At 52.5% G+C, this 57,671-nt stretch carries 46 protein-coding genes, 5 tRNA genes and 1 pseudogene (2 of these 52 cut by a window edge); 36 read left to right on the top strand and 16 right to left on the bottom strand.

What is annotated here, in order from left to right; genetic code table 11:
- The 9 genes from hypD to fdoI all read left to right on the top strand — a co-directional run.
- Window positions 1–881, top strand: partial view of a hydrogenase formation protein HypD gene (gene hypD, locus FAZ14_RS02740; protein WP_038925770.1) — the 3' portion only. It extends 235 nt beyond the left edge of the window; the window shows 881 of its 1,116 coding nt (coding positions 236–1,116); the start codon falls outside the window, past its left edge; its stop codon occupies window positions 879–881.
- Window positions 881–1,909 carry a hydrogenase expression/formation protein HypE gene (gene hypE / locus FAZ14_RS02735; RefSeq protein ID WP_038905001.1) on the top strand — a complete coding sequence of 343 codons (1,029 nt, stop codon included), beginning with the start codon at window positions 881–883 and terminating at the stop codon, window positions 1,907–1,909. The genes hypD and hypE overlap by 1 nt, the downstream gene beginning before the upstream one ends.
- A 339-nt stretch (window positions 1,910–2,248) precedes the next feature.
- Window positions 2,249–4,540 carry a carbamoyltransferase HypF gene (hypF, locus tag FAZ14_RS02730; protein WP_153507992.1) on the top strand — a complete coding sequence of 764 codons (2,292 nt, stop codon included), beginning with the start codon at window positions 2,249–2,251 and terminating at the stop codon, window positions 4,538–4,540.
- A gap of 93 nt (window positions 4,541–4,633) precedes the next feature.
- Window positions 4,634–5,110, top strand: a complete 477-nt coding sequence (locus FAZ14_RS02725) for a YlaC family protein (RefSeq protein WP_153507991.1) — start codon at window positions 4,634–4,636, stop codon at window positions 5,108–5,110.
- 135 nt (window positions 5,111–5,245) lie between these two features.
- Window positions 5,246–5,971 (top strand): glutamine amidotransferase, encoded by a 726-nt coding sequence (locus FAZ14_RS02720; protein WP_338084597.1) that lies wholly within the window; start codon window positions 5,246–5,248, stop codon window positions 5,969–5,971.
- 11 nt (window positions 5,972–5,982) lie between these two features.
- Window positions 5,983–7,404 carry an aminotransferase-like domain-containing protein gene (locus FAZ14_RS02715; RefSeq protein WP_038925833.1) on the top strand — a complete coding sequence of 474 codons (1,422 nt, stop codon included), beginning with the start codon at window positions 5,983–5,985 and terminating at the stop codon, window positions 7,402–7,404.
- 823 nt (window positions 7,405–8,227) lie between these two features.
- Window positions 8,228–11,278, top strand: a complete 3,051-nt coding sequence (gene fdnG / locus FAZ14_RS02710) for a formate dehydrogenase-N subunit alpha (RefSeq protein ID WP_016941050.1) — start codon at window positions 8,228–8,230, stop codon at window positions 11,276–11,278.
- Window positions 11,279–11,293: 15 nt separating this feature from the next.
- The gene (gene fdxH / locus FAZ14_RS02705) at window positions 11,294–12,196 is read left to right on the top strand and encodes a formate dehydrogenase subunit beta (RefSeq protein WP_012885369.1); all 903 of its coding nucleotides are present in this window, start codon (window positions 11,294–11,296) and stop codon (window positions 12,194–12,196) included.
- Entirely contained in the window at window positions 12,183–12,818 is a 636-nt protein-coding gene (gene fdoI, locus FAZ14_RS02700) for a formate dehydrogenase cytochrome b556 subunit (protein WP_016941049.1), read from the top strand. Before fdxH ends, fdoI begins: the two co-directional genes overlap by 14 nt.
- A 104-nt stretch (window positions 12,819–12,922) precedes the next feature.
- On the opposite strand, the gene FAZ14_RS02695 is transcribed toward fdoI, so the two are convergent.
- Both FAZ14_RS02695 and FAZ14_RS02690 read right to left on the bottom strand, forming a co-directional pair.
- Window positions 12,923–14,608 carry a methyl-accepting chemotaxis protein gene (locus FAZ14_RS02695; RefSeq protein WP_153507990.1) on the bottom strand — a complete coding sequence of 562 codons (1,686 nt, stop codon included), beginning with the start codon at window positions 14,606–14,608 and terminating at the stop codon, window positions 12,923–12,925.
- Between the two features lie 314 nt (window positions 14,609–14,922).
- Window positions 14,923–16,233 (bottom strand): MFS transporter, encoded by a 1,311-nt coding sequence (locus FAZ14_RS02690; RefSeq protein ID WP_038925764.1) that lies wholly within the window; start codon window positions 16,231–16,233, stop codon window positions 14,923–14,925.
- A 425-nt stretch (window positions 16,234–16,658) separates the two neighbouring features.
- On the opposite strand from FAZ14_RS02690, the gene fdhE reads away from it, so the two are divergent.
- From fdhE to cobA, 8 genes are all read left to right on the top strand, one after another.
- Complete coding sequence (gene fdhE, locus FAZ14_RS02685) at window positions 16,659–17,585, top strand: formate dehydrogenase accessory protein FdhE (RefSeq protein WP_016941046.1); 927 nt, start codon at window positions 16,659–16,661, stop codon at window positions 17,583–17,585.
- Window positions 17,586–17,895: 310 nt separating this feature from the next.
- Window positions 17,896–19,185, top strand: coding sequence for a nitrate regulatory protein (locus FAZ14_RS02680; protein ID WP_153507989.1), 1,290 nt, complete (start codon window positions 17,896–17,898; stop codon window positions 19,183–19,185).
- Window positions 19,186–19,640: 455 nt separating this feature from the next.
- The gene (locus FAZ14_RS02675) at window positions 19,641–20,951 is read left to right on the top strand and encodes an ABC transporter substrate-binding protein (RefSeq protein WP_038925763.1); all 1,311 of its coding nucleotides are present in this window, start codon (window positions 19,641–19,643) and stop codon (window positions 20,949–20,951) included.
- Window positions 20,952–20,963: 12 nt separating this feature from the next.
- Window positions 20,964–21,893 carry a nitrate ABC transporter permease gene (gene ntrB, locus FAZ14_RS02670; protein WP_153507988.1) on the top strand — a complete coding sequence of 310 codons (930 nt, stop codon included), beginning with the start codon at window positions 20,964–20,966 and terminating at the stop codon, window positions 21,891–21,893.
- 10 nt (window positions 21,894–21,903) lie between these two features.
- Entirely contained in the window at window positions 21,904–22,698 is a 795-nt protein-coding gene (locus FAZ14_RS02665) for an ABC transporter ATP-binding protein (protein WP_153507987.1), read from the top strand.
- Between the two features lie 12 nt (window positions 22,699–22,710).
- Window positions 22,711–26,874 carry a nitrite reductase large subunit NirB gene (gene nirB, locus FAZ14_RS02660; RefSeq protein ID WP_153507986.1) on the top strand — a complete coding sequence of 1,388 codons (4,164 nt, stop codon included), beginning with the start codon at window positions 22,711–22,713 and terminating at the stop codon, window positions 26,872–26,874.
- Window positions 26,871–29,519: a nitrate reductase gene (locus tag FAZ14_RS02655; RefSeq protein WP_153507985.1), complete on the top strand. Its 2,649-nt coding sequence runs from the start codon at window positions 26,871–26,873 to the stop codon at window positions 29,517–29,519. Before nirB ends, FAZ14_RS02655 begins: the two co-directional genes overlap by 4 nt.
- A gap of 27 nt (window positions 29,520–29,546) precedes the next feature.
- Window positions 29,547–30,377: a uroporphyrinogen-III C-methyltransferase gene (gene cobA / locus FAZ14_RS02650; RefSeq protein WP_038904981.1), complete on the top strand. Its 831-nt coding sequence runs from the start codon at window positions 29,547–29,549 to the stop codon at window positions 30,375–30,377.
- A gap of 45 nt (window positions 30,378–30,422) precedes the next feature.
- Here cobA and FAZ14_RS02645 read toward each other — a convergent pair whose 3' ends face one another.
- Together FAZ14_RS02645 and FAZ14_RS02640 are read right to left on the bottom strand one after the other, a co-directional pair.
- The gene (locus FAZ14_RS02645) at window positions 30,423–30,968 is read right to left on the bottom strand and encodes an NADPH-dependent FMN reductase (protein WP_016941038.1); all 546 of its coding nucleotides are present in this window, start codon (window positions 30,966–30,968) and stop codon (window positions 30,423–30,425) included.
- Between the two features lie 267 nt (window positions 30,969–31,235).
- A complete protein-coding gene (locus tag FAZ14_RS02640) occupies window positions 31,236–31,553 on the bottom strand; it encodes a transporter substrate-binding domain-containing protein (RefSeq protein WP_038925759.1) in 318 nt (105 codons plus the stop codon).
- Window positions 31,554–31,963: 410 nt separating this feature from the next.
- On the opposite strand from FAZ14_RS02640, the gene FAZ14_RS20235 reads away from it, so the two are divergent.
- From FAZ14_RS20235 to FAZ14_RS02605, 8 genes are read left to right on the top strand one after another with little or no spacing between them, the layout of a single operon-like run.
- Window positions 31,964–32,128 carry a hypothetical protein gene (locus tag FAZ14_RS20235; protein WP_206670623.1) on the top strand — a complete coding sequence of 55 codons (165 nt, stop codon included), beginning with the start codon at window positions 31,964–31,966 and terminating at the stop codon, window positions 32,126–32,128.
- A complete protein-coding gene (locus FAZ14_RS02635; protein WP_478210373.1) occupies window positions 32,086–32,832 on the top strand; it encodes a thymidylate synthase in 747 nt (248 codons plus the stop codon). The genes FAZ14_RS20235 and FAZ14_RS02635 overlap by 43 nt, the downstream gene beginning before the upstream one ends.
- On the top strand, window positions 32,822–33,394 hold the full coding sequence (locus FAZ14_RS02630; protein WP_153507984.1) for a DUF84 family protein: 573 nt from the start codon (window positions 32,822–32,824) through the stop codon (window positions 33,392–33,394). The genes FAZ14_RS02635 and FAZ14_RS02630 overlap by 11 nt, the downstream gene beginning before the upstream one ends.
- Window positions 33,372–33,887, top strand: coding sequence for an HAD family hydrolase (locus tag FAZ14_RS02625; RefSeq protein ID WP_153507983.1), 516 nt, complete (start codon window positions 33,372–33,374; stop codon window positions 33,885–33,887). Before FAZ14_RS02630 ends, FAZ14_RS02625 begins: the two co-directional genes overlap by 23 nt.
- A gap of 32 nt (window positions 33,888–33,919) precedes the next feature.
- Window positions 33,920–34,048, top strand: coding sequence for a hypothetical protein (locus FAZ14_RS20435; protein ID WP_227983134.1), 129 nt, complete (start codon window positions 33,920–33,922; stop codon window positions 34,046–34,048).
- Complete coding sequence (locus FAZ14_RS02615) at window positions 34,041–35,330, top strand: amidohydrolase family protein (RefSeq protein WP_050567059.1); 1,290 nt, start codon at window positions 34,041–34,043, stop codon at window positions 35,328–35,330. Before FAZ14_RS20435 ends, FAZ14_RS02615 begins: the two co-directional genes overlap by 8 nt.
- Entirely contained in the window at window positions 35,327–35,944 is a 618-nt protein-coding gene (gene purN / locus FAZ14_RS02610; protein ID WP_038925756.1) for a phosphoribosylglycinamide formyltransferase, read from the top strand. Before FAZ14_RS02615 ends, purN begins: the two co-directional genes overlap by 4 nt.
- On the top strand, window positions 35,937–37,142 hold the full coding sequence (locus tag FAZ14_RS02605) for an MFS transporter (protein ID WP_038925755.1): 1,206 nt from the start codon (window positions 35,937–35,939) through the stop codon (window positions 37,140–37,142). Before purN ends, FAZ14_RS02605 begins: the two co-directional genes overlap by 8 nt.
- A 173-nt stretch (window positions 37,143–37,315) precedes the next feature.
- Here FAZ14_RS02605 and FAZ14_RS02600 read toward each other — a convergent pair whose 3' ends face one another.
- A complete protein-coding gene (locus tag FAZ14_RS02600; RefSeq protein ID WP_016941037.1) occupies window positions 37,316–38,092 on the bottom strand; it encodes a transporter substrate-binding domain-containing protein in 777 nt (258 codons plus the stop codon).
- Window positions 38,093–38,212: 120 nt separating this feature from the next.
- Window positions 38,213–39,382 (bottom strand): pyridoxal phosphate-dependent aminotransferase, encoded by a 1,170-nt coding sequence (locus FAZ14_RS02595; protein WP_016941036.1) that lies wholly within the window; start codon window positions 39,380–39,382, stop codon window positions 38,213–38,215.
- A 359-nt stretch (window positions 39,383–39,741) separates the two neighbouring features.
- Between FAZ14_RS02595 and FAZ14_RS02590 the strand changes: the two genes are divergently transcribed.
- Window positions 39,742–40,626, top strand: a complete 885-nt coding sequence (locus tag FAZ14_RS02590; RefSeq protein WP_016941035.1) for a LysR family transcriptional regulator — start codon at window positions 39,742–39,744, stop codon at window positions 40,624–40,626.
- On the opposite strand, the gene FAZ14_RS02585 is transcribed toward FAZ14_RS02590, so the two are convergent.
- Complete coding sequence (locus FAZ14_RS02585) at window positions 40,617–41,633, bottom strand: S66 family peptidase (protein WP_153507982.1); 1,017 nt, start codon at window positions 41,631–41,633, stop codon at window positions 40,617–40,619. The genes FAZ14_RS02590 and FAZ14_RS02585 overlap by 10 nt on opposite strands.
- A gap of 377 nt (window positions 41,634–42,010) precedes the next feature.
- Here FAZ14_RS02585 and FAZ14_RS02580 point away from each other — a divergent pair, with 377 nt between their 5' ends.
- Window positions 42,011–43,621 (top strand): methyl-accepting chemotaxis protein, encoded by a 1,611-nt coding sequence (locus tag FAZ14_RS02580; RefSeq protein WP_016941033.1) that lies wholly within the window; start codon window positions 42,011–42,013, stop codon window positions 43,619–43,621.
- Here FAZ14_RS02580 and ggt read toward each other — a convergent pair.
- The 3 genes from ggt to FAZ14_RS02565 all read right to left on the bottom strand — a co-directional run bounded on the left by ggt (window position 43,615) and on the right by FAZ14_RS02565 (window position 47,457).
- Window positions 43,615–45,378 (bottom strand): gamma-glutamyltransferase, encoded by a 1,764-nt coding sequence (ggt, locus tag FAZ14_RS02575; protein WP_153507981.1) that lies wholly within the window; start codon window positions 45,376–45,378, stop codon window positions 43,615–43,617. The two genes, FAZ14_RS02580 and ggt, sit on opposite strands and share 7 nt — an antisense overlap.
- Before the next feature lie 231 nt (window positions 45,379–45,609).
- Window positions 45,610–46,872 (bottom strand): glycosyltransferase, encoded by a 1,263-nt coding sequence (locus FAZ14_RS02570; RefSeq protein WP_029456306.1) that lies wholly within the window; start codon window positions 46,870–46,872, stop codon window positions 45,610–45,612.
- Between the two features lie 509 nt (window positions 46,873–47,381).
- Window positions 47,382–47,457: transfer RNA gene (locus tag FAZ14_RS02565), tRNA-Asn, on the bottom strand.
- Between the two features lie 384 nt (window positions 47,458–47,841).
- Between FAZ14_RS02565 and FAZ14_RS02560 the strand changes: the two are divergent.
- A pseudogene (locus FAZ14_RS02560) lies at window positions 47,842–48,108 on the top strand (LysR family transcriptional regulator); the annotation flags it as partial.
- Between the two features lie 96 nt (window positions 48,109–48,204).
- Here the strand turns inward: FAZ14_RS02560 and cycA are convergent.
- Complete coding sequence (gene cycA, locus FAZ14_RS02555) at window positions 48,205–49,608, bottom strand: D-serine/D-alanine/glycine transporter (protein WP_016940986.1); 1,404 nt, start codon at window positions 49,606–49,608, stop codon at window positions 48,205–48,207.
- Between the two features lie 339 nt (window positions 49,609–49,947).
- Here cycA and FAZ14_RS02550 point away from each other — a divergent pair.
- Window positions 49,948–50,023 (top strand) — tRNA-Lys (locus FAZ14_RS02550).
- A gap of 292 nt (window positions 50,024–50,315) precedes the next feature.
- On the opposite strand, the gene FAZ14_RS02545 is transcribed toward FAZ14_RS02550, so the two are convergent.
- Window positions 50,316–50,540 (bottom strand): DUF2594 family protein, encoded by a 225-nt coding sequence (locus FAZ14_RS02545; protein ID WP_016940985.1) that lies wholly within the window; start codon window positions 50,538–50,540, stop codon window positions 50,316–50,318.
- Between the two features lie 643 nt (window positions 50,541–51,183).
- Here FAZ14_RS02545 and uvrY point away from each other — a divergent pair.
- From uvrY to FAZ14_RS02515, 6 genes are all read left to right on the top strand, one after another.
- The gene (gene uvrY / locus FAZ14_RS02540) at window positions 51,184–51,840 is read left to right on the top strand and encodes a UvrY/SirA/GacA family response regulator transcription factor (RefSeq protein WP_020477017.1); all 657 of its coding nucleotides are present in this window, start codon (window positions 51,184–51,186) and stop codon (window positions 51,838–51,840) included.
- Window positions 51,833–53,665, top strand: a complete 1,833-nt coding sequence (gene uvrC / locus FAZ14_RS02535) for an excinuclease ABC subunit UvrC (RefSeq protein ID WP_153507980.1) — start codon at window positions 51,833–51,835, stop codon at window positions 53,663–53,665. The genes uvrY and uvrC overlap by 8 nt, the downstream gene beginning before the upstream one ends.
- Window positions 53,666–53,722: 57 nt before the next feature.
- The gene (gene pgsA, locus FAZ14_RS02530) at window positions 53,723–54,271 is read left to right on the top strand and encodes a CDP-diacylglycerol--glycerol-3-phosphate 3-phosphatidyltransferase (RefSeq protein WP_016940982.1); all 549 of its coding nucleotides are present in this window, start codon (window positions 53,723–53,725) and stop codon (window positions 54,269–54,271) included.
- A gap of 141 nt (window positions 54,272–54,412) precedes the next feature.
- Window positions 54,413–54,488, top strand: a tRNA-Gly gene (locus FAZ14_RS02525).
- 28 nt (window positions 54,489–54,516) lie between these two features.
- Window positions 54,517–54,590 (top strand) — tRNA-Cys (locus FAZ14_RS02520).
- 8 nt (window positions 54,591–54,598) lie between these two features.
- A tRNA-Leu gene (locus FAZ14_RS02515) sits at window positions 54,599–54,685 on the top strand.
- A 163-nt stretch (window positions 54,686–54,848) separates the two neighbouring features.
- On the opposite strand, the gene lysC is transcribed toward FAZ14_RS02515, so the two are convergent.
- From lysC to FAZ14_RS02500, 4 genes are read right to left on the bottom strand one after another with little or no spacing between them, the layout of a single operon-like run.
- Window positions 54,849–55,118: an Rz1-like lysis system protein LysC gene (gene lysC / locus FAZ14_RS20250; protein WP_235914461.1), complete on the bottom strand. Its 270-nt coding sequence runs from the start codon at window positions 55,116–55,118 to the stop codon at window positions 54,849–54,851.
- The gene (gene lysB / locus FAZ14_RS02510) at window positions 55,003–55,443 is read right to left on the bottom strand and encodes an Rz-like lysis system protein LysB (protein ID WP_016940940.1); all 441 of its coding nucleotides are present in this window, start codon (window positions 55,441–55,443) and stop codon (window positions 55,003–55,005) included. Before lysB ends, lysC begins: the two co-directional genes overlap by 116 nt.
- Window positions 55,440–55,937, bottom strand: coding sequence for a glycoside hydrolase family 24 protein (locus FAZ14_RS02505; protein WP_420890229.1), 498 nt, complete (start codon window positions 55,935–55,937; stop codon window positions 55,440–55,442). Before FAZ14_RS02505 ends, lysB begins: the two co-directional genes overlap by 4 nt.
- On the bottom strand, window positions 55,921–56,232 hold the full coding sequence (locus FAZ14_RS02500; protein WP_016940938.1) for a phage holin family protein: 312 nt from the start codon (window positions 56,230–56,232) through the stop codon (window positions 55,921–55,923). The genes FAZ14_RS02505 and FAZ14_RS02500 overlap by 17 nt, the downstream gene beginning before the upstream one ends.
- A gap of 621 nt (window positions 56,233–56,853) precedes the next feature.
- Here FAZ14_RS02500 and FAZ14_RS02495 point away from each other — a divergent pair.
- Window positions 56,854–57,671, top strand: the 5' portion of a protein-coding gene (locus FAZ14_RS02495; protein WP_029456293.1) for a right-handed parallel beta-helix repeat-containing protein. The gene runs 460 nt beyond the window's last position; the window shows 818 of its 1,278 coding nt (coding positions 1–818); the start codon lies at window positions 56,854–56,856; its stop codon lies beyond the right edge, outside the window.

The raw sequence follows: 57,671 nt of genomic DNA, 5'->3' as shown, positions 1-57,671 counted from the left end.
TCGATGCCTGTCTGGAGATAGCCGCTCGCCCTGACGTGATCTTTTGTACTTTCGGCGACGCCATGCGGGTGCCGGGTCGGAATGGATCGTTGCAGGATGCCCGACGCCACGGCGCTGATGTCCGGGTGGTTTATTCCCCGTTAGATGCGCTGGCGCTGGCGGAGCAACACCCTGATCGACAAGTGGTGTTTTTCGGACTGGGATTTGAAACCACCATGCCGAGCACCGCACTGACCCTGCAACAAGCCAAACGTCGCGGTATCGATAACTTTTCGCTGTTTTGTCAGCACATCACTATCATTCCGACACTCAAAAGCCTGCTGGAGCAACCCGATTTGCGTATCGACGGTTTCCTGGCTCCGGGGCATGTCAGTATGGTGATTGGCGCGTATCCTTATCAACCGCTGTGCGAGCAGTTCCATAAACCGTTCGTGGTTACGGGTTTCGAGCCGTTGGATATCCTGCAAGCGCTGTTGATGCTGGTGCAACAACTGCATGATGAACGCTGCGAAGTGGAAAACCAGTATCGTCGTATCGTGCCGGACAGTGGTAATACGCTGGCGCAGCAGGCGATGGCCGAGGTATTTGAAACCAAGGCCAGCAGTGAATGGCGTGGGTTGGGCGAAATTGCCAATTCCGGTATGCAGTTGCGGGCAGAGTATGCGGCATTTGATGCTGAACGCCGTTTCAAACCGCAGCAGCAACAGGTGGCGGATGAGCCGCTGTCACGTTGCGGTGATGTGCTCACCGGGCGTTGCAAACCGGGTGATTGCCCGTTGTTTGGTCAGCGTTGTACACCGCAAAATGCTATCGGCGCGTTGATGGTGTCCTCAGAAGGCGCTTGCGCCGCTTATTACCAGTATCGACGGGAGTGCGCCTGATGAAGAACACGTTATTGCCAAAAGAAATTACCCTGGCGCATGGCAGCGGCGGGCAGGCAATGCAACAACTGATCGAAGGCCTGTTCCTGCAGGCGTTCGATAACCCATTATTGGCGGAACGTGAAGATCAGGCGCGTTTGTCGCTGGCGGAGCTGAATGCCGAGGGTGATCGGCTGGCGTTTACCACCGACAGCTATGTTATCGACCCGATCGAATTTCCCGGCGGTAATATTGGCAAGCTGGCGGTATGCGGTACGGCTAACGATCTGGCGGTCAGTGGTGCTGTGCCGCGTTACCTCTCCTGTGGTTTTATTCTGGAGGAAGGGCTGGCGGGAGAAACGCTGCTGCGCATCGTCAATTCGATGGCGCAAACGGCCCGCGAGGCGGGTATCCAAATCGTCACCGGTGATACCAAAGTGGTGCCGCGCGGTGCAGCGGACAAGATTTTCATCAATACCGCAGGTATTGGCGTGATTCCACCACATGTGCAGTGGGGCACCGGTGAGATTCGCCCCGGTGACCGTTTGATCGTCAGTGGTACGCTGGGGGATCACGGTGCCACCATTCTGAATTTGCGTGAAAAACTGGGGTTGGAAGCCGAATTGACCAGCGATTGCGCGGTACTGGCACCGTTGATTGCGCCGCTGCGCGAGATTGATGGCGTACGTGCTCTGCGCGATGCCACCCGTGGTGGGGTGACGGCAATCCTGCACGAATTCGCACAAGCCAGTGGTTGCGGCATGGAAATACAGGAAAGTGCGTTACCGGTCAAAACGGCGGTGCGTGGTATCTGTGAACTGCTGGGTCTGGAAGCGCTCAATTTCGCCAATGAAGGTAAACTGGTGCTGGCGGTGTCGCCAGAAGCGGAAAGCCGGGTCCTGGACGTTTTACAGTCTCACCCATTGGGACGCGATGCCGCGGTAATCGGCAGCGTCACCGACAAAAAACAGGTACGCTTGTGCGGCGTATTCGGCACCTCCCGCCTGTTGGACTTGCCCCACAGCGAGCCTATGCCGAGGATTTGCTAATCCTCTAGCCCTGTTCTGATCGTTGTCATTGTCGATTTGATGGTGGCAGGTGGACGCAATGGCGTAAATTACGCTGAGGGGAAAACAGACTCCCGGCCGAGCGGCATGGATGCCGCGAGAGCCGCTGCCGCGCCGGGAGCGCGTCAGCGGCGGGCCGAAAAGGAGTCTGTTTTTCCCGAAGGCACCGCGTAGCGGCGTAATTTCCCGCCAAAAGCCCGGGTTCTTAGGGCGGCGGCGATTGGCCGCCCTAAGTGGACGCCAGAGCGGGGTAGTGCAGCGAGACGCTGTATAAAAGGCGTCCATACAGCAACACTTACAGTGATAGCTATTCATATAACTATGATGTCACCACATCACGACGGAATTGAAATTCGCGTTAAAGGCAAAGTGCAGGGGGTGGGGTTTCGGCCTTATGTCTGGCAAATTGCTCACCGGCTTGGTGCCAAAGGCAGTGTGCTGAATGATGGCGCGGGGGTGTTAGTCCGGCTGTGGCCGGTGAGCGCCGAGGCGGATTTCATTGCTGCGCTATACGCTGAGTGCCCGCCGCTGGCGCAGATTGACCAGGTCACCTGTCAGCCTTATCGCTGGGAAACACCACCGGACGATTTCACCATTGAACACAGCGGTGCCGGGCAGATGGATACCCACATTGTGCCGGATGCGGCGACCTGTGATGCCTGCCGTCAGGAGCTGTTTGATCCGCGCGATCGTCGCTACCGTTATCCGTTTATCAACTGCACCCATTGTGGCCCGCGTTTTACTATCATCCGCCAGATGCCATACGACCGCCCGAATACGGCGATGGCGACGTTCCCGTTTTGCCCCACCTGTCAGCAGGAATACCAACATCCGGCGGATCGGCGCTTTCATGCTCAACCCAACGCTTGCCCAACCTGCGGGCCGCAGGTGTGGCTGAGTGATGCATCGGGTGTCGTGGTGCGTGGTGATGACGCTATTATGCAAGCGGCCGCCGCATTATGCGCCGGGCAGATTGTGGCAGTAAAAGGGCTGGGTGGTTTTCATCTGGCTTGTGACGCTACCCATGCGCAGGCAGTGGCACGACTGCGTGAGCGCAAGCACCGCCCGGCCAAGCCGCTGGCGGTGATGTTACCGGGCGCTGACTGGCTCGCACAGTGCAGCAGTGTGGAAAACCCTGCGCCCGCGCTGCGTCTGATGCAAAGCCCGGCGGCACCGATCGTGCTGCTACCGCTGCGCCACGATGGTGTCCTGGCCGCAGGTATTGCCCCCGGTTTGGATGAGGTGGGATTAATGCTGCCTGCCAGCCCATTACAGCACTTACTGTTGGCGGCGGTGGGCCGACCGCTGGTGATGACCTCTGGCAATGCCAGTGGTAAACCGCCTGCGCTGGATAACACGCAGGCGCTGGCTGAACTGGCGGCTATTGCTGACCTGTGGTTGCTGCATGATCGCGATATTGTGCAGCGGGCCGATGACTCGGTAGTGAGAATGCAGGATGAACGGGCGGAGATGCTGCGGCGCGCACGCGGTTATGTGCCGGATGCCCTGCCGTTGCCGCCGGGATTTAGCCAGCAGCCCGCGTTATTAGCTATGGGGGCCGACCTCAAAAATACCTTCTGCCTGCTGCGTGATGGCTCTGCGATTGTCAGTCAGCACTTGGGCGATCTGGCTGATGACGAGGTGGAACAGCAGTACCAGCAGGCGCAAAGGCTGTTTGCTGATATCTACCGGTTTACGCCGCAGGCCATCGCGGTGGATGCTCACCCAGGGTATGTCAGCCGTCGTTTGGGGCAGCGGCAGGCGCAACAGTTGGGCATCCCCTGCATCGAGGTATTGCACCATCACGCGCATATCGTTGCCTGTCTGGCGGAACACCGCTGGCCGCGTGACGCCGGGCCGGTCATCGGGCTGGCGTTGGATGGCATTGGCTATGGTGGTGATAACCGCTGGTGGGGCGGTGAGTGCCTGCGGGTGGATTACAGCCAGTGCCAGCATCTGGGCGGGTTGCCTGCGGTGGCGTTGCCGGGCGGCGATCTGGCAGCACGCCAGCCGTGGCGTAATCTACTGGCACAGCTTCTGGCGTTTGTACCGGATTGGGCGTCACTGCCGCAAGCGGGGGTGATTCCTGTCGCTGCGCGGCCGTTGCTGACGCGTGCTATTGAGCGCGGTCTGAATGCTCCGCTGGCTTCATCCGCTGGCCGGTTGTTTGATGCCGTTGCCGCCGCTTGTGGATTTGACGGCGAACAAAGCTGGGAAGGGGAGGCGGCTTGCTGGCTGGAAGCGCTGGCCCGGCAACATCAACAGACCCGATCGCCGGTGACGCTACCGTTGTCCGGCTACCAGTTGGATCTGGCTACGTTCTGGCAGCAGTTTCTGGACTGGCACGCGACACCGGCTGACCGTGCGTTTGCGTTTCATGTGGCGTTGGCTGACGGGCTGGCGGCGCTGGTGCGTCAGGCATCACGGGAGTACGGGCTGAATACGGTGGTGTGCTCAGGCGGGGTGATGCATAACCGTTTGCTGGTTGCACTGCTGCGTGAACGGCTGGCTGATATGACGTTGCTGATGCCGTCACGGTTACCGGCCGGCGACGGTGGGCTGGCGTTGGGGCAGGCGTTGATTGCCGCCAGTCGTCTGTCAACACAAGGGTAACTGTTATAGCTTTTTTTCACCGGACTGTATCTGTTCTGATAAGGTGCGCCGTGCTACCGTTGCGCACCACTACGCAGCGGCAGAGGATTCGGTATGGACGAAGTGAAACGTATTCTGAATGACGAAATCGAACGTCTGAATCGTGAGGAGCGGCGCGATAACCGCATCCGTTTCAGTCGCCGCTTTATGGTCACTCACCCTTATTTATTCGGCGGCATGCTGGCGAGTTATGTGCCGGTGGCGTTGATTTTGTGGTACGCACCCTATTTCGGCCTGCCTTATGTGGTGGGGTTTACGTTGTTTCTGGCGCTGATGTCGCTGGCGATGTCGATGGATATCAACCCGCGCTATCGCTTTGAAGATATCGACACGCTGGATCTGCGGGTGTGCTACAACGGCGAGTGGTATAACAGTCGCCATGTGTCGGCACAGACGCTGGAGGCCTTGCTGCATAATCCACAGGTCGCCGCCGCGGTAAAAGAGGGGATCGCCCGTTTGTTGCAAACCAAGGGGTACCTCTATTTCTACGATGTTTTTTCTCTGGCCTACCGTTCAACCGCTACCCGTTGAAGGGGCGGTGTGCCTTTCTGCGCGCCTTTATCGCGGTGAATAAAAATCAACAGCATGAAGCGATGACAGGGCGCGTCCTGCGTGATACGTTCAAAACTCATCTTGTTTACCGTTCTTCGAGGCCAGCGACGCGCTATGACGATGCGAAACGCAGATTGTCCTTCCTCATCACGTTCTCCTTCTTTACTCATCGTACAGATGGGGGAACCCCCTGAGCCTATCGCGCAGTCTGTCGGTCAACAGGCTGACTGGTTTTGCAGCGCGCTGGCGGCGCAAGACGTGCAACTGCATGTGGTGCGGCCAGACGCCGGTGACGCCTTGCCGCACCCCGGTGAGCATGATGCCGCTATTATCAGTGGTTCCTGGTCGATGGTGACTGACCGGCTGGACTGGAGCGAGCGTACCGCCGAGTGGCTACGTCAGAGCGTGCAGGTCGGGTTGCCGGTGCTGGGCGTGTGCTACGGCCATCAGTTATTGGCGCATGCGTTGGGCGGCACGGTGGCGGATAACCCGAATGGACGTGAGATGGGGCTTAAAACGGTAACGCTGCATGACCATGCCGCGAATGACGCGTTGCTGACGGCGCTACCGACGCAGTTTAGCGCTTACCTCAGCCATCTTCAGTCTGTGGTGACGCCACCACCGGGTGCACAGGTGCTGGCGGCGTCAGAACAGGATGGATGCCAGATTATTCGTTACACGCCGCATACCTTGTCATTCCAGTTCCACCCGGAGATGGATGCCGCGGTGATGAACGCCTGCCTGCGACACTGCGCCTTGCCGGAAATAACCCATAGCGCAGAGCCGGTATGGGCGCAGCGGTTGCTGCTGGATTTTGTCCGGCAGGCGTTGTCCCGCTAAGGAGTATGGCACTGGCTAAGTTCGAACAACTGGCTGACCAGATGCGCGAGCAGTTACAGTCGGGTATCTGGCAACCGGGGGAAAAACTGCCGTCGTTGCGCGAAAAGGCGGTGCATTCGGGCCTGAGTCTGATGACGGTGCTGCATGCCTATCAGCTACTGGAAAGTCAGGGCTGGATTGTGTCGCGCCCGCAATCGGGGTATTACGCCGCCCCGCGCATTGAACGCCCCTCTGCGCCAGTGAGCGAGGGTGAAGCGGTGCATTTGACGGAAAACGTGGATGTTAACCGCTTCATTTTTGATGTGCTGCACGCCAGCCGTTCGCCCGGCGTAGTGCCGTTTGGCTCGGCCTTTCCCGATCCCCGGTTGTTTCCTCAGCGCCAGTTAACCCGCTCACTGGCGACGGTAGCGCGCCGTATGCAACCGGAGAGTGCGCTGGATAACCTGCCGCCCGGCAATGAACGTTTACGCAAACAGATAGCCCAGCGCTATGCGTTGCAAGGTATCGCGGTATCGCCGGAGGAAATCGTCATTACCAGCGGTGCCATGGAGTCACTGAACCTCAGCCTGCAAATGTTGACCCGCCCCGGCGATTATGTGGTGGTGGAGTCGCCGTCGTTTTACGGCGCATTGCAGGCTATCGAACGTTTGCAGTTGAAGGCGATTGCTATCGCCACACATCCGCATACCGGTATTGATCTGGCGGCATTGCGACAGGCATTGCAGGACTATCCAATCCGCGCCTGCTGGCTGATGACCAATTTTCATAACCCGCTTGGTTGTACGCTGGCATGGGAGAAAAAGCAGCAACTGGCCGCGCTGTTGAGCGAGCATCAGGTACCGTTGATTGAAGATGATGTCTACAGTGAGCTGTACGCCGGTCCGCATCGGCCGCTGCCGGTCAAAGCGTTGGATACGCAAGGCCAGGTACTGCACTGCTCTTCGTTTTCAAAAAATCTGGTCGCCGGATTTCGTGTTGGTTGGGTGGCGGCAGGCCGCTTTGCACAAGGTGTCCAGCGGCTGCAACTGATGAGTACACTGTCTGCCAGTGCACCGATGCAATTGGCGGTGGCCGATTATCTGGCGACCAGTAGTTACGATAGTCATCTGCGGCGTCTGCGGCGAACGCTTGAGCAACGCAAACACCGCTTGTACCAGGCAATGAAAGTGCATTTCCCGGCCTGTGTGGATATTTACTACGCCAATGGTGGCTATTTTCTGTGGCTGGGGTTGCCGGAGGGCATCAACAGTATTGACCTGTATCAGCAGGCACTGGCGCTGAATATCAGTATCGCGCCGGGCCGCATGTTCACGACCAGCGATAAGTTTGACCGCTATTTCCGCATTAATACCTCCTTCGAATGGCAGGAGAAAACAGAGAACGCCATTATCGCGTTGGCGACATTGTTGAAAAACACACTCTCCTCGTCCTGATCGGTAACCTGCGTTATTTATCGTTTCCCATCAAAAATAATCGATTCACGGTCATATCATGTCGGGCGTTATTTATTTTACGCCCGCCTGCGGTATTTATTTTTTTATCATCAGACGTGGTATTCCTCTGTTGTCGAAGAAACAGACACCCTGTTTTTTATAAAGAAAATCTTAATTATTTCTCGTTGGTATAACGTGGAAGAGAACACTCGGCTGTAATCGACATGTAAATAAATATACAGCGGCACAGTGTCTTAGCTCTCTTGATAATGAGAATGATTATTCTTAACTGTGTGATAACGTTAAAAAACAGCCGCGCTACGACGAATTGTGACTTATTTGTTGTTATTGAGATAATCAATTGGCGCTTTTTATTCGTCGGTACATAATACATATGTTTGATAGGGGTTTATGCACTTCCCCTGCCAGCATTCATTCATATTAATAAAGCATTAATACATAAAATACGATATTACCCCCAATAATCAGAGTTGCGGGACAACGTGTTGAACAACGCCGCGCGTTGCCTTTTCAGGGTAGGGCTCAGGTGAGCCTGATAGCACAGCCGATGGACCTGCAATCGATGTATGAGGGGTATAGACCCAAAATAATTCGAGTTGCAGGACAACACGCTGGCGTGTTGAACAACGCCACGCGTTGGCCCTTTAGGGCAAGGCTCGTTAGAGCCTTGTAACGCGGCAATCGAGCGAATCCCCAGGAGCTTACACAAGTAAGTGACTGGGGTGAGTGAGGGCAGCCAACACACCTGCAACTTGAAGTATGAAGGGTATCGCTCTGAGTGATGTCGTGCGAGGAATATCCCATGCAGGTCAGCAGAAGGCAGTTCTTTAAAATATGCGCAGGCGGTATGGCCGGAACGACGGTCACCGCGCTGGGGTTCTCGCCCAGTGCGGCGTTAGCCGAAACGCGGCAATACAAGCTATTGCGAGCCAAAGAAACCCGGAATAATTGCACTTACTGTTCAGTCGGGTGCGGTATTCTGATGTACAGCCTGGGCGATGGCGCTAAAAACGCCAACGCCTCTATTTACCACATTGAAGGGGATCCGGATCATCCGGTGAGCCGTGGTTCGTTGTGCCCGAAAGGGGCTGGTCTGGTTGATTTTATTCATAGCGATCAGCGACTGAAGTACCCGGAATACCGTGCGCCGGGATCGGATAAATGGCAGCGCATCAGTTGGGAAGAGGCGTTCAATCGCATCGCCGCATTGATGAAAAAAGATCGCGACGCCAATTTCGTTGAGAAAAACGCTGCCGGTGTGACGGTTAACCGTTGGTTGACCACCGGGATGCTGTGCTCCTCCGCTGCCAGTAATGAAACCGGGATACTGGATCAAAAATTTGCCCGTGCACTGGGTATGATAGGCATCGATACGCAAGCGCGTCTGTGCCACGGCCCAACGGTGGCGGCGCTGGCACCGACCTTCGGTCGCGGTGCGATGACCAATAACTGGGTCGACATCAAGAACGCCAACGTGATTCTGGTGATGGGGGGCAACCCGGCAGAAGCGCACCCGGTCGGATTTAAATGGGCGGTAGAGGCCAAGATTCACAACGGCGCCAAACTGATTGTCGTCGACCCGCGTTTTAACCGCTCGGCTGCCGTTGCCGACATGTACTCGCCGATTCGCGCCGGGTCCGATATCACTTTCCTGCTCGGTGTCGTCAACTATCTGCTTACCCACAACAAAGTGCAGATGCCGTATGTGAAGGCGTATACCAACGCCAGCCTGATCGTTCGTGACGATTACCACTTTGATGAAGGCCTGTTTAGCGGTTACGACGAAAAAGAGCGTAAGTACGACCGTACCAGTTGGCAGTATGCGCTGGATGAAAACGGCTTTGCCAAACGTGATGACACACTCAGTGATCCGCGCTGCGTCTGGAACCTGCTCAAAGAGCACGTCAGCCGTTATACGCCGGACCTGGTGACCAATGTCTGTGGTACGCCGAAGCAGGATTTTCTGACCATTTGTGAGCAACTGGCCTCGACCTGCGTACCGGATCGCACCGCGACCATTATGTACGCCCTTGGCTGGACACAGCACACCGCAGGCGCACAAATTATTCGTACTGCGGCCATGGTGCAGTTGCTGCTGGGTAACGTCGGTATGGCGGGTGGCGGTGTGAACGCACTGCGCGGCCACTCGAATATTCAGGGCTACACCGATTTGGGGTTGTTGTCGCTGAACCTGCCGGGCTATATGCCGCTACCATCAGAAAAACAAACCTCGCTGACGATGTATCTCGATCAGATAACACCGAAGGCGTTGCTGCCGGATCAGGTTAACTATTGGAAGAATACGCCGAAGTTCTTTATCAGCATGCTGAAGAGTTTCTGGGGCGATAAAGCGACCAAAGAGAATGACTGGGGTTACGACTGGCTGCCGAAGTGGGACAAGAGCTACGACGCGCTGGCGTATTCCCGCATGATGCTGGATGGCAAGGTCAACGGTTATATCGTGCAGGGGTTCAACCCGATGGCGGCCTTCGCGGACTCCAACCGCGCTCGTGATGCCCTGAAGAAACTGAAATATCTGGTGATCATTGACCCACTGGCGACCGAAACCTCCAACTTCTGGCAGAACCACGGTGAGCTGAACGATGTCGACCCCAGTAAGATTCAAACTGAGGTGTTCCGCCTGCCGTCGAGCTGTTTTGCCGAGGAAAACGGCTCCATCGTTAACTCCGGCCGCTGGTTGCAATGGCACTATCAGGGCGCTGAGCCGCCAGGTGAAGCGCGCCACGACGGGGTGATTCTGGCTGGCCTGTTTCTGCGTCTGCGCGAGCTGTATGCCAAAGAAGGTGGCGCCAATCCTGAGCCCGTGTTGAACATGAGCTGGAATTACCTGCAACCGGAAGACCCGTCCGCCGAGGAAATTACCAAAGAAGCTAATGGCCGTGCGCTGGCGGATCTGTACGACGATAAAGGCAACCTGTTGTTGAAGAAAGGGCAACTGCTGCCTGACTTCTCGGTGCTGCGTGATGACGGCAGCACGGCCAGCTTCTGCTGGATTTACGCCGGTTCGTGGACAGAGGCGGGTAACCAGATGGCGCGTCGCGACAACGCCGACCCGTCAGGTTTGGGCTGTACGCCGGGCTGGGCCTGGTGCTGGCCGCAAAACCGCCGCATTCTTTACAACCGTGCGTCGGCTGACGAACAAGGCCGCCCGTGGGATCCAAAACGTGAGCTGATTCGCTGGAATGGCCAGAAGTGGACGGGGATAGACGTGCCCGATTTCGCCGCTACCGTGCCTCCGGGTAGCGCGGCTGGCCCGTTTATTATGAACGCCGAAGGGCTGGGGCGTCTGTTCGCTATCGACAAGATGGCCGAAGGGCCGTTCCCGGCGCACTATGAGCCGCTGGAATCGCCGCTGAAAACCAACCCGGTTTACAGCAAGGTTCAGGTCAACCCGGCTGCCCGTATTCTGCCTGCCGACCGTCCGTATATGGGAACGGTGGAAGAATTCCCGTTTGTTGCCACGACCTACTCGATTACCGAGTTGTTCCGCCACTGGACGAAACACGCGCGTCTCAACGCTATCGTTCAGCCAGAGCAGTTTGTGGAAATCGGTGAAGGGCTGGCGAAGCAGAAGGGGATTCAGGCGGGCGACGTCGTGAAAGTCAGCAGTAAACGAGGATATATCAAGGCGAAGGCAGTCGTTACCAAGCGTATCCGTACCCTGACGATTCAGGGCAAACCGGTGGAAACCATCGGCGTGCCTTGTCACTGGGGCTTTGAAGGCACCACCCAGAAAGGCTTTATGGCGAATATCCTGACGCCGCATGTCGGTGACGCCAACAGTCAGACGCCGGAATACAAGGCGTTTCTGGTTAATGTGGAAAAAGCGTAGTCGCGGAGAAACATTATGGCAATGCAATCACAAGATATTATCCGTCGCTCCGCGACTAACTCACTGACGCCACCGCCGCAGGCCCGCAACCACAAAGAGCAGGTTGCCAAACTGATCGATGTGACCACCTGTATCGGTTGTAAAGCATGTCAGGTGGCCTGTTCCGAGTGGAACGACATCCGTGACGAGGTGGGGCATAACGTAGGGGTGTACGACAACCCGACCGATTTGAGCGCCAAGTCCTGGACGGTCATGAAGTTTGCCGAGTTCGAAGAAAACGGCAAGCTGGAGTGGCTTATCCGTAAGGATGGCTGCATGCACTGTGCCGACCCGGGCTGCCTGAAGGCGTGCCCGTCGGAAGGCGCGATTATCCAGTACGCTAACGGCATCGTCGATTTTCAGTCCGAGCACTGCATCGGTTGTGGCTACTGTATCGCTGGCTGCCCGTTCAATGTGCCGCGCATGAATAAGGACGATAACAAGGTGTACAAGTGCACCTTGTGTGTCGATCGTGTGGAAGTCGGCCAGGAGCCGTCGTGCGTGAAAACCTGCCCGACCGGTGCGATTCATTTCGGTACCAAAGACGAGATGAAAGTGCTGGCGGCCGAACGGGTGAAAGACCTGAACAGCCGCGGTTATCAGAATGCCGGTCTGTACGACCCGGCTGGGGTGGGGGGTACACACGTGATGTACGTGCTACACCATGCAGACCGGCCAGAGCTGTATAACGGTCTGCCCGCTAACCCGACCATCAGCCCGGCGGTGACCTTCTGGAAAGGCATCTGGAAACCACTGGCGGCCATCGGTTTTGCCGCCACCTTTGCGGCCAGCGTATTCCACTACGTGGGTATCGGCCCGAACCGGGTAGAAGACGATGACGAAGCGCACCACGAGGGCAAGCAGCATGAAAAAGAGTAATCGAATTCAGCGTTACAGCGCCCCCGAGCGCATTAATCACTGGATTGTGGCGTTCTGCTTTGTGTTTGCCGCACTCAGCGGATTAGGGTTTTTCTTCCCGTCGCTCAACTGGCTGATGAGTGTGCTGGGCACGCCGCAACTGGCGCGTATCCTGCACCCGTTTGTCGGTGTGGTGATGTTTGTCGCCTTCCTGCTGATGTTTTTACGTTACTGGAAACACAACCTGATTGAGCGCAGCGATTTGGAGTGGGCGAAAAACATCCACAAAATCGCTCGCAATGAAGAGGTTGGTGATACCGGTCGGTACAACTTCGGTCAGAAGTGCGTATTTTGGCTGGCGATTCTCTGTCTGCTGCTGTTGCTGGCAAGCGGGATTGTGATTTGGCGGCCTTACTTTGCGCCGTCGTTCTCCATCCCGGTGATCCGTGCCGCATTGGTGGTGCACTCGGTATCCGCCGTCGGTTTGATCCTGACTATCATGGTGCATGTATACGCCGCGCTGTGGGTGAAGGGCACCATCACCGCGATGGTGGAAGGCTGGGTATCCAGCGGTTGGGCGAAAAAACACCATCCACGCTGGTATCGTGAGTTACAGGCCAAACAGCAGGAAAAACAACACTGAGGCCGCTGTGCCTGTCTGTGCTGACTTAAGCGAGGCAGGTATCAGGGGGGATAAACCGCACCGGCAATTCTTGTCGGTGCGGTTTTTTTTCAGCCATTGATTTGCTAGAAAGATTGCCAGTCATCATTGGCATTGGCAGAGGCTTTTTTGCCAATGGCGTGCGAGCCTGCGGCGGTGGGTAATGCCGCCATTGCCGATGAGCGGGAGTGCCGCGTCTGTGGCAAGGCACTGCCGTTGGTTGCAAGTTCAAACACCTCAACGGCGGAAGTCAGTTCACGCGCCTGATTTTCCAGCGACGAGGCCGCCGCCGCAGATTCCTGCACCAGCGCCGCATTCTGCTGTGTGACGCTATCCATCTCGGTAACAGCCTGGGCAATCTGGCTAATACCCCGCTCCTGCTCTACCGACGCCGAGGTGATTTCTGCCATCAAATCGGTGACTTGTGTGACGGCGCGGACGATGTCGTGAATGGTCTGCCCGGTTAGCGCCACTTGCCCGGAGCCGGTATTGATTCGCTCAACCGATTCGTTAATCAGCCCTTCGATTTCTTTGGCCGCCTGCGAGCTACGTTGCGCCAGACTGCGCACCTCGCCTGCTACCACGGCGAACCCGCGTCCTTGTTCACCGGCTCGTGCGGCTTCAACGGCGGCGTTAAGCGCCAGAATGTTGGTCTGAAACGCGATGCCATTAATCACACTGGTGATATCGGCAATCTTGCGCGAGCTTTGCGTAATGTCATTCATGGTCGTGATCACGTTGTCGACCAAATTGCCGCCGTTTTTAGCCATGTGTGAGGCATCCTGTGCGCGTCGATTGGCTTGCGTGATGTTATCGGCATTCTGTTTTACGGTAGCGCCTAGCTGTTCCATGCTGGCGGCGGTTTGCTCCAGTGCCGAGGCCTGATGTTCGGTTCTTGCCGATAAATCATTATTGCCTGCGCTGATTTCGCTCGCGCCGTGATAAATCGCGTGGGTACTGTTACGAATCAGGCTGACGGTACGCATCAGGCCCTCTTGCATATCACGCAAATAGGGAATTAATTGGCCTACATCATTGCGGCCGAAATCTTCAATCGTGTGCTGCAATTTGCCATCGGCAATGGTTTTAAAATGCTCGCGGATACGGTGCAGAGGTGTTATCAGGTTAGCAACCAGATAGCGGTCAGTCAGGAATACGATCAGTACGCCTAACACCAAGGCGCTGACCAATACTTGTTTACAGGTAGAGATAATCGCATTGATCGTACTGTCGTTATTTTTGTCTTGCAGGTCTAATTGTTTCAGGTACTGCTCGCTGGCTTTACTAAATGCGATACTGATGGGGGGCATAGTGGTGCGCATAATAGTGCGGAATTGTTCCAGTTCTCCTTTTTCTAACAGCGTGGCTATTTTTACCGTTTCTGTATTAATACGTTTCCAGTTATCAATAATACTATCTTGAATATCTTTTGGGATGCCGTCATGGGTTGAGCGGGTAAATGCGTTCAGGTTTTCAATACTAATATTGAGCACCTCTGCCGCTGATTTTGATAATTTCTGTGCGCTTTCTTTGTCACCAGATTGCAACAAATCGGCAGCCATAAATAAACGCATTGAGGTGCGAAAATAGGCCTCAGTGCCATGAGACATCAGGTCGGAATTTTTTTGTTGTTCCTGGTTTGATTGCAGTAGTGCGTTGACTTGATTGAGACAATAAAGCTCCAAAAAAGAGACTGCACTCCAAAGTAATAAGAAAATAAAGAAAATAGAGAGGAGCGCTTTGCGTATTGTTATGTTTCTCATATAAGTCATATTGTTTTCCTGAATATTGCTTTTTAACTTTCCTGGGTATTTAACGGTTAGGTAAAAGCAGTTTGGATTTATTGTTATGAAACGTGTGCAGCTTCATGCGCCTTAAATGCAGTTGGTAAAATATATCGGAGTATTCTTATTTTCATTAATAATTTTTTTCTCGTGTGTAGGGAATCACAGAAAAAAATGATAATAAATCGGCGGGAAAACGAGCGCGGTATGACGCGGTTTTCAGGTGTGAGAGGACAACGGCGTACTGAAATGTCGCGAGACGCCAGCCCCCCAGCGGCGGGAGGACTGGCGTGTATCAGGCCTTAGCGATTCACCAGTTTAGCCGGAAGCGCGATGACCAACAGTGAACTGAGCAACAGACACACGGCAAAAAACCACAGCGCGCCGTTGCCGTTGCCGGTTAATTGCATGGCAAAGCCCATGATGGTGTTACTGACCAAACCAGCGATATTGGCCAGTGAACAGGCCAGTGCGAAGCCGGTTGCCGCAGCGGTGCCAGTGAGAAACGTGGCGGGCAGGCTGAAGAATACCGGCACCGTACCGATGACAGCGGCTTGCGCCAGTGAAAACAGCAGTACGGTCATCACCAGATTGTGGCTGAAAAAGGTGCTCATCACGATAGCGGCGGCACCCAGCCAGAACGGCAGGATGATATGCCAGCGCCGCTCCCTTAATCTGTCGGAACTGGTGCCGAGCGCCAGCATGCCGACCAGTGCCGCCACACTGGGAATGGCCGTCAGCCAGCCTATCAAACCAATGTCAACCACTCCGGCTTGTTTAATAAAGGTCGGCAGCCAGAACCCCATGGCATAGGCACACAAGAGAATAGAAAAGTCGATACCGCCCAGCATCCAGACTTTCAGGTTAAAGAATCCATCGCGAAAGCGGTGTTTGATGGCCGGAGCCTGATGTGCGTCCAGCGTCAGGTCTGCACGAACCTGGGCCCGGTCTTGCTCATTGAGCCAGCGTGCCTGATTGACGTTATCCGGCAAAAGCCAGAGCGCCATCATGCCGAGCAGGACGCTTGGCAGCCCTTCAAGTAAAAACATCCATTGCCAGCCGTGTAACCCAAGCTGTGCGTCGAAATGCGCCATAATCCAGCCCGACAGCGGGCCGCCAACGATGCTCGATAACGGCAGGCCAATCATAAATAACGCAATAATGCGCCCGCGCCGCCATGACGGAAACCAGTGGGTTAAATAATAGAGTACGCCGGGTAAGAAACCGGCTTCCGCCGCACCCAACAGGAAACGTAGCACATAGAACTGCACCGGTGTGGTAACGAGCAATGTCGCTGTAGACAAGATGCCCCAGGTTATCATGATCCGCGCAATCCACAGGCGTGCGCCCACACGTTGCAGTATCAGATTGCTGGGGACTTCAAAGAGGATATAGCCCAGAAAAAACAGCCCGGCACCCAGCCCAAATGCCACGTCGCTCAAGGTAAGCTGGTCGGCCATTTGCAGTTTGGCTAACCCAATATTGATGCGATCAAGGTAGGCGGCGAGATAACACAGACATAAAAACGGGATAAGACGCCAGGTAATTTTGCGATAAGCCGATGAATAAACGGCAGGCGCAAGCTGTGGTTCGTGAGAAAAAGCGGTCGTCATGGTGTTGTCTCCGGCGAGAGAATGCGTTACGGACGCTAAAATCGGGGTGTTTTATTATCGTCATGCCAGTGTGTGGTGCAGGCAATTAACCGGGGTGCCGATGTCTAATCGCTCTGGTTTGTGCAGGTGTTAGCGATAAACGGCAGCGCCCATTGTGCGACGGGGAGCGGGTTGTGTCTATCCTGTTAACGGCGGTTTTCCTGACCGGCCGTGACAAGTGTGCGCAGAGCGTCCACACGGCGACCCTCCACGTAGCGCAGGGAAAATCATGCCGGATTGTGCGATTGCGCGGTATAACCTGTTAACATGCATATTTAATGACATGCATATTTAATGACATGCATATTTAATGATATGAATGTGGCCTGGTCAGCGATGGCCGTGGTGTTTTTTTATTATTCTCGATAAACAGGACGCATAACCTGATGAGTATTCGTATTGTGCCGCAAGAACAACTGGCGGATAGCGCAAAGCCTTCGACTATCGGGACTATCCCAGCGGTGTTGTTTGCCAACCAGAAAAGCCTCTACCGACTGCGGGGCGAGCGGTTGCGCCAACTGGCAGAAAACCATCCGCTGGACGCGTACTTACGTTTTGCGGCCACCGTAACCGAAGCGCAACATAAAGTCTGGCATGATCACCCCCTGCATCAGGATTTGGTTCCGGCGCTTGCGCAAAATAATGGCTGCCCTCCGCTGGATATCACCACGTTTAAGCGAGATCCTCACTGGCATGTTTTGTTGCAGGCGTTGATTGAAGAACTCAAGCCCTCTGCTGCCGGGCAGGTGCTGAGTACGCTTGAGAATCTGGAAAAAATGTCGGTACAAGAGTGGGAAACGCTGGCGCAAGCGTTGTTAAACCAGCAATTTAGCGAACAAATTAACGATAACGCGCCGTTTGTCTGGGCCGCGCTCTCCGTGTACTGGGCGCAAATGGCAACCCAGCTTCCGGCTGCCGCCAAAGCAGAAACCGGCGAACATCGCCAGTTTTGCCCGGTCTGCGGCAGTATGCCCGTATCCGGTGTTATTCAGATTGGCACCAGCAGCGGGCTGCGCTACCTGCACTGCAATCTGTGTGAAAGTGAGTGGCACATGGTGCGTGTGAAATGCAGCAACTGCGAACAGTCGGGTCAGTTGCACTACTGGTCGCTGGATGATGAAAAGGCCGCTATCAAGGCCGAAAGCTGTGGCGATTGCGGCACCTACCTGAAACTGTTGTATCAGGAAAAAGACCATCAGGTCGATGCGGTGGCAGACGATCTGGCCTCGCTGGTGCTGGATGTTAAAATGGAAGAAGAAGGTTTTGCCCGCAGCAGCATTAACCCCTTCCTGTTCCCCAATGAGAGTCACTAACGCTGCCGCGCGCCGGGCAACATTGTCCGGCGTGCGCGCTTAGATGACACCGCAGCCGTGACGAGCGTTGTTATCACGGCCCGCGACTTGCTGTGCCCACCGCTGATGGATGCATGATGGTCTGCTTTTCTGTGTTGCGCCGACGTCAGCCGCTTGAGACGGCCTTTCAGGGCAGCGTTTTTCACGCGGCTAAAATGGTCTGTGGGTTTTCAGGTCAGTGCCTGATAAGGCAAGGATTTTGCATGGAACAGACCCTTCATCGTGGTAGGGTGGCATGAGGATAGCGCATGCCGTCTGGAGAGAAGAGAGAATGATAGCGGACCCTTCAACGACAATTCGTTTTTTGATGGCATCGCGCCAGTGTGAGCTGAACAGCCTGCGCGGTTTGCTGCAAAGCGGCGAACTGGTGGGGCGCATCAGTCAACTGGTGCATATGCTACAGCGTGAGCGTGGAACCGCTAACCTGTTCCTGTGCTCGGACGGGCGGTTATGTGCCGATGAGTTGTCGCAACGCGAGCAGGATGTGCAGCAGGCCGAATTGCAGTTTATGGCGCAACTCGACGATCTGGCGCAGCGTGCCAGCCTGTTGCCGCAGGCCAGCCGACTGTTTAGCCGTGCTGCCAGCGTGGTGTATACCCTGGGATTATTGCCGTCGATGCGCGAGCACATGCGCCAGCGTACGCTTGCGCAGTCAGCGGTGATGACGCTATTTAACGACTGTATTCGCCACCTGCTGACGCTGGTATTTGAAGTGTCGGATACCGCGGCGGAGCCGGTTATCGCCCGCGCACTGGTGGCGATGTTTAGCTTTATGCAAGGTAAGGAACTGGCCGGGCAGGAGCGGGCGGTGGGTGCGGCGGCGTTTGCCGCTGGCGAGTTTCCGGTTAACGTTCAGCAAGCGTTGATGGATTTAATCGACCGTCAGGAGCGGTGCTTTGATACTTTCGCCACGTTTGCTGATGATGCCAACCGGGAGCGCTGGCAATCGTTGGTCACCGACCGGGAGTTTGAGCGCTTACGCCGCGTCGCCTGTACCCGTGCGCCGGAGAACTTGCCGCCGGAAGGCGGTTTGCAATGGTTTGCCCTGGCAACGGCACGTATTGATGCCATGAAGCAGATTGAAGACCGTTTGTCGCAGACGCTGATGCACCTGTGCCGTGAGCGTATTGCCGCGGCGGAGCAAGCCTGCCTCGACCAGCAGGCGGATGTCGCCAGCCTGATGGCGCAGCAGCAAGGTGATGACCACAGCTATTCGGTGTTTATCGCTCACTCAGAGATGGAGCAGAGCAGTGCCGGGCAAGGCGGCTGGCTTGATAGCGACGGTGTGCGACCGCAGTTGGGGCGTTCGCTGTTGTCACTAGTACAGCAGCAGGCGCGGCGCTTGCAGGCGCTGGACCATGAACTGGCGGCGATGCGGGCAACGCTGGATGAGCGCCGTCAAATCGACCGGGCTAAAGGGTTGCTGATGCAACATCGTGGATTGAGCGAGGAAGAGGCTTACAAAACCCTGCGCCGCATGGCGATGAACCAGAACAAAAAGCTCATCGAGATTGCTAACGCCATGCTGGCGGTGGCGGATGTTTTTCAGGATACGCCCTGATGGTTGTAGCGCGATACGCGGTGAATCGGGTGTGGAGTGCACATAAAATGTGCGCAACGTGCCAGATAACGGTGCAGCCCCGGGCAATATTTATCGCGTAGCCCCCGTGTTTACTGAGTCTGATAACGGTTTTTCAATCTCTCGTATATCCCTGCTGAATTGATCCAGCTCAATATTTGCTGTTCCACAGGCGAGCAGAATAGTGCCATCGTGACGCGTCGGCTATCTGGCGTGGCATAGAGGGATAACGCAATGTGCCGTCAGGTTATCGGGATATCCGACAGATTGGCACACACCTTGCTTCATCTCCGGTAACAATTCACTGCGACTTTTCCGTGCTAATGGCGGTACGGAAAAGCGCTGGGCAAAGGCGCCCATAAGCGTGCGATTTTCGCATGGCTTATGGGCGCCTTTTTGTTTTTGCCGTCGAAGGACGGGTTGCCGAGGTGTCGTTAATGAGTGATTCCACAACCGATAAGAAAACCAGTAACCAAACACAGGCGTTTTCCCGTCGCCAGTTTTTGGTCGGAAGTGCCGCACTGGGCGGTGCCATGTTACTGCCGGGCATGCCGGGAATAATGAACAGCGCCTGGGCGGCCGGTTCCGACGCCCCAGAGAAGAACGAGGTGCGTGTCGGCTTTATTCCATTGACGGATTGCGCCTCGGTGGTGATGGCGTCGGTCAAAGGGTTTGACAAGAAATACGGCATTACCATTGTGCCGAGTAAGGAAGCGAGCTGGGCCGCGGTACGTGACAAGCTGGTATCGGGCGAACTGGATGCTGCCCATGTGCTGTATGGGTTGTTGTACGGCTTGCAAGCCGGTGCATCAGGGCCGCGGCACGATATGGCGGCGCTGATGACTATCAACAATAACGGCCAGGCGATCACCTTATCCAATGCCTTGCGTCAGGCCGGGGTGACGGATGCCGCCAGCCTGAAGACATTCATCTCAGCCAGCCCAGCGGGGACGTATACCTTCGCCCAGACGTTTCCCACCGGCACCCATGCCATGTGGCTGTATTACTGGTTGGGGGCCGCTGGCATCAACCCGTTTGATGACGTGCGCACCGTGGTGGTACCGCCACCGCAGATGGTGGTGAACATGAAGATCGGCAACATGAGCGGTTTTTGTGTCGGTGAGCCCTGGAACCAACGCGCGATTATCGATGGCCTTGGCTTTACCGCCGTCACCTCGCAGGAGATTTGGCCGGACCACCCAGAGAAAGTGCTCGGTACCCGTGCCGACTGGGTAAACGCTAACCCTAACACCGCGCGAGCCTTAACGGCGGCGGTACTGGACGCATCGCGCTGGATAGACAGCTCGGACGATAACCGACGTGAAACGGCCCGGGTGATCGCCGGGCGGGCCTACGTCAACACTCAGGAGGAGACGATTGTCGGGCGCATGCTGGGGCAATACGACAACGGGGCCGGGAAACGCTGGCAGGACGAACACGCGATGCGCTTCTACCACGACGGCGAAGTCAACTTCCCTTATCTGTCCGACGGCATGTGGTTTCTCACCCAGCACAAACGCTGGGGCCTGCTGGCACAGGAGCCGGACTATCAGGCGCTGGCCCGTCAGGTCAACCGCATCGATATCTACAAGCAGGCGGCCAGCATGGTCGGCAATGTACCGCTGCCGTCCAGTGAGATGCGCAGCAGCGTATTGATTGATGGTAAGCGGTGGGACGGCAGCGATCCGGCCGGTTATGCCAACAGCTTTAGTATGAACGTCAGCGTGAACGTCAGCGTGAAAAAGTAACGGAGAGCGACCATGAAAACGCAAGCCCAGATTCTTTCGATCGTCCCTGACGCTGAACCGGAAAACGCGAGCGCCGCCGATGCGGTGGTTATCACATTGCCTGATGCCGTCACTGTAGCACCACCAGCACAACCGATGGTGGCGACGCCGCGCCCTGTCTGGCGGCAGCGCCTGAGCAACATGCTGTCCCGCTTGCTGCCGGGAGGGCTCGGTATGTTGTTGCTGCTGGTGATATGGCAGATAGCGGCACTGAGCAGCAAAGGGTTCCCGACGCCGTGGCAGACCTGGCAGGCGGCACAGAGCATTTTTGCTGACCCTTTTTATGTGGCGGGCCCGAACGACAAAGGCATTGGCTGGAACGTGCTGGCATCGCTCAAGCGCGTCGGCATCGGGTTCGGTCTGGCGGCGCTGGTGGGCATTCCCGCCGGTTTCCTGATTGGCCGTTTTCGGTTTATTGCCGCGATGTTCAACCCGATTATTTCGCTGCTGCGTCCGGTCAGCCCGCTGGCGTGGCTGCCCATCGGCTTGCTGTTGTTCCAGCGTGCCGAACCGGCATCCAGTTGGACGATTTTCATCTGCTCCATCTGGCCGATGATCCTCAACACCGCGGAAGGGGTACGCCAAATTCCACAGGATTACCTGAATGTGGCGCGGGTGTTGAAGCTGTCCGAGTTCGCCATCATGCGCACTATTTTGCTACCGGCGGTACTGCCGAGTGTGCTGACCGGGGTTCGGTTGTCCATTGGTATCGCCTGGCTGGTGATCGTGGCGGCAGAAATGCTGACCGGCGGTATTGGCATCGGTTTTTGGATCTGGAACGAATGGAACAACCTCAACGTACCCAACATCATCACCGCTATTTTGGTGATTGGCGTGGTCGGGTTGTTACTTGAGCAAGGGCTGATGTTGCTGGCCAAACGTTTTAGCTATGAAAGCCGTTAAGGAGAAACCGATGCGCCATCAACCGATTATTCGTATTCAACAGGTTAGCCAGCGTTTCTCCACCGCCAGCGGTTCGTTCGTGGCGCTCGATAACGTGAGCTTTGATATTCATGCCGGGGAAACCCTGAGTCTGATTGGGCATTCCGGCTGCGGTAAATCAACGCTGCTTAACCTGATTGCCGGGCTGACGCTGCCGACGCACGGTGGCCTATTGTGTGACAACCGTGAAATCGACGGACCGGGGCCGGAGCGGGCGGTGGTATTCCAGAATCATTCGCTGCTGCCGTGGCTCACCACTTACGACAACGTGGCGCTGGCGGTGAAACAGGTGTTTCGCGGTCAGATGACCAAAGCGGAAATGCACGAGTGGATTATCCACAACCTGCAACTGGTGCACATGGGGCATGCCCTGAACAAGCGGCCACATGAAATTTCCGGTGGGATGAAGCAGCGGGTGGGCATCGCCCGGGCGCTGGCGATGAAACCCAAAGTGTTGCTGATGGATGAGCCGTTCGGCGCGCTGGATGCGCTGACCCGTGCTCATTTGCAGGATGCGGTGATGGATATTCAGCAGCAACTGAATACCACCATCGTGCTGATCACCCATGACGTGGATGAAGCGGTGCTGCTGTCCGATCGGGTGCTGATGATGACTAATGGCCCGGCCGCCACCGTGGGGGAAATCATGACGGTGGCGCTGGAGCGTCCGCGTTCCCGTGTGGCGCTGGCGGACGACCCGCGTTATCACCAGTACCGCCAGCAGGTACTGCATTTCCTCTACGAGAAGCAGCCGCACGCGGCCTGACGGGAGGGATCGATGAGCGCGCATCTGGTTGTCATCGGTAACGGCCTGTCCAGCGCCCGGCTGGTAAAAAAATTGGCGCAGCTTGCAGCGCAACGCTACCGCATCACCCTCATCGACCGTGAGCCGCGTGCCAGTTATAACCGCGTGCTGCTCTCGTCGGTGCTGGGGGGCGAGAAAACGTTTGAGGAAACACAACTGGAGCCGCTGCCTGAGTCGATGGATGTCACCGTCCTGACCGGTGAATCGGCCTTGCGTATCGACAGGGCCGCGCGGGAGGTGGTCACCGACCGCCGTCGTCTGGCCTATGACCACCTGGTACTGGCAACAGGGGCACGCCCGTTTATGCCGCCATTGCCGGGCATCAGCCTATCGGGGGTCACCGGGTTTCGCTCGCTGGATGATGTCGAGCGGATGTGGGCGGCGGTACGGCAAAAGGCACCGGTGGTGGTGATAGGTGGCGGGGTATTGGGGATTGAGGCCGCCGCCGCATTGCGTCTGCACGGTGCCGAAGTGACGTTAGTGCATCGCCACACCCGGCTGATGGAGCGCCAGCTTGACGATGTCGCCAGCGATTTACTGACTACCCGGTTGCGAGAGCGTGGCATTCGTTGCCTGACCGGTGTGCAGATCCAGTCGCTGCAAGGGAGCGAACAGGTCGAGGCGGTGGTGCTGGCGGACGGCACACGCCTTCCTGCCGGTCTGGTGGTGGTGGCGACCGGTGTAGCGCCGGTATGTGAGCTGGCTCGCGACAGCGGCCTGCCATGCGGGCGCGGCATTCTGGTGGATGGTCAGTTGCGTACCTGCGACGAGGCTATCAGCGCGTTCGGTGAATGCGCAGAAATCAATGGGGAGACGGTGGGGCTGGTGGCCCCCTGTCTGGCGCAGGCGGATGTGTTGGCGGCCAGACTGGCCGGGCAGCCGGTAGCGGATTATGTGCCGACGCCGCTGGCCACGCGCCTGAAGGTAACCGGGATTGACGTTGTGAGCGCGGGTGAACTGCATCCGCAGGTGGGCGATAAGACCCACTCACTGTCAGACCCGCTCGGCGGTCACTACCGCCGTCTGATATTCCGCGACGATCGGTTGTGCGGTGCGCTGCTGTTCGGTCATGTCAACGACAGCCCGCAACTGCTGGCGGCCATGGAGACCAGGCTGCCATCGGCACCGTCATCGCTTTTATTTGGTCTTTCTTTTCCTGAAATAGACATACGGCCTGAAGCCGTAAGGATTTCTGTTATGAGTAAACCCGTATTGGTGGTAGTGGGACACGGCATGGTCGGTCACCACTTTCTGGAGCAACTGGTGGAGCGCGGCCTGCACCAGCAGTATCACGTGGTGGTGTTCGGCGAAGAACGCTACCCGGCCTATGACCGGGTACATTTGTCTGAGTATTTCGCCGGACGTAGCGCCGAGTCGCTGTCGATGGTCAGTGACGGTTTTTTCGAGCAGACCGGTATTGAACTGCGTACCGGCTGTCAGGTGATGGCCATCGATCGCCAGCGCCGCTGTGTGCGCGATGCGAATGGTCAGGAAACGCCTTACGATCGTCTGGTGCTGGCAACGGGTTCCTATGCGTTTGTACCGCCAATCAAAGGCAATGATCGCCCCGGCTGTCTGGTCTATCGCACGTTGGATAATCTGGATGCGATTGCCGACTACGCACGCGAATCACGCAGTGGTGTCGTCGTGGGGGGCGGCCTGCTGGGGCTGGAAGCGGCGAACGCACTGCGCCAACTGGGGCTGGAGACCCACGTGGTGGAGTTCGCACCCCGGCTGATGGCGGTGCAACTGGATGAGGGCGGCGCTCAGTTGCTCCGGCGCAAAATCGAAGCGTTGGGCTTGCAGGTGCACACCAGCAAAGAAACGCTCGACATTACGGCAGGCGAGCAGGCGCGTCACCGGATGAATTTTGCCGATGGCACATCGCTGGAAACCGACCTGATCCTGTTTTCCGCCGGTATTCGCCCACGCGTTCGGCTGGCGAGTGAGGCTGGGCTGGAGATAGGCACGCGTGGCGGTATCGTGATTGACGATCACTGCCAGACGTCCGATGACGCTATCTTCGCCATCGGTGAGTGTGCGGTATGGCAAGGGCAGATTTTCGGACTGGTGGCCCCGGGCTACCAGATGGCGCGCACTGTCGCGGCCCAATTGGCGAGGTCGGCGCAGCAGGAACAGCAAGAACTGGCTTTCACCGGTGCTGACATGAGTACCAAGCTCAAGCTGCTGGGGGTGGATGTCGCGTCAATCGGTGATGCGCACGGCAACACCGAAGGTAGCCAGAGTTATCAGTGGAACGACGAGCCGAATCAGGTCTACAAAAAAATCATTGTCTCGGCAGACGGCAAGCGGCTACTAGGGGCGGTGCTGGTCGGCGACAGCAGTGATTACAGCACACTGCTGCAAATGAAGCTCAACGACATGACGTTACCCGACCACCCGGAAAGTCTGATCCTGCCCGCACTGGACGGCGCCGCCCCGAAAGGGCTGGGGGTAGCGGCACTGCCGGACAGCGCGCAGATTTGCTCCTGCCACAACGTCAGCAAAGCGGATATTTTCGCGGCGGTAGACAACGGTTGCACCGATCTGGCGTCACTGAAAGCCTGCACCAAGGCCGGGACGGGGTGTGGCGGTTGTGTGCCGTTACTCAAGCAGGTGATGGAATACCGGTTGCAGCAGTCAGGCATCGAGGTGAAAAAAGACATCTGCGAACACTTTGCGTACTCGCGTCAGGAACTGTACCACCTGATTCGCGTCAACCGTATCCGCAGTTTTGGCGAGTTGATCGCTCGTCACGGTCACGGGCTCGGGTGTGAAATCTGTAAACCGCTGGTGGGGTCGATGCTGGCATCGTGCTGGAACGACTACGTGCTGAAACCCGAACATGTACCGTTGCAGGATACCAATGACCGTTTTCTGGCCAACATCCAAAAAGACGGTACCTACTCGGTGGTGCCGCGTATCCCCGGTGGGGAGATCACCCCTAAAGGGTTGATCGCCATCGGTCAGGTCGCAGAGCGCTACCACCTGTACACCAAAATTACCGGTGGTCAGCGGGTCGATTTGTTCGGTGCGCGGCTGGAACAACTGCCTGCTATCTGGCAGGAGTTGATCGACGCTGGCTTTGAAACCGGTCATGCCTACGGCAAGTCGCTGCGTACGGTGAAATCCTGCGTGGGGTCAACCTGGTGCCGCTATGGTGTACAGGATTCCACCGGGCTGGCGATTGCGCTGGAGCATCGTTACAAAGGGTTGCGCTCGCCGCACAAACTCAAGATGGCGGTCTCCGGTTGTACCCGTGAGTGCGCCGAAGCGCAGGGTAAAGACATCGGTGTGATTGCCACCGACAAGGGCTGGAACCTGTACGTGTGCGGTAATGGCGGTATGAAACCGCGTCATGCCGACCTGTTCGCCAGCGATCTGGATACCGAGACGCTGTTCCGCTTTATCGACCGCCTGCTGATGTTTTACATCCGTACCGCAGACCGGCTCCAGCGTACCAGTGTGTGGCTGGATAATCTGGAAGGCGGCGTTGATTATCTGCGTCAGGTGGTGATCGACGACAGCCTGGGGATTGCCGATGAGCTGGAAAGCGAGATGCGCCAGGTTGTCGACAGCTACCAGTGCGAGTGGCAAACCACACTGGCGCATGACGAAAACCGGGCATTGTTCCGCGCCTTCCTCAACAGCGACACCCCGGATGAGGCGGTGGTGATGGTCCCCGAACGTGGTCAGATTCGTCCGGCTCGCCCTGAAGAGAAAAAACCGATCACCGTATCCGAGACCCTCGGGGCCGATGGCTGGCAGTGCGTCGGTTTCCTCAGCGATATCCCGGCGAATGCAGGGATGGCAGCGCGAGTCGGACATCGGCAGGTGGCGTTGTTCCATCTCCCGGCGTCGCAACCGGGGCAGGTGGCACGCGTGTTCGCGCTCGATAACCTGGAACCGGGCAGCGGTGCTAACGTGCTGTCGCGCGGCATTGTCGGCGATGTGGACGGTGAGCCAGTGGTGATTTCGCCGTTGTACAAAAAACGTTTGCGCTTGTGTGACGGTGTCAGCCCGGATGATAGCCAACTGCGGGTACGCGTCTGGCCGGTACGTGTCGTTCAGGAGCGTATCTGGGTGGCTGACGAGCCAATGACGGTGGTATCGACCGACATGGCGGAGGCGTTATGACCGGCTGTCGCACCACCTGTCCTTATTGCGGTGTGGGTTGCGGCGTGATTGCTACGGCGCAACCGGACGGGAGGGTGACCATAAAAGGCGACAGCCAGCACCCGGCTAATCAGGGACGGTTGTGCGTCAAAGGGTCGGCGCTCGGCGACACACTGAGTCTACAAGGGCGGTTGTTATGGCCGCTGGTGGACGGGCAGCGCGTCAGTTGGGATCAGGCGCTGGACCGGGTCGCGCAATCGCTCGGCGATATTATTGTGCAGCACGGCCCGCAGGCGGTGGCGTTTTACGGTTCGGGGCAATTACTGACCGAAGATTATTACGTCGCCAACAAGCTGATGAAAGGCTTTATCGGCAGCGCCAACATGGATACCAATTCCCGGCTGTGCATGGCCTCAGCGGTCATCGGTTACAAACGGGCGCTGGGTGCCGACGCGGTGCCGGGTAACTACGAGGACATCGAACAGGCGGATCTGGTGGTGCTGGTCGGTTCCAATACCGCCTGGGCGCACCCGGTGGTGTATCAACGGCTGATGCAGGCGAAACAACAGCGTCCGCACATGAAAGTCGTGGTGGTGGACCCGCGTCATACCGCCACCTGCGATGCGGCGGACTTACACCTGCCGCTGGCACCCGGCAGCGATGCCGGGTTGTTCAACGGATTGCTGCACTGGCTGGCGCAGCAATCCGCGCCGCCGCCTGACGCGCTGAGCGGTGTGGAAGCAGCGCTGGCAGCGGCCGATGAGTGGACGGTAGAACGGGTGGCGGAATTCTGCCGGTTACCGCGCGAGGCGGTGGCCCGTTTCTACCAGTGGTTCAGCGAGACCGACAAGGTGGTGACGCTCTACTCGCAGGGCATTAACCAGTCTGCTTCCGGCAGCGACAAATGCAACGCGATTATTAACGTGCATCTGTTCAGCGGCCGTATCGGCCGGGTTGGGTGTGGCCCGTTTTCGATTACCGGTCAGCCGAATGCGATGGGGGGCCGGGAAGTGGGCGGGCTGGCGAATCAACTGGCGGCACACATGGGGTTCAGCCCGCAAGAGGTGGCGCGGGTCGGTCGCTTTTGGGGCAGTGATCGGGTGGCCTCGGCACCGGGGCTGATGGCGGTGGATCTGTTTCGTGCCATCGAAGCCGGGCAGGTGAAGGCGGTATGGATAATGGGCACCAACCCGGTGGTGTCAATGCCGGAAGCCGATCGCGTGCGGCAGGCGTTGTTGCGCTGCCCGCTGGTGATTGTCTCTGATGTGATGCGTCATACCGATACCACCGAATGCGCCGATATCCTGCTACCGGCATTGGCGTGGGGAGAAAAAGACGGCACGGTCACCAATTCCGAACGGCGTATTTCCCGTCAACGTGCGTTTTTGCCAGCACCGGGCGAGGCGAAAGCAGACTGGTGGATTTTATCGCATGTCGCCACACGTATGGGGTTTGGCGAGGCGTTTGATTACCGCCACCCGGCGCAAATTTTCCGTGAACATGCCGCGTTATCTGGATTTGAGAATCAGGGGCAGCGTGCCTTCAACATCAGCGCGCTGGCGACGCTCAGCGATGAGCAGTGGCAACAACTTGCCCCGGTGCAGTGGCCGGTGACCACGCAGGCCGATGGCGGTACCGCACGGTTATATACCGATGGCCGTTGCTGGCATCCGGACGGTAAGGCGCGGTTACTGGCCATCACCCCGCAATTGCCGGTCAACCCACCGTCCCCGGCGTATCCACTGGTGCTCAACACCGGGCGGATACGCGACCAGTGGCACACCATGACCCGCACCGGTAAGGCGGCGCGCCTGATGCGGCATCTGCCGGAGCCTTACTGCGATCTGCACCCGCAGGATGCGCTTAACGCCGGTGTGCACGATGGCGAACTGGTTCGCATCAGCGCCGGGTCCGGCTGGATGCTGGCGCGGGCGCAGGTTCAGCGGGGTCAGCAGCCCGGCAGCATTTTTGTCCCCATGCACTGGAACCGGCAATTCAGCGCACAGGCGCGTGTCGATAGTCTGGTGGCGGCGGTGACTGACCCTTACTCCGGTCAGCCAGAAAGCAAACAGGCGCGGGTACGCATCCAACGCTGGCCCGCCGTCTGGTTCGGCGAGCTGTTTGTCCGCAGTGACGTCGCCGTACCGGACTGTGGCTACTGGAGCCGGGTGACTGCAGACGGGGTGTCGCATTATGTGATCGCCGACGAGCGCACACCAGAACACTGGCTCGACTGGCTGACCCGGCAATATGACCTGAGCGACGTTGAATTTCAGCAGGCTCAGGGGGACGACTGGCTGTTTCATGCCATTGGCTGGCGAGGCACACAGATCGCTGTAGCGCTTTATGTGGGGGTGCATCGTCCGCAACTGGCGCGTGAAGCGGTGTTGGCGGCATTTGCCGTGCCGCCACAGCAGTCGTCGGATCGACTGGCGTTGTTGGCGGGGTGTGCTCCACAGGGGGAAACACCGCAAGGCGCAACTATTTGCAGCTGTTTCGCGGTTGGCGAGCAGCGCATTATCGACGCTATCCGTCAGGGATGCCACAGCGTGGCACAACTGGGTGAACAGCTACAATGCGGGACTAACTGCGGATCCTGCGTACCGGAACTGAAGGCGTTGCTGCAACAGTATGCGACGCCAGACACATTACGCCGGGCGGGCTGAGCCGCGCCCGGAAAAAGGAGTGATCCTATGAACCCTACTCTGAATACGCTGATGGCGCAGGGCCATCAACGCCAGCCGTTGCTGGCAGGTGATGTCTGGCTGGTGGGTGCCGGTCCGGGCGATGCCGAATTACTGACTATCAAGGCGCTGCGAGTGATTCAGCAGGCGGATGTGGTCGTGCATGACCGGCTGGTTTCGGCCGATATTATGGCGTTAGTAGCGCGTGACACCTTGCGCATTGATGTCGGTAAACAGCAGGGCAACCACGCACTGCCGCAACCGCAAATCAATCAATTGTTGATGGAGCTGGCGCAAGCCGGGCAGCGAGTCGTGCGCTTAAAAGGCGGCGATCCGTTTATTTTCGGGCGTGGCGGTGAGGAAATGGATTACCTGCATCAACAGGGTGTGCGTTGCCATGTTGTACCGGGAATTACCGCCGCGACCGGCTGTGCGGCGGCGGTAGGGTTGCCGCTGACGCACCGGGATTGTGCTCAATCGGTACGGTTTATTACCGGTCATGCTCGCGATGGCGAGCCGCAACTGGACTGGGAAACCCTGGGCGCAGGCCAGCAAACACTGGTGTTTTATATGGGGTTGAGTCATGCCAGTCGTCTGTGCCAGAAGTTAATCGCACACGGCCTGCCTGCCAGTACACCGCTGGCGATTATTGAGCGCGGCACGCAGCCGGAGCAACGCGTGATGACCGCGACACTTGCGACCTTGCCTGCACTGATGGCGCGTTATCAGCCGCAATCGCCCAGCTTGTTAGTGGTCGGTGAAGTGGTACGTTTTTGTCGCCATCCGGCACTGACGGTGGCCAGCGAAGCGATGATGAAAGTGGGAACGGTAGCGGCATAAGCGACTGCCGCCCGACAGTGGGCGGTAGCCTGATGAAAGGATGTGTTATCTTCTGAGTCCGATCTCATCGACAAGCGCATTCATTTGCTCGGCAATCAGAACGGTAATGTTTTCATCTTTCAGGTTGCCCTGATCGTCGAAACCACCAGCAAAGGCGTTAGCGAAAACTTCCGGCTTGTTCAGCACATGAACATTCAGGTAGACGCAACTCTGACGCAAATGATACTGCGCCCGCGAGGTACCCATACCGCCGCCTGCACCCATCAATGCTGCCGGTTTACCGCTTAAAATGGTGGTATCCGGCAGGCGGGATAACCAGTCCAGAATATTCTTCAGCGCCGGTGCTATAGAATAATTGTATTCGGTACAGGCGAACACAAAACCATCCGCCTCACTGGCCTGACGGGCGATGCGCTGCACGGATTCAGGTACCTCAGTCAAATCAGCGTTATAAAACGGTACATCCAGCAGGTCGGCAATGTCCAGCGTGGCATAAGCGGGCAGTACCGACTGCGCGGCACGCAGCAATCCCCGGTTGGCAGAGGCTTTACGCAGGCTGCCGGAAATACCTAACAATTTGATTTGATTCATGGTGTTGTCCTTTTTGTGTGAAAAAAATCACCAGGATAACGTCGGCGCGCATCGCGTCATCGTTTTCCCTGACTCGTCATAGCATAGAGCGTGGGGGGAAAATTGCCATTGAGGCATGTGGACTATTCCGTGAGGATATTGGCGTTTTTGTACTTTAAATCTGAAGATATTAAACACCGTAATAGCGGTCCATGAGCGCGGTTCATCGTCTTTAAAGCTACAAGGCCCACATCATCGGATGCGGGCCTTGTCATGTGATAACAACCGTTATTGCACTCTTACGTCGAAACCGGGGAAGTACTGTTTCGCCAGTTTCTCGACGGTGCCGTCGTCTTTCACTTGTTTGATAGCCTTGTCCAGTTCGGCTTTCAAGGCCTCGTCACCTTTACGCAGGCCAAAACCGATGCCGCTGCCCAGAATCGAGGTGTCTTCTACCGGCCCGCCGATAAAGGCGAAGCCTTTGCCTTCCGGTTTATCCAGGAAACCAGACTGGCCTGCTGCTGCCAATGTGCGGCAGCATAGCCAGAAGCTGTCAGCAGGCGCGGGTTTGCTGGATCTTTTTACACATGATTCGGAGTTCTTCATAAGGGATTGCTGTTATGTCTGGTGCGCTTAGTCTGGTTGGTGATTGAACCGAGCATAACAATTCTTACCGAGTTCCCTTCAGTTATCTGCTATTGGGTGAGATTATGTAGATATTTCATTTTAAAGAAATTCTATCGGTGAATTAATAAAAATTAATATTTATTAATGGGGGGTTGTTAAAAATGATGATTTCATATATCTGAGTAAATAATCAGATATTCACATGATAAAAGTAAGAAAAAACAATTAGATATGGTGTTTTTTTTATTCTTAGTGAAACAGCTAATAATAACAAAATAAATCTAATTCTTCTGTTTTTAAGGAAATTTTGTTTGATCAGTAAATGTTGTATATGTAATTATATTTTTCCCCATCCTGGCGAGGATGCCCATACATAATTAGGGATGACTATGAATGTAAATGTTGCAAAAACTCTGCAATCAGAAGAGCAGGTTTTCACCACCATTAGTGGAGATTCTGTTGATGAGTTAGTGAAAAATGGTATTTATCATATTCTCACTACCGGTGAGAGATTTCATCCAGGGCTGGAAATGCACTACAAGCGTATGGAGTAAATTATGTTCTTAAGGATCCAGGGAATCGCTTGCATAACATTAGAACTGGTGCCATAAGATATTTATCTCGAGAGTATTTGGCTTATTTTAGTGGTAGTCTGAGGGCTAAGGATGGTCTGGCAAAAGCATCTAAATTCTGGATGACGCTTGTTGACGAAAATGGGAATGTCAATTCAAATTATGGATATTATGTGTTTTATGAGCCGGTTGAAGGTTATGGCAACCAATACAATTGGGTGAAAAATGCACTTATAAAAAATAAAGATTCCCGCCGCGCTATTATAAACATCAATCAAAATTATCATAAATCAGACACTAAGGATTTTCCTTGTACTATCGGCATGCAGTTCTATATCAAGAATGATACATTACATTGTGAAACCATTTCACGAAGTACGGATGTAATTACGGGTCTTCCCTATGATATGGGATTTTTCTCATTTATCCATGAGTTGATATGGAAAGACCTGAGAGAGAGTGGGATGGATAAACTCAAGCTAGGCATAACAGTAATGAAAACTACATTCACACAAATCTATGATAAGACTTTAAATAAAGCGACAGAAGTGGCGGAATGTAGTGAAATAAAACCGTTTTCTGAAAAAATGCCTCAGATAGAATCAGCAGAAGAAACGTTGTCGGATATATTATCTGGTGCCGCTAATACCAATGTTATGAAATGGATTTATAAACATGCAGAATAAACACGTGACACTTCTATTGGCTTCTGATAATGAAGCAAAAATTTCATCAGTAAGGAATACATGTTCTTTTGTTTTTGAGAATTTCACACTTAAACATAAAAGTGTTGAATCAGGCGTCAGTGAAACACCGCAAAGCGATGATGAGGCAATTAGTGGTTGTCAAACTAGAATTAAAAATATTGAATTAGTACAGGATAGTTATGTTGATTATATTATTGCTCTTGAAGGGTTGACGGAAAAAACATCATTTGGAAATTTTGTATATGGATGGGCAGTTATTAAAGATGTTGTCACATCGGAACTCTATTATGGTTGCAGTGGGAAAGTAATGCTTCCTGCTATTGTAGCAGAAAAACTCGATAAAAAAATCAAGCTTTCAGATATCATTCTGGGGTTGAATCCAGAGATATCTCAATCAGATATAGATAAAGTAGGAACTAATGGTGTGCTAACAGGAGGTTTATATACAAGAGTCGATGAATTCGAGACAGCACTAAAATGTGCATTTGGCTCTTTAGTGGCTCATAAGGATTTTTCATATGGTAAAAATAGTAATTTTTGATTTGGACGATACATTGGTCAGCCATAAAGCAGGGGCTGACTCTGCTTTAAAAGCAGTAACAGACTGGATCGTCAAGTATCAATATGCTAAGGCGAATAGCGATTTCAATGCGTTTCGAGAATTTTTTTATAAGAAAAATCAATATCTATGGGAGGATTTTGTATTAGGAAGCATTGAGATGAAAATGATTTTTGATAAAAGATTTGAATATATATATGACTGGTTTGATATTAAATCATTAAAGCATAAGAAGTTAATTGAAGGTATTTACTGGGATGATTATGTCAGTAATTGTTCTTTAACAAGAGATTGGGTTCCTTTATTAAGTGAGTTAAGTGAAAAATTGCCATTGATAATCTGTAGTAATGGTATGGATAAGGTTCAGATCAAAAAATTAGAGAATAAAAATATAAAAAAATATTTTAAAAGTCTCTATTTTGGCAAGTCTTACCCGGAGTGTAAGCCAAATAAGATTTTTTTTATAAGATATTAGATGAATATGCCCTGAGACCTAAAGATGCTCTTATGATAGGAGACAGTATTTCAAATGATATTCGTCCCTGTCAAGAGCTAGGGATGCAGACATTACATTATTCTGAAAAAATTTCATTCGATAAGTTCAAAAAGGATATGTTGGGGTTTATTAATGGATGATAAATTAATTTTTAAAGAGATAAAATATTTAAATTCAGAAGATATGTGTTTTGACGTAGGGGATATTCGGATAAGAAACGACAGGATTGTAGAAGTTGGTCCTAATCTGGATGTTCATGATGAGGAAGTAGTCTTGCTAAACGGCGGTCATATTATACTGCCCGGATTGATAAATGCACATCTTCATCCTAGCAAGGAAGTTTATGGTAGCCTATTAGACTCATCCCCCATTGATAAGGTATTAGACACTGTACATAAAAATAATGAGCTTGAAGATCCAGAAGGTCAGTATATATCATCAATAAAATCAATCGGATGTGCTTTAAAAAAAGGAGTTACTTCATTCGGGATTTTTACTAGCCGAATCGAAAGTGATTACCGGGCTGTCACTGAAGTGGGAGTTCGCTGTGTTATCAACTTTTGTCAAAGTAACTATTGGGCTGGAAGTGGTAAAAGCCCGAAAAATAAATCAATAGATACTATCTCAAGTGAGTATTTTTTAGCAGAGAAACTTTACCAAAACGATTTAGTGAATATCACACCAGCAACTGCTTCAGAATTATCTGCTGACGACTTATTATTAGTCATGCTTCATGACATTGCGAGAAAGCGTAGCAGGAGGTTTACCTTACACATAAATGAAGGAAGTCACCAGGTAAACGCACATATCAATATGTATTCTAAAAGTGGTATTGAGCGGTTACATGAGTTGGGGGTGCTTGATCATAACACTACGCTTATTCATGCTAGTTATCTGAGTGACAGAGAGATAGAAATAATAAAAGAATCAAAATGTAGTCTTGTGCATTGTCCGGTCAGTAACAGTTTCGTAGGGGCCGGAACCATGCCCGCGAAAAAGTTTTCATCAACAAACCACATTGGCCTTGGTACGGATGCAGCGATGGTTAATCCAGTCAATGATCTGACGTTTGATGCGCTTTTTTCATTATATCATCATGGTGATAGTGAATTTATCAATAAAATTGATGCCAAATCAGTTCTTCATATGATTACTTTTGGCGGTGCAGAGGCCCTTGGATTGAAAGATACAGGAAAAATTCAATCAGGATTCAAAGCTGACTTGATAATTTATAAAGAAAATGAAATGGATAATGAATATATTAATACACCAGTTTCAATACTCAAAATGATCAATAAAGAAAATCCCTGTCATGTATTGATTGATGGTGATTTTGTTATTAAAGAAAATTGCTTTAAAAATATAAAAATTATCGATAGTGTAAAAGAGTATTCCTCAATAAGAAATAGGGTTAAGCTATGAAGAGAGTAGCATTTATGTTCTCTGGCCGTGGAAGTTTGCTGTCCACTGTCAGGCAGGCTATTTTAGATTCCAAAGTCACGGCTGAATTAAGTCTTGTTATTACAAATAATGCTGATTTCTCAGCTACAGGGAATGCTGCGTTTGATGGGGTTTCTATTGCTAAAATAGACCATCGTGACTTTAATGATCGTAGTGGTTTCGAAAAGGCGATTACAGAAAAAATTAATAATTCCGGTATAGATCTAATAATATTAGGAGGTTTTAGAAGAATTTTTTCTCCTAAATTTGTGAAAGATTTTGGTAGTAAAACGATGAATACCCACCCATCTTTGCTACCAGCTTTCCCTGGTGATAAGGCTCAACTTAAGGCATTGCAGGGGGGGCTGCGCATTACAGGTGCAACACTTCACTTTATTAATGAAGAAGTTGATGCTGGTCCTATAATTGATCAGGAGGCTGTGAGAATCTTAAATGGGACTACTGAGTCTGAGCTAAAAGAGCTAATTATTTTTGCCGAGAGAAAGATGATCTATCGTGCAGTTTGTGCTTTTCTGGAGTCCAGGTTATCTATTCACGATAACAAAGTTGTCTATGAAGGATATTCTGATGTATAGAATAAAGAACGATATCGTTGCCGCTAGTTGTGTTGCCAGCATTCTATTTCTGGCTATTGTCAGTTTAGGGCTTTCGCTGGCAGTATTGCCTCTGTTTGTAAGTAAATATCTTGAGTATTCACCATTCTATATCGGATTAGTTGTTGCCGCTGAGTCAATTGCTACTCTGGCATCCAGAGCTTATGCAGGTAGATACTCAGATCGAAATGGGCCCAAAAAAGGCATGGTATTTGGGCTGAGTTTAACTATTATTGCGGGGTTGATGGTTTTTATTGTTTTCTATCTCGATAACCCGGGTGTATTTTCGTATATTATTATAATTCTTTCTCGACTTATTATGGGTGGGGGGGAAAGTCTAATCTTTACCTGTAGCGGTACATGGCCAATAGGCCTTGTCGGAAGAGAGCATGCAGGAAAAATAATGTCTTGGGTCGGTATTGCCATGTTCCTTGGACTGGCTATTGGGAATTATGCTGGTATATGGTCATATTACAATATAGGCATCATGCTTTCTGCATTTTTTATGACAATCCTTCCTGTATTGGGATTTATAATTGTAATGATTGTCAGGCCTGTTATTTTTCATCCCGAAAGCAATCAGCCGACTCTTTTTTTTGCTGTTAAGAGAATTTGGAAGGCGGGATCTGGTTTTTCACTGGCAAATATTGGCTATGCCTCAGTAACTACTTTTTTAGTTCTTTATTTTATTGAAAGTGGATGGTCTGTATATAGTGCATTTGCCCTATCGTTGTTCGGTATTGGATATGTGCTATCTCGTATTACATTAGGCTGGAAAGCCGATTCTTGCGGGTTAAAGATGACACTGTTTTCCCTTGCTATCGAGGCATCTGGATTGCTTTTGATTGCCATATCATCTCACGCTTATATCGCAATGGCAGGGTCTTTCCTTACCGGATTTGGTTTATCGATGGTATATCCTTTGCTCGCTTTGCCGGCCTTAAAAAGTATGCCAGAAGAGAATATTGGGCTTGCGTTGAGTACCTATGAGTCATGCTTTGATATCGGTATATTACTGGCTGGATTGATTGGTGGCACAATCGTTTCAATCTTTGGTTATTCTGGGATTTATTTTTTTTCATTTTTATGTTGTATACTGGCATCGTTTTCCACTGTAATGGCATACCGGCAATTAAAACATACTGGAAGGATGGTAAACCATCAAGCAGCTCTCGAGTAATATATTGCCAGTTGTGAAAAACTGGCTGGTCTGATAAATAATCAGAGCTTGCTGGCGTAGGAATGTGTAAGGGTTTTTTATCGCTATCATTAATACCAAGACCCGTATCTCTGGAGCGGGTCTTGGTTGTTTGATGTTGTACTGCTCAGAACATGCAGTAGTGATAACAGTCGTTATTGCACTCGTACGTCGAAACCGGGGAAGTATTGTTTCGCCAGTTTCTCGACGGTGCCGTCGTCTTTCACTTGTTTGATAGCTTTGTCCAGTTCGGCTTTCAAGGCTTCGTCACCTTTGCGCAGGCCAAAACCAATGCCGCTGCCCAGAATCGAGGTGTCTTCTACCGGCCCGCCGATAAAGGCGAAGCCTTTGCCTTCCGGTTTATCCAGGAAACCAGACTGGCCTGCTGCTGCCATCACCAGCGTACCGTCCAGACGGCCTGCTGACAGATCGTCGTATGCCAGGTTTTGATCTTTATAGCTTGTCACCGTCACGCCTTTCGGCTCCCAATGCGCTTTGGCATACACTTCCTGAATCGAACCCTGCAACACACCGATATTTTTGCCTTTTAGCGCTTCGGCCGTCGGGGCCAGACCAGTATTGGGTTTGCCGACTAATTGTGTCGGAATACGGTAGATAGGCTGGGTGAAGTCGATCGCTTCTTTACGTTTTTCCGTGATGTTCATAGCGGAGTTGATAGCGTCGAATTTCTTGGCCTGCAGTGCCGGGATCAGGGCATCAAAGGAGGTTTCTACCCAGCTGCACGAAAAGTGACCGGCCTTACAAATGGCGTTGCCCAGATCGATATCGAACCCTTCCAGTTGCCCTTTGGCGTTTTTACTCTCAAACGGCGGGTATTCCGCTTCCAGACCGAAACGCAACTCAGTTTGTGCCAGTGCAACGGAAGAAGACAACAACCCCAGTGACAACATCAGTATGCTTAGTTTTTTCATAGTGGGAACGATCTCCGGTGAATCAATAAGTAGTGTTCAAATCATGATTAAACAACGGTGGCTTCAGGTAACAGCCAGGTACGGCGCTCTCTATGCACACACGACTGGTACGGCGACCTATTAACGACCTGTTACCTGACACAAGGCTTTTGCACCCGCCAGTAGCGTAGCGTCATCTTTAGAGAAGGAAAGACGAATTAATTTATTATCCGTACCATCGGTGTAAAACGCCGAGAGCGGAATAGTCGCCACGCCGTGCTCGACAATCAGTCGTTTGACGATATCGCTGTCGCTCTCATCGCTGAAATGCGCGAAGCTGGCCAGCATGAAGAAGGAACCGGCGGAAGGCAGCAGCTCAAAGGGACTATCCTGCAACGCCTGCGTGAGCAGATCGCGTTTTTGTTGATAGAACTGCCCCAACGACAAATAGGTAGCGGGGTCCGCCATGTACTCGGCAAAGGCATACTGCATCGGTGTGTCGGCGGAGAACATCATAAACTGGTGGATTTTGAGGATCTCATCCATCAGCGCTGCCGGGGCCAGACAGTAACCGACGCGCCAGCCTGTGACGTGAAACGTCTTGCCAAACGAGGAGACAATCACACTGCGCGCCGCCAGCTCGCTGTGGGTTGCCATGCTGTGGTGCTGTTGTCCGTCAAAGACCACGTGTTCGTAGACTTCATCAGACAGGATCACGATATCGGTGTTGCGCGTCAGGCGTGCCAGTTGCGCCAGATCATCGGCACTCAGCACCTGACCACTCGGGTTATGGGGCGAGTTGATGATAATCATGCGGGTGCGTGACGTGATGGCGGCCTGCACTTCATCCCAATTAATGCTAAAACCCGGTAACGCCAGTTTCAGTGCAACCGGTGTCGCGCCTTGCAGCCGCACTATCGGCGCGTAGCTGTCAAAGGAGGGTTCGAAATAAATGACCTCATCGCCCGGGTGTACCAACGCAGAAATCGCGGAGTAGAGCCCTTCGCTGGCGCTGGCGGTGATGGTTACTTCTTGCCCGGCGTCATAATGCTGGCCGTACAAACGCCGCACTTTTTCTGCCACGACCTCTTTGAGCGATACCAGCCCGGACATCGATGCGTACTGGTTATGGCCTGCGGTCATGGCGCGCGTCACCCCGGCGATCAACTCGGGAGAGCAGGGAAAACTGGGTGCGCCTTGTGACAGGTTAATGGCGTTATGCTGGCTGGATAACTGGCCAATGACAGTGAAGATGGTGGTTCCTACATCCGACAATTTGGAACTAAAGCGTACCGGGGTGTGAATCGGCATACGTGATCTCCGTGGGTTGCCGTTAATACTCGTACGTTAGTAACACGAGACGTTAATAACACAGTACGTCAAAACGTAATAAATGAATAACTATTCATGCATTAGACGTTGCCGGTAGTAGTACCACAATCGAATTGTTGTCATAATAGCCATGAGAAAAATGCATGGCTTGGGGCTGTTCCTGGTGATTTTATCCTCTTTCAGCGATAAGTTGCTGTGATGACGAGCTGCATGCCTGATGAAATGAGCGGCCATTAGCACCAGCGATGCTGGATGAACAGGTCAGTGGTTGTGCTGTTCTTTTGCATAGTTATGTAATCAGTTTACTTATGGCTACCGGTTGAAGGGCATTGCTGAACATGAATAAACGTATTCCACCGCTCAATGCACTACACGCGTTTGTGGTTACCGCTCGCCATCTCAATTTCACCCGGGCGGCAGAGGAGCTGTTTGTGACCCAGGGGGCGGTAAGCCGTCAAATCGCGTCACTGGAAGCGTGGCTGGGGTTTGCACTGTTTCAGCGCCATGCACGCGGCTTGCGGCTCACCCCGCAGGGCAACCAGTTACTGCCAGAAGTCCGTGAGGTGTTCGAGCAACTGTTTCGGGTAACCGATCAGGTGCGTGAAGGGCGCTCTATCCGCATGAAAGCACCGACCTGCGCTATGCGCTGGCTGGTGTCACATTTGATGCTGCTGGAGCAGTCGCGGCCAGATATCCATGTTGCCTTGACCACCACCACCGAACACGGGGTCGATTTTCGCCATGAGGACTTCGATGTGGCGGTGGTGTTTGCGCCACATACCGCGCCAGTGCAACACGACGGCAAACTGTTCGATGAGGTACTCTCGCCAGTGCTGGCACCGCACTTGTTGTCAGCCGGGCAGACGACACTGATGCCGGAGCAACTGTCACGGTTGACGTTACTGCATCCCACCCAGGATCAGCGCGACTGGAAATTGTGGCTAAAAACGCAGGGCATCAGCGAGCAGATGATACGTCGCCATCAGCAGTTCGATACGATGGATTTAGCGATCAGTGCCGCGATTCAAGGGTTTGGGATTGCGATTGCCGATGTGACGCTGGTAGCGGAAGATCTCCGCCGCCAGCGGTTAGTAATGCCTTTCAGCGGCACGGTGAGGACAGGGGCTGCCTATTATCTGGTGCTCCGGCCCGGCACTCAGCCGGAATGGCTGACGGATTTTTTGACCAGCTTCACTGCGTGTTTATCGACGGATCAAGGCTGATGTAGCCAGGGTTCGCGCAGCCGGACCTGGCCTGCGTCGAAATCGACGCTGATCTGTACCCCGAGTGGCATTGTTAACATCGGGTGGGTATGGCAGCAGTCAAAATCTGCCAGTACCGGCAGCGGTTGTCCATTAAGCACCTCGCGTAATACGGTTAACGAATCACGGCCACTGCCCTTGTCATCGAACAATTCGTGTTTACCCAGGATCACGGCGGCTACCCGGTCAAACACACCGCAGAGTTTCAGGTGCGCAAAGGCGCGCTCTACGGTGGCGATGTCCTTCAGCGAGTCTTCCAGCAGCAGAATGTCGCCCTCATTAATGTTCGGCATAAACGGGCTGCCCCAAATCCCGGCCATGGTGTTGAGATTGCCACCGATAAGCCGCCCCTGATACGAACCGCTCCCCTCAAAACGCCACTGGTTGGGATGGGTGGTTTTGGCTCGTGACTGCTGGTTCCAGTCCACCCGTTCGTCGGTCCAGCGTGATGGCGGAGCGTATGTTTGGCTGGGCTGCACTGTGCCAGTCAGAGCAACGAAACTGGAAAAGGTCTCGTCTACTAACGGTGGGAATTCGCCGAACGAGGCCACCAGTGCAGGGCCGTAAAACGTCACCAATCCGGTACGGGCATAAATACCCAGTAATAACGCGGTCACGTCGGAGTAACCGATGATGATTTTTGGGTCCCGGCGCAGTGCGTCGTAGTCGAGATAGGGCAGCAGTGCGTTGCTGTTGTTACCCCCGATAGTCGACATGATGCAGCGTACCGCCGGATCGCGAATCAGCGTATTCAGTTCGTCAGCACGTTCGGCAATACTGCCGGAACGGTAGTAGTCGCTTTTACCGGTTAGCGAACCGGCACGCAGGCGGTAACCGTGCTGTTGGAGAAAGGCATTCGCCCGCTCAAAACGGGCCGGAGCGAAGTGCGTTGCCGGTGAAGAAGGCGAGAAAAAACCGATGGTGTCGCCCGGATGCAACGGTGGGGGCAGTAACAGGGTATGCGGCATGAATTCCTTTCTCCGGACAAGTGCCATAAGAGTGGCTATCAATCATAAGCGTTTCTTTTTAATTGCCGAACACTATAAAAAATAATTTCCGACGTTTTTTATAAATGGCGGCCTTCAATAACATAAATAACATTTACCGTGCTGAAAAGCGGTAATGGCGATGCAGTTCTGCTTGTGAAATGCCATTTCATTCTATTTTATCCGTCGAGTACGAAAATTGATAACATTATGTTATTACAGGTTTTATATATAGTTCATCTCTTGTTTCCGCGTCACCCCGCAGAAAAACATTTTCCCGACCTGATAAGTACGGGATAGCCGTATGGTCAATGAAGACATAACAACAGACGACATTACACAGCACAGGCTTTGCAACAATGAAAATTTCGACACGATTATGGAGTTTCACCGGGATGCTATCGTTGGGCATCCTAATCATGGGCGCTATCGGCATGTTTACCGCCGAAAAGGCCAATCACTCGCTGAAGACCGTGTATGAAGACCGCACGGTGGTACTGGCCCAACTGGAAAAGATGGAATGGCTAATGCAGCGTAACCGGATATTACTGATGGATATGCTGTTATTACCGGACGCGACCAATAAACAACAACGCGTTGAAGAACTCAATCAGAATACGACCCGGATCGATCAGGTGTGGCGTGAGTACCGTGCGACATATTTGACGCCAGAGGAAACGCGTCTGGCGGATCAATTTGCTGAGAATTTGCAACGCTATAACCGCGAAGGGATACAGCCTACCGACTCGGCAATCCGTGCCGGACAAATGGAACAGGCAATACGTCTTTATGACAGCAAAGTCAGCCCACTGGAAAAACAAAACCATGCCGTACTCAGCCAACTGGTGACGTTGCAGGTTGATGTGGCCAAAGAGGAATACACCCAATCTGTGCAGCGTTACCAGTGGTTAAAAACACTGGCTATTCTGGCGGTGCTGGCCGGTATTAGCGGCGCGGTAGTATTTGGCTGGTTGATGGTGCGTGGCATCGTCCACAGTTTATTGCAGGCACAATCGGCTGCTGAAGCGGTTGCGAATGGCGATTTAACCTATCCGATCACCGTCCGTGGGCGTGATGAAATTACCGTCGTTCTCAATACGCTGTCGCATATGCAGGCCAGTCTGGGGAGTATTGTCACGCAGGTGCGTCATGGTGCTGAATCGGTGAGGATGGCCAGCGGTGAAATTGCGCACGGCAACCATGACTTGTCCGCACGTACGGAGTCCCAGGCTAGCGCGCTGGAGCAGACGGCCGCGTCGATGGAGCAGTTATCCGCGACAGTGAAACAGAATGCGGATAACGCCCGTCAGGCAAATCAACTGGCTCAGACGGCCAGTCACGTGGCGGAGCAGGGTGGAAGCGTAGTCACTCAGGTGGTCGAGACCATGCGGGAGATCAATGATAGCGCCCAACGTATCGCCGATATCATCAGTGTTATCGATAGCATTGCGTTTCAAACCAACATTCTGGCGCTGAATGCGGCGGTGGAAGCGGCCCGTGCCGGTGAACAAGGTCGAGGATTCTCGGTGGTGGCGGGTGAGGTGCGGGCGCTGGCACAGCGTAGCGCAGAGTCAGCCCGTGAGATTAAAGCGCTGATTTCCAGCAGTGTCGAACGTATCGAAAGCGGCAGTACACTGGCTGATAAAGCCGGTAGTACCATGCATGATGTGGTCAATAGCATCCGCCGGGTGACCGATATCATGGGCGAGATAAGCTCAGCCAGTCATGAACAAAGTAGTGGCGTATCGCAGATTGGCGATGCTGTTGTGAGCATGGAGCGTACTACCCAACAAAACGCGGCGCTGGTCGAAGAAATGGCGGCAGCAGCAGGAAGTTTGAGTGGTCAGGCGGAAGAACTGGTGCAGGCCGTAGGGGTCTTTCGACTTTCGGAGCGGGTGCCCGGCTCGGTACCGAACACCCGTAGTGTAGAACAAGCTACAGAGCAAGCCTGGTTACCGGGTTATCAGTAACCGATAGCGGCACCGGCGGGGCGACGTGAATCGTTAGCGCCGTACAGATACCCTTCACGGACTTTGCCAGACACGGCGGAGTCGTTGCCGGAGTTAGCAGGGATGACCCCTTCCACACCGGGCAGACCGACCATGATAAGCTCGGTGGCACCCCAGGGGGTCTGTTCCACCATCTTATAGCCGCGTTCTTTTAGCAGCTTGAGGGTATCGGCAGACAGGCCGCGTTGTTCGTAGTACACCTCATCGGGTAACCACTGGTGGTGGATGCGTGGTGCATCCACCGCTTCTTGCGGCAGCATGCCGAAATCGAGAATATTCAGCGCGCTTTGCAGCGTAATACTGATAATCCGCGACCCACCCGGCGAACCCAGTACCAGGAAGATTTTGCCGTCTTTAGTCACCAGTGACGGGCTCATGGATGACAGCGGGCGTTTACCCGGTGCAATGGCGTTGCGTTCTCCTTGTACCAGACCATACAGGTTCTTCTCACCGATTTTGACGGTGAAGTCATCCATCTCGTCGTTCAGGAAAAATCCGGTGCCGGGAGCGATAACGACCGCGCCGAAGCGACCATTCACCGTATAAGTGGTAGAGACGGCATTCCCCAGACTATCGACGATCGAGTAATGGGTGGTTTCCGGTTTTTCATGCGGCTCCATGCCGGGTTTGACCTGTTCAGACGGTGTGGCGTTGGTCTCGTCGATTTTTTTGCGGATTTGAGCCGCATAGTCTTTGCTCAACAGCCGCTCCGTGGGGTTTTTAACGAATGCCGGGTCACCCAGATAGGTGTTTCGGTCCATGTAAGCGTGTCGCATGGCTTCGGTCATCACATGGATAGCTTGCGCCGAGTTAAATCCCATACTTTTCAGGTCGTAGCCTTCGAGAATATTGAGCGTTTCACACATCGTGATCCCACCGGAGCTGGGCGGTGGTGATGAGATGAACTGATAACCGCGATAGCTACAGGTGATAGGTTTGGTTTCCGTTACCCGATAGTTGGCGAAATCAGCAGCCGTCAGGATACCCCCCCCTTTTTTGGCGGCTGTCTCGATAACCTGAGGAAGGGTACCATGGTAGAACGCATCAGGGCCTTTGTCGGATATCGCCTGTAATGTGTTGGCTAAGTCAGTCTGTATCAGTCGGTCGCCCGGTTGTAAGGCTGAGCCGTCCGGGCGCAGGAAAATGCGTGCGGACTCGGGGTCTTGTTTAAACCGTTTGACGGTCGTGTCGAGGATATCGGTATCACCGCGAGTCAAAATAAAGCCTTCCCGTGCCAGCTTGATAGCCGGTGCCATGACCTGCGCACGAGTCAGCTTGCCGTATTTTTCGCGGGCCGTTTCCAGCCCCAGTACCGTACCGGGAACACCCGCCGCCAGATAGCCATACAGACTGGCATCCTTTTTAACGTTGCCGTTCGCATCCAGATACATATTAGCGGACGCAGCGGCAGGTGCCGTTTCACGGAAATTGATAAACGTATCCTGACCATCCGCCAGATGGATTGTCATAAACCCACCACCGCCGATGTTGCCGCAGCAAGGATTAACGACTGCCTGTGCGTAGCCGACCGCTACCGCCGCATCAATGGCGTTTCCTCCCATTTTCAGAATATCGACACCGACTTGTGAGGCGAGGTGCTGTGAGGTGACCACCATACCGTTTTTCGCTTCCACTGCCGGTATGGAAACCGCGTGGACTGCACCACTGACCAGTAACGCCGTCAGACTTAACGGTAGCAGCCATTTTCCCGATGCCATAAAACCCCCCTTGTAACCGGATTGATGTTGTTGTCTTTACGTACCGTTGTGATTGTGTCTCTGTAATGCATGCCGCGTGCCATTTTAGCGCTGACACCATGACGTTTTCAGTGTAGCTGTGACGGCATGCAATACACGGAAAATCATCAGGAATGTTATCGATTTGTGATGTCATCGCCTGATGAGGTGTAAGTCCGAAGGTGTATCAGTAGAGCATGGCCCGAAGAGGGATTAACCTGGGGATGAATGGGACTTTGCGGTATGCCTGGCATAGGCATCGCATACCGTTGTGACAATTTGTTCACCGATAACCGGCCCGGGAAGGCACTGCTGGCGAATGTGCTGACAAGTTGCGGCGATCTCGGGGTCGTCCAGTAGCTGGCATAACGTATCGTCGAACCTGTCGATATCGTCGTCTTTAAGCCAGGTACCACACTTCATGGCCGTCACCCGACGTGCGTTGTCGAATTGATCGAAGGCACTGGGGATCACCAATTGAGGAATACCGGCGGCGAAGGATTGCGCTATCGTACCGATACCGCCGTGATGGATAACAGCGGCACACTGATGCAAATAGCGGTTCAGATTGATGTGGTGCTCGATACGAATACCGGTATCGTTTGCTAAGTCATCATTGGGCTTGCCAACGATTAAGCATTGATAACCACGTCGGCGGATTTTTTTTACCAGAGAAACCATCAATGCCTGTTTGCTATTGAGCGCCCAACTCGGCATAAACATTATGGTCGGCCCCTGTGCAATAAACCGCGCCAGAGAGTCATCCGCGTGGTTATCCAGCAGGTTAAACAACGGAAACCCTACCTGGCGGATATGTGGCGGCCAGTCTGGCAAGGGTGAGGCAAACCATTCCGGAAACAGACACAGTAACGTTGAGTCCGTACGATGTGCCCAGGAAGTCAGTACCCGTTCGATTTTCGGTAATCGCAGTTGATTTCTGAAGCTATTGATAAAAGGTGCCAGTGTTCTGTCAACCAGGTATTTCTCGGCGAGATGCAAAAACAGACGGCGCAGGCTAATCGGTAACCGACGTCCCCAGGCCAGTTGGCGGTGATAAGGCGGATCGTAACTGGAGATAAATGTTGATGGCGTGACGCGCACCGGGATAACACAGCAGCCGCGGGTTTCGCTGAACATTTTGGCGGAGAACGACCAGAGCGAGGTGAGGATGACTGAGGTGCTGTCGACCCACGGTTCCAGTGCGTCATAAGCGGCTTGTTGTTGGGCATTCATATACCTAACCATTTCATTGAATGCGGATTTTTGATTCCATAAGCGTTGTGAGTTAACGGCGCGTAAATATTCCTCACTGCTACCAACCGGGATAAACTGCAATCCTCTTTCTTTTGCCGTTTTTTCAAAATAAGGATTTGTGCAAAGGTAAACTTCCAGTCCGGCATTCTTTAATGCTTCGCCTATTATAATAAATGGATAAACATCTCCGGCAGATCCCAGCGTGGATAAAAATATCCTCATGATTCCCTCCTGTGTGCACCAGAATTCTCTGGTGTAATTTCATCCTTTTGATTTATTACGGTAATTAATGGCAGTGTGGAAAATAACGTATTAACTGGCATTCATTGCCTATTATTCCTTACCTGATGCATGTACGGCACTGAAGGTATGATGTCTTACCACTCTTTTTGCATAAGATCGTGATAGTCAACGTCGGCTGGCTGGTAGCGTGTTATCGCGAGTATAGGGGCGGGGATATAAGTCTGTACAGGTATTATTCCTGGTGTGGTTTGTTTATTTTGTATCGAACTTTATTCGAATAAGAAAATAAAATGAGCAGCGAAAAAATAACAATGATTGATTATCACAGTTTATTAGGCTGAACATTAACTACTATCTGACTTCATATCTGATTAATGCCTCCACGGTGACGAACCTGAACCTGACAGCATGGCAATGGTATTGCGGGGCACTGGGGCGTACAAAGAGAAACGCCTCGCAGTTCTTTATGAATTGCGAGGCGTTGAATTTGGCTCCTCTGACTGGACTCGAACCAGTGACATACGGATTAACAGTCCGCCGTTCTACCGACTGAACTACAGAGGAATCGCTAAGTGGTGTGGATGATAGCGGCAGCCTGAGTGCTTGTCAAAGCATGATAGCGCCGGGGATGACTGTTTGCTGAACTTATAATCAAATTATTGAAATTATTGCGGTAGTCGGCGTTTTTTACACCAGTCGATGGTCGACCTTGTTCAGGAATGCACTTTCAGATAGCAACGTTTGCACTATTTTAGTGCGGGTGGACTGAGCTATGGGTGGGCAGTAGCTCATGATTGGGGGAATTAGTATTGTTACTGTTGCGGCTGTCACCATTGCTTTTACTTATTTTTACGTGGGTTAAGCCACTGGAGCACTTTTTTTGATAATAGTGAAATGATCTGGCGCGTTTCTTGCTACTACCAAGCCGTAACTATTCAGGAGGTACACATGAATCTGAGACGGCTCAAATACTTTGTAAAAATCGTTGATATTGGCAGCCTGACCCAGGCCGCTGAAATGTTGCATATTGCGCAACCAGCGCTGAGCCAGCAAGTTGCCACGCTCGAAAGCGAAATGGAGAAGCAATTGCTGGTACGTAGTCGTCGTGGCGTAACGCCGACTGAAGCGGGCAAGATTCTGTATTCGCATGCACAAACTATTTTGAATCAGTGTGAACAAGCAAAGCACGCGGTGAACGGCGTACGACAAACAGTAAGTGTTTAATCGGATACGGTCAGCTATACCAGCAGGTGCAGCTGACCGTATTGAGTCACAGGCTGTTTTACACGCTATTTTTTTGGTGTCAGGGGGTTATGCCTGAGCCTGTATTCTACGTCGGCGAATAAGCTGATAGGCGATTGCCAACACCACAAACCATATGGGTGTCACCATCAATGCCTGCCGTGTATCCGGCTGTAGCGTCAGCAATACCAGTACGAAAGCAAAGAAAACCAGACAAACCCAACTCATTACTATACCGCATGGCATTTTGTATGAAGAGGTGTGGTGTAACTGTGGGCGATGCCGACGGTACGCCAGATAAGAGCACAGGATAATGCTCCATATGAACATGAACAGAATAGCGGAGACGGTCGTCACCAGTGTAAACGCCGTCATGACGTTGGGAATTAAATAGATCAGCACCACACCGGAAAGCAGGCACAGGCATGAAAAGAGCAGGCCTGCCGAAGGCACGGCGCGTTTAGATAGTTGGCCAAAGCGTGCCGGGGCGTCCCCTTGTCTGGCCAACCCAAACAGCATGCGGCTGGTGGAGAAAACCCCGCTATTGGCAGAAGACGCTGCGGATGTCAGTACCACAAAGTTAATGACGCTTGCCGCCGCCGGTAACCCTACCAGGACAAACATTTCAACAAACGGACTGCGATCCGCCGCAATATGACTCCATGGCGTTACGGACATAATCATGATGAGCGCAAAGACGTAGAACATGATGATACGTATGGGGATGGCGTTAATAGCGCGTGGCAATACGACATTAGGGTTTTTGGTTTCCGCCGCAGTGGTGCCGACCAGCTCTATACCAACAAAGGCAAAGACCGCGATTTGAAAACCGGCGAAAAAGCCACTGAGCCCTTTAGGAAAAAATCCTCCGTCCTGCCACAGATTGCTCACGGATGCGACCGCACCAGAAGGTGAGGTGAAATGCATGATAACCAGTCCTGCACCGATCACGATGAGTGCGACGATAGCGACTATCTTAATCATGGCGAACCAGAACTCCATTTCGCCAAACAGCTTAACGGTGGCCAGGTTTAACGTCAGGAGCAGCAACACACAAAGCAGTGAGCTAATCCATTGTGATAAATCCGGCAGCCAGAATTGTGCATAGGCACTGATGGCGACGACATCGGCAATACCGGTTACCACCCAGCAAAACCAATATGTCCAGCCGGTAAAAAATCCGGCCCACGGTCCGAGCAAATCGGCGGCGAAATCACTAAATGACTTGTAATTAAGGTCAGAGAGCAGCAGTTCCCCCATCGCACGCATAACAAAAAACAGCATGAAACCGATGATCATATAAACAAAGATGATCGATGGGCCTGCAAGACTGATCGTTTTTCCCGAACCCATGAATAGGCCGGTGCCAATAGCGCCACCGATGGCAATTAACTGGATATGGCGGTTGGTAAGATTGCGCCGCAGGTCGCTATGCCCGGTGTTATCCGGGGAGTGAGGCGTTTGTTCTGTCATTTGTTGTAGTTTCCGGATCCTGTCTGTCGTGATAAAGGGGAGAACGAATCACCCTCAAGTGATAAGAAATCAGAATGATTAATAATAACACGGTATTCATCTGATGATGAGTTGAGAACATCGCGCCTGCTCATCGGGTAAAGCCGTATCCGGTGAATGATAGGAAGCGATACCCATCTATTTGCATCGGGTTGCAACACGGGGAAGTCAATCGGAAGGGGAAACAGGAAGGGAAAATAGTGATGTGTTACAAGGTGTTCGTTGAATAGGCTGTGGTTGAAAAAAGTAGGATGAACTATTTGACAGACGGCGTTAAGAGGAGAATAATCCGTCCCCGTTGGGTCGTTAGCTCAGTTGGTAGAGCAGTTGACTCTTAATCAATTGGTCATAGGTTCGAGCCCTATACGACCCACCAACACTTCCTTTCATAAGCATGATTAGCAGCTCATACCAATATGCGTGATATTTAATTACTAAGGTGATTTCTTTTTTCGCTTTTTTTCATTTGGAAAATTTCACTTTAAATAAAGTCGGCTAAATGCAGGTCCGGCGTCTACTCAATAAATTCTATTTTTTTCTGCGAAATATAAGACATCTTGTCAATATTTGTGTATTGCTATTTCTGTCTCTGTTTTTTTATTAATCAGGCAAGCATGATTTATACCCATCGAACAATTGTGGCTATAAGCTTGTTCGATGGGATTTGATTAGCGACGGTAGACTGTTTTGATTTGCTTAATCGTTGTATTGAATATCTCAGCCTGGGTGGGGTCTTCCAGTTGAGCCGCGTATTTCTCCATGTTAACGATCACTTTCCCAGCGTCAGCCTGACCGATGGATTTCAGCATCAACGTCATCAGTACTTTCAGACAGCTCACTTCATGAGCCAGTGTTTCTGGTATAGAAGCTGTCGGGAAGTCGTTGTTATTCATAGAATCTCCTTTGGCAAACGGAAGTCGGCGCACGGCTCCTGAAGGGGTCTACACGCTATGCTTGCCGACGATATAACAAAAATTGAGCTTACTATACCATAGATGACAATCTGTCTGGCGAGGAAAATAATCCTGTCAGGCGGTGAAGTTGTATTGTTTTTATCTGTTTATGCCACATTTTTCCTATATTTTGTTAACGTATTTTTTGGCTTTTAAATGCGTTCGATTAGAAACATTGCAACTTTTATATGGATATTTTGGGGAAGGTGTATTATTTGTAGTAAACAGTCGGTGCAACAACGTGACAGGGCGGTTACAATGATGGGAAAAAGTCGTCGTGTGACTGATTGCCTACAATCGTAAAACTTGATAATCTCTTGATTGTATTTATTTTTTGAAATTTTTAGGCGGTGATACCGTCTGTTTCTCTAAAAAAACCAGGTTTGAAATATGAATACTGTGATGGTGGAGAGTTCCTTGCCTGATACGCACTCGGTATCATTCAGGAGCTTAAACAATAATACCACATAGTAGAATAAAAAATACACTTTTAATTAAAAAGTGTATTCATTTTTTCTAAACCATGTAGTACCACCTGCAACAAACGCGTCTGTAAGTGTTACTCTTTTTGGAGAATTGTTCTTTGATTAGCGTTTTTCTTGTTGATGACCATGAACTGGTGCGAGCAGGGATGCGGCGCATTCTTGACGATATCAAAGGCCTCAAGGTTGTTGGTGAGGCGCAGCGCGGTGAAGATGCGGTCAGATGGTGCCGTAATAATAGTGTGGATGTTGTGCTGATGGACATGAACATGCCAGGAATAGACGGTCTTGAGGCAACGCGCAAAATTGTGCGATTTTCCCCTGAAATTAAAGTTATAATGCTAACGATTTACACAGAGAACCCCTTGCCAGCTAAGGTGATGCAGGCAGGTGCCGCGGGTTATCTCAGTAAAGGGGCAACCCCGGAAGAGGTGATTTGCGCCATTCGCTCTGTGCATGCCGGTAAGCGATATATTGCGTCGGACATTGCTCAGCAGATGGCATTAAGCCAGTTGGAGCCGCAGACGGAAACACCGCTGGAGTGCTTGTCTGAGCGTGAATTGCAGATCATGATAATGATCACGAAAGGGCAGAAGGTGACGGAGATCTCTGATCAACTCAATCTTAGCCCGAAGACAGTCAACAGTTATCGCTATCGAATGTTCAGTAAATTGAATATTAATGGCGATGTAGAGCTGACGCATCTGGCGATTCGTCATGGGCTCTTTAATGCGGAGACATTGATTAGTAGTGACTGAGTGTTTTGATGCCCAGGCTTTTCTGAAGACCGTAACCAGTCAGCCTGGGGTTTACCGTATGTATGATGCCAGTGACACGGTTATCTATGTCGGTAAAGCTAAGGACCTGAAAAAACGTCTTTCCAGTTACTTTCGTACTCATGTTGCCAGCCGCAAAACAGAGGCTTTGGTAAAAAGTATCCGTCAGATTGATGTGACGATCACGCATACTGAAACCGAAGCCTTGTTGCTTGAGCACAACTACATCAAGCGTTATCAGCCGCGTTATAACGTGTTACTGCGCGACGATAAATCCTACCCCATGATTTTCCTCAGCGGGGATACACATCCCCGGCTGTCTGTCCATCGAGGCGCTAAACATGCCAAAGGCGAGTACTTTGGCCCGTTTCCCAATGGGAATGCGGTTCGTGAAACACTGATGCTACTGCAAAAGTTATTTCCCATTCGGCAATGTGAAAATAGCGTGTACCGCAATCGCTCGCGTCCCTGCCTGCAATATCAGATTGGCCGCTGTCTGGGGCCGTGCGTTAGCGGCCTGGTTAGCGAAGAGGAATACCAACAGCAGGTCGATTATGTTCGTCTGTTTCTGTCAGGTAAGGATCAGCAGGTATTAACCCGTCTGATTGAACGAATGGAAGCGGCCAGCCATGCACTGAAGTTTGAGGAAGCCGCTCGTATTCGTGATCAGATTCAGGCTGTACGCCGTGTCACCGAAAAACAATTTGTCTCTGGCGATGGAGATGACCTTGATGTCATCGGTGTGGCGTTCGATGCCGGTATGGCGTGTGTACATGTGCTCTTTATTCGTCAGGGCAAAATACTGGGGAGTCGGAGTTATTTCCCGAAGGTTCCTGGAGGCACAGAACTGGCAGAAGTGGTACAGACCTTTGTTGGCCAGTTCTATTTGCAAGGGAGCGTTTCTCGTACCTTGCCGTCTGACATCCTGCTGGACTTTTCCCTACCCGAGAATCAGTTGCTGGCTGAGTCTCTGACCGAGCAAGCGGGCCGAAAAATTCAGATTCAAACCCGACCTCGCGGCAACCGGGCGCGTTATCTCAAACTGGCTCGCACGAATGCGCACACTGCATTGACAACGAAGCTGTCACAGCAGTCGACAATTCAGCAACGTCTGACGGCGCTGGCCTCTGTGCTTGGGATCGAAAAAATCAACCGCATGGAGTGCTTCGATATCAGTCATACCATGGGCGAGCAGACAGTGGCCTCCTGTGTCGTATTCAATGCGGAGGGCCCGCTACGTTCGGAGTATCGACGCTACAATATTACGGGTATTACACCAGGTGATGACTATGCGGCGATGAATCAGGTACTCCGGCGGCGATACGATAAAGCAATTGATGAAAGCAAGATTCCTGATGTGATCGTCATTGATGGCGGTAAAGGGCAATTGGCGCAGGCCAGGGATGTTTTTGCGTCATTGCATGTGACCTGGGATACCTCTCGCCCTGTGCTGCTTGGCGTTGCGAAAGGCAGTGATCGTAAAGCCGGTCTGGAAACACTGTTCTTTGAAGCGACGGGTGAGGGTATCGCTTTACCGTCTGATTCGCCAGCATTGCACGTGATTCAGCATATTCGTGATGATTCGCATAATCATGCTATCAGTGGTCACCGTAAACAGCGTGCTAAAGTCAAAAGTACCAGTTCGCTGGAAACGATTGAGGGGGTTGGGCCAAAGCGTCGTCAAATGTTACTAAAATACATGGGCGGATTGCAGCCATTGATGAATGCCAGTGTGGAAGACATTGCCAATGTGCCGGGAATTTCGCATGCGTTGGCAGAAAAAATCTTTCATGCATTGAAACACTAGAGGCAATGTAGCAACATAACCCTATTATCTTTCGGGCCAGACAGTTACCCAGACGCTATGCGATTTAATATACCAACGTGGCTTACCCTGTTTCGTGTTGTGCTAATCCCATTCTTTGTACTGGCGTTTTATCTGCCATTTAGCTGGGCACCAATGGTATGCGCTGGCATCTTTGTTTTTGCCGCGGTAACCGACTGGTTTGATGGTTTCCTTGCCCGTCTATGGAAGCAAACCACGCGTTTCGGCGCCTTTCTGGATCCGGTAGCTGACAAGGTGATGGTGGCGGTGGCCCTGGTGCTGGTCTGCGAGCACTACCATTCCTGGTGGATTACGTTGCCTGCTGCGACGATGATTGCGCGTGAGATCATCATTTCCGCCTTGCGTGAGTGGATGGCAGAGCTGGGTAAACGCAGCAGTGTGGCGGTTTCCTGGATTGGCAAAATTAAAACTACTGCGCAGATGGTCTCGTTGGTCGGTTTACTGTGGCGGCCAGAGCCTATGGTTGAGGCGGCGGGCGTCGTGGCTCTGTATGTGGCGGCGGTATTAACGTTCTGGTCAATGTTCCAGTATTTGAGCGCAGCCTGGCGTGATTTGCTTGAACATTGATCGCCTCGCCTTAAAAAACAGCAAACGGTTCTGGTGAGGTGATAATTTTATTGACTCACTGCGTCAGGTAAGTAGAATGCACCGCATCGACAGCAACACAGTTTATTGAAATTACTTAATAAACAATATGTTCTGTAGAATGCGGGAATAGCTCAGTTGGTAGAGCACGACCTTGCCAAGGTCGGGGTCGCGAGTTCGAGTCTCGTTTCCCGCTCCAAGTTAGTTGAGTAGTAGCGTTACAATGGGGCGCGTTGGCAGAGTGGCCATGCAGCGGATTGCAAATCCGTCCACCTCGGTTCGACTCCGGGACGCGCCTCCAAATTCTGAGCCCAGATGGTGGAATCGGTAGACACAAGGGATTTAAAATCCCTCGGCGTTCGCGCTGTGCGGGTTCAAGTCCCGCTCTGGGCACCATGCGATAACGTCTTGTAATATAAGAAAATGATTAAAAGAACATGACCGCCACAAGGCGGTTTTTTTGTGCCTGTAATTTGGCAAGTGGCGACAAAATGGCGGCATCCGCTTTTCAGATACAAAAAAGGTGGCCTTCAATCAGCCACCTAACAATGGAGCTTTACTACGGCTCTTTCGGTGCCTTGGCCCATTGAACCGTGTGTAGCGTCGCGGAGGCATCTGCAGCATTGCTTTTTGCCTGGCACTCGATGATTGCGTCCACCTGGTCGGCACAGGTTGCCAGTGCGGCTTCAGTCTCATCCAGTTGAGTGTTTAATTCACCGTTGGTTTGTGGGTTGGCGGGTGGAAACCGGCAGGGAGTCAGTCTGGGACAACCATTCACGGTAAGCACGACCACCTGAGAGGGCGGGGCGCTGGCGCAACCGGATAATATCAGCAGGCAGCTCAGAATCAGCCCAGCGTTTAAGCGCTTCATTTTCATGTTGTAATCTCACTATCATTTTTTGTCTCTCGGAAAGAGCAACCTGGGTGTCTGCGGCCATATCGCGTAAACGTGCCTGCTCAATGTTGCTACGTTCAGCCTGCTCAGACAGAGCTGTTAACTGGCTAGATTTTTCATTCAGTGCTGTTTGTTGCAACGACAGTGTTTGTGCCTGCTGCTCTGTCAACTGCCGGTTGGTGTGCAGCCGCCAGGACTGCACACCGATTCCAGCGCTAAGTAGCATTATGATGGCAGCAATGATCATGCTGCTTTTCATGCCAGTTCTCCTCCTGCTTGCTGATAGGCGGTAAGGAGGCGGTCTATACTATGTTCGCGTTGGCCATAGCCAGCCCCTGGTAATGAAGCCCAGATGTTGCTACACCGAGTGATGGCGCTGGCGACCTGTCCCTGCGCGATGTCGTCGAGAGCACGCTGTTCCCTGATTAACTGAATAGCCAGCGTATCTTGTGAATCGGGCCCGAAATCCGGCAGCTTTAACAGCGCCTTGTATGCCGGCCAGTAGCGGTAGAGCTGTTGATAGCGCCCAGCTGCAGTAGAGCGTTGCCCTTGTTTGTTGAAGATTTTTCCCGGGCGGCCGTTAGCAAACGGATGATCATGGTAGTCGGTGAAGATCTCCGGTTTACCATCAATGCCGGTAACAATGACATCGTAGCCGCGATTACGAGTAAGTGGGTGTGTTGCGGTCCCTTCGGAAAATGCCAACATATCCAGAAATGCGGTCAGATTGGGTGAGTTAGTGGGCATCGTCATTTTCCTCCGGTTTGGTCTGTTCGCTCAGTTGTTGAACACGGCGTTGAATAAGCAATTCAATCGCCTGGTAACCGGCGATGCCAAGTGCTGCGCCAATGCCGTTAATGGCAACCGGTGACAGGTCGGGGAATTGAACCAGTGCGATACCCGCCATCATCGAGACGAATCCTCCCAGCATCACACGCCCTACGAACAGTCGGAGTGTAATGGGTTTGCTGCTTGCCAGTACTTTGCCGACGGCAATCAGCGTGCCGATAATAAATAGGGAGACAATGCTTTTATCAGTTTCATTCATGTGTAAGTCCAGTCGTTGGTGTTGGAAGTGGAGCAATAAAGCAACAGAGATAACGGCGTGTTTTTACGAGTTGTCTCGTGGTATACGCCCGCTATTAAACCAACTGGTACAAGGTGATGGCAGCGATGGGTGATGGTTCAGTTATCAGCAAACAGAATGTTGCCGACTGCGCTATTTCTCATTTTTGAATTCATATACTAATAACGATATTTTTATTTAGGTGAGTGAGGAATGGCTAAAAATGTATTATCTCTGTTATTTTATGATGTAATGTCATTTTTTAGGGGGATAAATTTCTTTGGTGGTTGAGTATCATCATGGGTTTCTTTATCTTCATATCGCCTAAAGAGAGTATACTCACCTCACCCCAATATGCAGGATGCTATGTATTCAACACAACCTTTGCTCATGGATAGTCGAAGGAATATCATTTTCTTTCAACATGATATTTACCGAGCCAGGTTGCTTAACTTTGACGGGGCTGATTCATTCAGTCATCAATACCGCTATTGATGTCGGATAGATAGCGCAATAACGATTTATTTTCCTGATAGCATGGTTTGGTGTAGGCATCTTGGGGCTAATGGATAAATGATTTTTACAACATAAATGGGGCAAGAGATGAAGTATTTAAACTGTTTCATCAGTACCGGGTTGGCAGCATTCTTTTTGGTAAATAGTACCTCTGCTCTGGCCGCAGATTGTAGTTCTGATCTCACCAGTGGAGTTAGCACTAAACGTATTTATTACGTTGCACCTAATGGTAATAGTAGCAATGATGGCAATAGCTTTAATTCTCCAATGAGTTTTTCTGCTGCGATGGCTGTGGTTAACCCAGGTGAGCTGATTCTTCTCAAGCCCGGGACGTATACTATTCCCTATAGCCAGGGGAAAGGTAATACCATTACGTTTAATAAATCAGGAAAAGAAGGATCACCAATTTATGTAGCGGCGGCTAATTGTGGTCGCGCCGTATTTGATTTTTCATTTCCAGACAGTCAATGGGTACAGGCATCATACGGATTCTATGTGACGGGGGATTATTGGTATTTCAAAGGTGTTGAGGTAACACGGGCTGGTTATCAGGGTGCCTATGTCATCGGTAGCCATAATACCTTTGAAAACTCTGCGTTCCATCATAATCGTAATACTGGTCTTGAGATCAATAATGGTGGTGCATACAATACCGTTATTAACTCAGACGCTTACCGCAATTATGATCCTAAAAAGAATGGTAGCATGGCCGATGGTTTTGGTCCGAAGCAGAAGCAAGGTCCAGGTAACCGCTTTATTGGTTGTCGGGCCTGGGAAAACTCAGATGATGGGTTTGACTTATTTGATAGCCCACAAAAGGTAGTGATTGAGAATAGCTGGGCTTTCCGTAATGGAATCAACTATTGGAGTGACAGCGCATTCGCTGGTAATGGTAATGGATTTAA

The organism is Dickeya oryzae (assembly GCF_009372235.1).
Classification (GTDB): domain Bacteria; phylum Pseudomonadota; class Gammaproteobacteria; order Enterobacterales; family Enterobacteriaceae; genus Dickeya; species Dickeya oryzae.
The sequence above is the reverse complement of the archived record's forward strand: the minus strand, read 5'-3'. Positions and strand labels throughout refer to the sequence as shown.

Bases quoted from the DNA above. Each gene is read 5' to 3' on its own strand.
- hypE (WP_038905001.1), top strand. From the start codon at position 881: ATGAAGAACACGTTATTGCCAAAAGAAATTACCCTGGCGCATGGCAGC.
- hypF (WP_153507992.1), top strand. From the start codon at position 2,249: ATGATGTCACCACATCACGACGGAATTGAAATTCGCGTTAAAGGCAAA.
- FAZ14_RS02725 (WP_153507991.1), top strand. From the start codon at position 4,634: ATGGACGAAGTGAAACGTATTCTGAATGACGAAATCGAACGTCTGAAT.
- FAZ14_RS02720 (WP_338084597.1), top strand. From the start codon at position 5,246: ATGACGATGCGAAACGCAGATTGTCCTTCCTCATCACGTTCTCCTTCT.
- fdnG (WP_016941050.1), top strand. From the start codon at position 8,228: ATGCAGGTCAGCAGAAGGCAGTTCTTTAAAATATGCGCAGGCGGTATG.
- fdxH (WP_012885369.1), top strand. From the start codon at position 11,294: ATGGCAATGCAATCACAAGATATTATCCGTCGCTCCGCGACTAACTCA.
- fdoI (WP_016941049.1), top strand. From the start codon at position 12,183: ATGAAAAAGAGTAATCGAATTCAGCGTTACAGCGCCCCCGAGCGCATT.
- FAZ14_RS02695 (WP_153507990.1), bottom strand. From the start codon at position 14,608: ATGACTTATATGAGAAACATAACAATACGCAAAGCGCTCCTCTCTATT.
- FAZ14_RS02690 (WP_038925764.1), bottom strand. From the start codon at position 16,233: ATGACGACCGCTTTTTCTCACGAACCACAGCTTGCGCCTGCCGTTTAT.
- fdhE (WP_016941046.1), top strand. From the start codon at position 16,659: ATGAGTATTCGTATTGTGCCGCAAGAACAACTGGCGGATAGCGCAAAG.
- FAZ14_RS02680 (WP_153507989.1), top strand. From the start codon at position 17,896: ATGATAGCGGACCCTTCAACGACAATTCGTTTTTTGATGGCATCGCGC.
- FAZ14_RS02675 (WP_038925763.1), top strand. From the start codon at position 19,641: ATGAGTGATTCCACAACCGATAAGAAAACCAGTAACCAAACACAGGCG.
- ntrB (WP_153507988.1), top strand. From the start codon at position 20,964: ATGAAAACGCAAGCCCAGATTCTTTCGATCGTCCCTGACGCTGAACCG.
- FAZ14_RS02665 (WP_153507987.1), top strand. From the start codon at position 21,904: ATGCGCCATCAACCGATTATTCGTATTCAACAGGTTAGCCAGCGTTTC.
- nirB (WP_153507986.1), top strand. From the start codon at position 22,711: ATGAGCGCGCATCTGGTTGTCATCGGTAACGGCCTGTCCAGCGCCCGG.
- FAZ14_RS02655 (WP_153507985.1), top strand. From the start codon at position 26,871: ATGACCGGCTGTCGCACCACCTGTCCTTATTGCGGTGTGGGTTGCGGC.
- cobA (WP_038904981.1), top strand. From the start codon at position 29,547: ATGAACCCTACTCTGAATACGCTGATGGCGCAGGGCCATCAACGCCAG.
- FAZ14_RS02645 (WP_016941038.1), bottom strand. From the start codon at position 30,968: ATGAATCAAATCAAATTGTTAGGTATTTCCGGCAGCCTGCGTAAAGCC.
- FAZ14_RS02640 (WP_038925759.1), bottom strand. From the start codon at position 31,553: ATGAAGAACTCCGAATCATGTGTAAAAAGATCCAGCAAACCCGCGCCT.
- FAZ14_RS20235 (WP_206670623.1), top strand. From the start codon at position 31,964: ATGAATGTAAATGTTGCAAAAACTCTGCAATCAGAAGAGCAGGTTTTC.
- FAZ14_RS02630 (WP_153507984.1), top strand. From the start codon at position 32,822: ATGCAGAATAAACACGTGACACTTCTATTGGCTTCTGATAATGAAGCA.
- FAZ14_RS02625 (WP_153507983.1), top strand. From the start codon at position 33,372: ATGGTAAAAATAGTAATTTTTGATTTGGACGATACATTGGTCAGCCAT.
- FAZ14_RS20435 (WP_227983134.1), top strand. From the start codon at position 33,920: ATGATAGGAGACAGTATTTCAAATGATATTCGTCCCTGTCAAGAGCTA.
- FAZ14_RS02615 (WP_050567059.1), top strand. From the start codon at position 34,041: ATGGATGATAAATTAATTTTTAAAGAGATAAAATATTTAAATTCAGAA.
- purN (WP_038925756.1), top strand. From the start codon at position 35,327: ATGAAGAGAGTAGCATTTATGTTCTCTGGCCGTGGAAGTTTGCTGTCC.
- FAZ14_RS02605 (WP_038925755.1), top strand. From the start codon at position 35,937: ATGTATAGAATAAAGAACGATATCGTTGCCGCTAGTTGTGTTGCCAGC.
- FAZ14_RS02600 (WP_016941037.1), bottom strand. From the start codon at position 38,092: ATGAAAAAACTAAGCATACTGATGTTGTCACTGGGGTTGTTGTCTTCT.
- FAZ14_RS02595 (WP_016941036.1), bottom strand. From the start codon at position 39,382: ATGCCGATTCACACCCCGGTACGCTTTAGTTCCAAATTGTCGGATGTA.
- FAZ14_RS02590 (WP_016941035.1), top strand. From the start codon at position 39,742: ATGAATAAACGTATTCCACCGCTCAATGCACTACACGCGTTTGTGGTT.
- FAZ14_RS02585 (WP_153507982.1), bottom strand. From the start codon at position 41,633: ATGCCGCATACCCTGTTACTGCCCCCACCGTTGCATCCGGGCGACACC.
- FAZ14_RS02580 (WP_016941033.1), top strand. From the start codon at position 42,011: ATGAAAATTTCGACACGATTATGGAGTTTCACCGGGATGCTATCGTTG.
- ggt (WP_153507981.1), bottom strand. From the start codon at position 45,378: ATGGCATCGGGAAAATGGCTGCTACCGTTAAGTCTGACGGCGTTACTG.
- FAZ14_RS02570 (WP_029456306.1), bottom strand. From the start codon at position 46,872: ATGAGGATATTTTTATCCACGCTGGGATCTGCCGGAGATGTTTATCCA.
- cycA (WP_016940986.1), bottom strand. From the start codon at position 49,608: ATGACAGAACAAACGCCTCACTCCCCGGATAACACCGGGCATAGCGAC.
- FAZ14_RS02545 (WP_016940985.1), bottom strand. From the start codon at position 50,540: ATGAATAACAACGACTTCCCGACAGCTTCTATACCAGAAACACTGGCT.
- pgsA (WP_016940982.1), top strand. From the start codon at position 53,723: ATGCGATTTAATATACCAACGTGGCTTACCCTGTTTCGTGTTGTGCTA.
- lysB (WP_016940940.1), bottom strand. From the start codon at position 55,443: ATGAAAAGCAGCATGATCATTGCTGCCATCATAATGCTACTTAGCGCT.
- FAZ14_RS02505 (WP_420890229.1), bottom strand. From the start codon at position 55,937: ATGACGATGCCCACTAACTCACCCAATCTGACCGCATTTCTGGATATG.
- FAZ14_RS02500 (WP_016940938.1), bottom strand. From the start codon at position 56,232: ATGAATGAAACTGATAAAAGCATTGTCTCCCTATTTATTATCGGCACG.